The sequence below is a fragment of the Streptomyces anandii JCM 4720 genome (assembly GCF_014650655.1).
GTDB classification, from domain to species: domain Bacteria; phylum Actinomycetota; class Actinomycetes; order Streptomycetales; family Streptomycetaceae; genus Streptomyces; species Streptomyces anandii.
In genome coordinates this window covers 353,525-394,694 of the sequence record NZ_BMVJ01000002.1, presented here as the reverse complement: position 1 = coordinate 394,694, position 41,170 = coordinate 353,525, and the positions used below count along the sequence as shown (strand labels likewise).

The following is a 41,170-nucleotide window of genomic DNA, read 5'->3' as shown; positions in this document are numbered from 1 at the left end:
GAGACCTACATCAGCTATCTGCGCCGCAAGCTGGACACCCTCGGGCCGCCGGTGATCACCACGCGGCGCGGTGTCGGATACGGGCTGGCGTGAGGAGGGCCGGCCCGCGGGCGCCGCGCCGGCGGCACGGCACGCACTCGCTGCGCGGAAAGCTCACCCTGACGAACGTGGCGCTGCTGGCGGTGGGCATCGTGGTGTCCACCGCGGTGAGCCTGATGGGGATGGGGCACTACCTGCTCGGCCAGGTGGACTCCCAGTTGCTCAAGACGCGTCAGTCCATCGGGGGTTCGGGGCTGACCATGCGGCAGATCGACTCGCTGGCGGCGCTGGCCCTGGTGCGGGACCGGTTCGTGCAGCCCAGCAGCCAGCAGTCCCGGCCGGACTCGGTGTTCACCGCCGTCGACGGCCACGGCCGGGCCATACCCATCGCGGGCTTCGCGCCGAGCGACACCCAGATCGCGCTGGCCCGGACGGTCGGCGACCCTCGCGCGCTCGCCGCCGACGGCGTCCCGCACGAGGTGAGGGTGCACGGGGCGGCGTACCGCACGACCGCCGTCCGGCTGGAGGACGGCAACTACCTGCTGTTCGCCACCTCGACCGACGCCCTGCACACGGGCATAGACAAGGCCCTCAAGCTCGACCTGGCCGTGGGCACGCTGCTGCTGGCGCTGCTGGTCTGCCTGACCATGTTCTCGGTGCGGCGGCGGATGCGGCCGCTGGAGGACATGGTGGAGACGTCGTCCGCGATAGCCGAGGGCGACCTGACCCGGCGGGTGCCCTCCAGCCACCACCCGACCCAGGAGGTCGAGCAGTTGCGCATCGCGCTGAACTCCATGCTGCACCAGGTGGAGTCGGCGTACCGCACGCGCGAGCGCAGCACGGCCCAGCTGCGCCGCTTCGTCGCCGACGCCTCGCACGAGCTGCGCACCCCGCTGGCGGCGATACGCGGCTACCTCCAGCTGTACGACAAGGGGATGCTCACCGAGCCGGCCGAGCGGCGGCGGGCCTGGGACCGGGTGAACGCCGAGGCGGACCGGATGGGCCGGCTGGTGGACGAACTGCTCACCCTTGCCCGTCTGGACCAGCGGCCCGAGCTGCGGCTGCGCAACGTGGACGTCAGCCGGCTGGTGCGGGACGCCGCCGGGGATCTGCGCGCGCAGCAGCCGGAGCGGCCGGTGACGGTGGAGGCGGAGGGCTCGGTGCTGGTGCGGGCCGACGAGTCGGGGCTGCGACAGGTGCTGGGCAACCTGGTGACCAACGTGCGCGTGCACACGGCCGCCGACGTCCCGGTGCGGCTCGGCGTGGAGCGCGCCGGGCGGTTCGTACGGCTCCGGGTCGCGGACAAGGGGCCTGGGCTCGCCGAGGAGGACGCGGCCCGGGTCTTCGACCGCTTCTTCCGCACGGGCACCGGCGCGGGCAGCGGACTGGGCCTGGCCATCGTCCAGGGCGTGGTCGAGGCCCACTCCGGCGAGGTGACCGTCCGCACGTCCCCCGGCGAGGGCCTGGAGGTGACGGTCACCCTGCCGACGGGCCCGTGCGAGGAACCCGGGCCGCAGGAGCCGGTCCAGGACTCCCGGGTGCCCGGGGCCCGTCGGCGGTGAGGGGTCAGATCCAGCCGAGCTTCCAGAGGCGGAAGACTCCGGTGCCGTCCGAGAGGTACTGGCCACCGCCCACGTCCTCGCTGGTGACGACGTACTCCTTCTGCTGCCACAGCGGGATCAGGGGCACGTCCTGGGCGACGTCGGACTGCAGGGTGCGGAAGTCCGCGGCCACCCGGCTGCGGTCGGCGAACTGCCGGCTGTCGGTGATGAGACGGTCGACGGTCTTGCTGCTGTAGCCGGTGTTCATCGTGGAGCCGGTGCCGACGAGCGGGGCGCCGAAGGTGTCCGGGTCGGGGTAGTCCGCGACCCAGCCGACCGCCCAGGCGTCGAGCTTGCCGGCCGCCCACCGCTTCTGGAAGTCGGTCCACTCGTAGCCCTTGACGTCGACCTTGAACAGGCCGCCCGTCTCCAGCTGCCGCTTGAGCTCGGCGGCCTCCTGCTCACCCGAGCCGCGGCCCTTGCCGTAGCCGTAGGTGAAGCGCACGGGGAGCGACACGCCGGCCTCGGTCAGCAGCGCCCGGGCCTTCTTCACGCTCTGCGCCGGGTAGGCGTCGAAGAAGGACGTGGTGTGGCCGGTGATGCCGGCCGGGATCAGCGAGTACAGCGCGTCGACCGTGCCGTCGTAGACGGAGGTGGCCAGCTGCTCGCGGTTGATCAGCCAGGCGACGGCGCGGCGGACGCGCACGTCGTGCAGCGGCGAGGAGGCCCGGGTGTTGAAGTAGAGGTTGCGGGTCTCGGAGCTGTCGGACTCCGACACGCGCTGGTTGGGGTCGCTGGGGTTGAGCCGGGCGAGGACGTCCGGGGTCAGCGTGCGGGTGGCGACCTCGACCTGCTTGCCCTTCCACGCCGCGTCGAGCGCCTTGCCGTCGGAGAAGTAGCGCAGATCGACCGGGCGGCGGGTGCCGGTGACGGCGCCCTTGTAGGAGCCGTTCGGCGTCAGCTGCGCGGCCTCGTCCTTGGTGTAGCCGGACAGCTGGTAGGGGCCGGTGCCGTCCACCTGCGTGCCACCGCGCAGCGCGTTGAGGGCGTACTGGGTGCGGTCGACGATGGACCCGGCGCCGGTGGCCACCTTGAACGGGAAGGTGGCGTCCGGCGTCGACAGGTGGAACGTCACCTCCTGGCCGACGGCGTCCACGGAGCCGAGGGTGGAGAACAGGGGGGCCGGACCGACGTCGGAGTTGATCTTCTTGACGCGGTCGAAGGAGTACTTCACGTCCTCGGCCGTCATCGCGCGCCCGCTCGGGAACTTCAGCCCGTCCCGCAGCTCGCAGCGGTAGGTGCGCAGTCCGCCGCCGACGAAGCCGCAGCTCCTGGCCGCGTCCGGGATGGGGGAGGCGCCGTCCGGGGCGAAGGTGAGCAGCGACTGGAAGACGTTGCTGAACAGGGCCCAGGAACCCGCGTCGTAGGCGCCGGCCGGGTCGAGCGAGGTGACGGCGTCCGTCGTGCCGACCGTGATGGTCTTGTTCTTGTCTCCCTGCGACGGCAGCAGTTGCCAGCCGCCGACACCCACGACGGCCAGCACGAGCAGCGTCACGAGTATCCGCATGCGAACGGATCGCATCGGTGTCCTCCCCAGACCCTTCACGGGTCCCTTAACAAGGGCATATGCCACCCCCCTTGGTGGCGCCGATACCTAATCACACGGGTTTCGCCCCGGGGAAGAGGGTTCTGGAGAGAATGGAAAGAAGTTACGGAAATTTGTTGTCGGTTCGTTTCACAGCCGGTTCTCAGCTTGTTCCCGGACTTGCGCGCCTTCCTCCCGGGATGCGCCCCAACGTCCTTTTGCCGCAGCCCGCTTGGAGGCCGCTCGGGCCTGCCCGCAGGCGAGTCGGATCACAGTGATGCCGGACGGGCCGCCCACGCGCGTGGGCGGCCCCCGGGCGTCGGCGCCCCGGCTGGCGTACGGCCGGGTGTCGCCGCAGCGGTCGAGGCCCGTCAGGCCGGGTTGGCGGCCGCGATCAGGTGCCGGGCCCGAGCCGGCCACGGATGGTTCCAGGTGTCCGGAACGCTATGACGTCCGGCGCAGTGCGCGCAGTCCGCGCAACCCGATGCCGCCGATGACCGTCCCCAATACGAAGGAGACGACGGCCAGCGTCAGGTGCACCCAGAAGTACGCCGTCGGCCGGCCGTGGTCGAACGCGAGGCCGCTGCCGTCCTTGACGAGATTCTTGACGAAAGTGACCCAGATGATCCAGCTCCACACCCCGAAGGCGAGCAGGAACCAGGAGAGGGGGCGGCTGAGCTTCATACGTTCAGTATCACCGGCGCGCGCCCCGCTCCGTGTGCGGGGTGGGAGGGGGGACGGGACTTCGCCGCACGGGGCAGGTACTTTTCCGACCGTGTCCGCACCCCAGAAGACCGTCAGGCGATCCCTGCTGGTCACTTCCGCCGCTCTGTTGTCCGTTTCGCTGACCGCGCCCGCCGCGCTCGCCGCGCCGACGCCGAAGACGAGCCCCTCGGCCACTCCCCCGGCGCGGATGTCCGCCGTGGGCGGCGCCCGCCTCGCGGTGCCCGGGACCCAGGTGAACCTCGCCGGCGGCGTGCCAGTGCTGCCCAAGGACCTCACCGCGCGGTCCTGGATCGTGGCCGACGCCGAGTCGGGCCAGGTGCTGGCCGCGCACAACGCGCACTGGCGGCTGCCCCCGGCCAGCACGCTGAAGATGCTGTTCGCGGACACGGTGCTGCCGAAGTTCCCGCGCGACGAGAAGCACAAGGTGGCCGTGACCGACCTCGCCGGGATGGGCGCCGGCTCGAGCCTGGTCGGGATAAAGGAGAACGAGACGTACACGGTCCACGACCTGTGGCTGGGCGTCTTCCTGCGCTCGGGCAACGACGCCGTGCACGTGCTGTCGGCGATGAACGGCGGCGTGCCGCAGACCGTGAAGGACATGAACGCGCACGCCGCCGAACTCCAGGCCAGGGACACCCATGTGGTGAGCCCGGACGGCTACGACGCCGACGGCCAGGTCTCCTCGGCGTACGACCTGACGCTGTTCGCGCGCTCCGGGCTGCAGAAGAAGGACTTCCGGGAGTACTGCTCGACCGTGCGGGCCTCCTTCCCGGGCGAGACAAAGAAGGACAAGAAGGGCAAATCCACCCGAGGTTCCTTCGAGATCCAGAACACCAACCGGCTGCTCAGCGGCGACTACGACGTCTCCGTGTACCAGGGCATCGCGGGGGTGAAGAACGGCAACACCACCAACGCGGGCGCCACCTTCACCGGTGTCGCCGAGCGCGACGGCCGGGTGCTGCTCGTGACGGTGATGAACCCGGAGAAGAAGGAGCACAACGAGGTCTACCGGGAGGCCGCCAAGCTCTTCGACTGGGGCTTCAAGGCGGCCGGGAAGGTGCAGCCGGTGGGCGCGCTGGTGCCGCCGAAGAGCGCGGACGCGGCGAGTGCCCAGCCGGGCGCCAACCCCTCCCCGGGCCAGGCGGGCGGCGCGGGCGGCTCCTCGTCCCGGCCGGTGGCCGGCGCCTCCGTCAAGAGCGGCTCGGGCGGCATGGGGATCGCGCTGGGCATCTCCGCCGGGGTGCTGGTGCTGCTCGCGGCGGGCGCGTTCCTCGTCAACCGCCGCTGGCCGCTGCCGGATCTGATGCGCCGCCGGAGCCGCTCCTGACCTCCGCCTCCTGCTCCTTGCTCCCCGTCGCCGTCCAGGCGGCGCAGTACAGCACCAGCTTGGACGTGAAGTTGATCCACAGCAGCAGGGCGACGGGGACGCCGAAGGCGCCGTACATGCTCTTGGCCGCGACGCCCTGGATGTAGCCGCTGAGCAGCAGCTTGAGCAGTTCGAAGCCGACCGCGCCGAGCAGTGCGGCGACCAGCAGCCGGTGGCGCGGGGGCTCGACGCCGGGCAGCAGGGTCAGGACGTACAGCAGAACCAGGAAGTCGGCGAGCACGGCGACGGCGAAGGCGACGACGCGCAACAGCAGGCTGCCCCAGCCGTGTTCGTCCAGGCCGAACTGGCGGGAGGTCCAGCCGACGGCGGCCGAGGCGACGGTGGAGACGGCGAGGGTGACGACCACCGCGCCGCCGAAACCGACCAGGATGCCGCCGTCCTTGAGCTTGTCCAGCAGCGGGTTCCCGTCGGCGTCGGGCAGTTCCCACACCGTGCGCAGGCAGTCCCGCATCTGGCCGACCCAGCCGATGCCGGTGAACAGCAGGAAGGCGCCCGCGATCACGCCGACCGTGCCGGCGTTCTGCACCAGGGCGCTGATGTCCAGTTGACCGCCGAGCCCGGGGAACTGCTGCTCGATCTTGCTCTGGAGGGTGTGCTGCTGGGCCGTGCTGAGCGTGGCGGCGCCGATCGCGGCGCCCACCGTCAGCAGCGGGAAGAGGGCGACGAAGCTGACGAACGTCATGGCGGCGGCGAGCCGCGTCCACTTCACCCGGTCCAGACGCTCGTACGAACGCCAGGCGTGCGTGAGCGTCAGGCGCGCCAGCCAAGGGCCGACGACGGGAAGGTTCTTCAGCCAGTCCATGATCCGACTGTGCCCGCTGCGGGGAAGCATGAACACCGCGTTTCTGCGACAAAACGTCCATAAGCGGGCGATACAGTCGTCTGCCGTGAAGGATGTCCTCGACCGACTCGCCCCCACCGCCCGTCTCCCCCGGTCCGTGCTCGTCCTCGGCGGCACGTCGGAGATCGCGCTGGCCACCGCGCGCCGGATGATCGCGCGGCGCACCCGCACGGTGTGGCTGGCCGGCCGCCCCACTCCCGCGCTGGAGGAGGCCGCCGTCCATCTGCGCTCGCTGGGCGCCGAGGTGCACACCGTCGCCTTCGACGCGGTCGACCCGCCGGCCCACGAGGCGGCGCTCGGCAAGGTGTTCGCCGAGGGCTCCGTCGACATGGTGCTGCTGGCCTTCGGCGTGCCCGGCGACCAGGCCTACGACGAGCGCGAGCCGCTCAACGCGGTGGCGGTCGCGCAGACCAACTACACCGGGGCGGTGTCCGCGGGCCTGGTGGCCGCGCGCGAGCTGCAGAACCAGGGGCACGGCTCGCTGGTGGTGCTCTCCTCCGTGGCCGCCGCGCGGGCCCGCAGGGCGGACTTCATCTACGGCTCCAGCAAGGCCGGTCTGGACACCTTCGCGCAGGGCCTGGGCGACGCGCTGTACGGAACCGGCGTCCACGTCATGGTCGTACGGCCCGCGTTCGTGCGGACGCGGGCGACGGCCGGGCGTCCGGCCGAGCCGTTCGCGAGCACGCCCGCGGAGGTCGCCACGGCTGTCGAACTGGGGCTTCGGCGGCGCTCGGAGGACGTGTGGGTGCCGGGCTCGCTGCGGGTGGTGGCGTCGGCCGTACGGCACCTGCCGAGGGCGCTGTTCCGGCGGCTGCCGCTCTGATGTGCCGGCGCGGGCCCGGCGCGGGCCTATCGCGCGGGCAGGGTGCCGCGGTCGGCGGGGGCGTCGACCGGGGCCGCCTGCGGGGGCACCACGGTGCGGCCGCCGAAGGTGAACTCCCGCAGCCGGCGCCAGACTCCGTCCGCGCCCTGTTCGTGCAGGGCGAAGCCCGTGCAGTACCACTCGGCGGTGTAGTCGGCGAGCTCCGCGAAGGCGCGGTCCATCGCCGCGTCCTCGATGCCGTGCGCCACCGTGACGTGCGGGTGGTAGGGGAACTGCAGTTCCCGCGCCACCGGGCCGGAGGCGTCGCGGACCTGCTTCTGCAGCCATGTGCAGGCCTCGGCGCCCTCGACCACCCGCACGTACACCACCGGCGACAGCGGGCGGAAGGTGTCCGTGCCCGACAGCCGCATGGTGAAGGGGTGTCCGGCCGCGGCCACCTCGGTCAGATGGGCCTCGATGGCCGGCAGGTCGCCGTCTGCGACCTCGGTCGGCGGGAGCAGGGTGACGTGCGTGGGGATGCCGTGAGCCGCGGCGTCGCCGAAGCCCGCGCGCCGCGCCTGGAGCAGGCTGCCGTGCGGCTCCGGGACCGCGATCGACACGCCGATCGTTACGGTCCCCACGTCGTCTCCTGTCGTCGTGCCGGATGGGTCGTCTGTTTCGTTCTCAGCCGTTTGGCCGTTTCGTCACTGCCGTCCGGCTTCGACTGTACGACCACGGCCGTCCTGTGGGCAGGCGCAGCCGCAGTGATGTGCAGCGCTTCGCGCCCGGCGCGCGCGTGCGGGAGTGCGCCTCAGTGCTTGGCGGGCAGGAAGCCCACCCTGGCGTACGCCTCGGCGAGCGTCTCCGCGGCTACCGCGCGCGCCTTCTCCGCGCCCTTGGCCAGGATCGAGTCCAGCGTCTCCGGGTCGTCCAGGTAGCCCTGGGTGCGCTCCCGGAACGGCGTCACGAACTCGACCATGACCTCGGCGAGGTCCGTCTTGAGCGCACCGTAGCCCTTGCCGGCGTACTTCTCCTCCAGTTCGCCCACACCCGCGCCCGTGAGGGTCGAGTAGATGGACAGCAGGTTGCTGACGCCGGGCTTGGTCTCCGCATCGAAGCGGATGACCGTGTCGGTGTCGGTGACCGCGCTCCTGACCTTCTTGGCGGTGGCCTTCGGGTCGTCCAGGAGGTTGATGAGGCCCTTGGGCGTGGAGGCCGACTTGCTCATCTTGACCGTGGGGTCCTGGAGGTCGTAGATCTTCGCCGTCTCCTTGAGGATGTACGCGCTCGGGACGGTGAAGGTCTCGCCGAAGCGCCCGTTGAAGCGCTCCGCGAGGTCGCGGGTCAGCTCGATGTGCTGGCGCTGGTCCTCGCCGACCGGCACCTCGTTGGCCTGGTACAGCAGGATGTCGGCGACCTGGAGGATCGGGTAGGTGAACAGGCCGACCGAGGCCCGGTCGGCGCCCTGCTTGGCCGACTTGTCCTTGAACTGGGTCATCCGGGACGCCTCGCCGAAGCCGGTGAGGCAGTTCATGACCCAGGCGAGCTGGGCGTGCTCGGGCACGTGGCTCTGCACGAAGAGGGTGCAGCGGTCCGGGTCGAGCCCGGCGGCCAGCAGCTGGGCGGCGGCGAGCCTGGTGTTGGCGCGCAGCTCGGCCGGGTCCTGCGGGATCGTGATCGCGTGCAGGTCGACGACCATGTAGAACGCGTCGTGGGTCTCCTGCAGGGACACCCACTGGCGGACGGCGCCGAGGTAGTTGCCGAGGTGGAAGGAGCCCGCGGTGGGCTGGATCCCGGACAGCACGCGAGGTCGGTCGTTGGCCATGTTCACCATTCTCTCAGGTACGGGGCACTGATCCGGAACTGCCCGGGCACCGGCCGCGCACCGTTCCGCGACGCGGCGGATCCCTTGTGCCTGAGGGGTGGTAATAAGGGCCTCCAGCGGAGGGGGGCTTCGGCCTCCGGGCGGAGGGGGGGCCTTCATGCGACGGCCGGTGGGTGCGGTGGTGGTGGCGGCTGCGGCGGTCCTGGCGGGCTGGCCGGGGGTGGCCTCGGCGGATTCCCCGGGTGCCCGGCCGGAGTCGGTTTCGGGGGCGTACCCGGAGCCCGATGTGGCGGTGGTCACGTACACCGCCACCGGGCGGACCGCGGCCTGGCACTCGGGGGAGGCCGAGTTCGACGGGCTGCGCGGTGTGCTGGACCCGACGTACCCGGGTACCGAGCGGGTTCCGGAGGCCTGGACGGAGGGCCGCCATCCGCCGGTGCGGATCACCGTGCTGTGGGGGCTGACCGGGGTCGGGGGCTGGCCGCGGACGAGCCGGGCGCCCGGCGGGGACGTGGCGATGCTGCGCCAGGACCAGCTGTTCGTGACCGACGACGGCACGCCGTGGGTGCGCACCGACCCGGCGCCGGACCTCCCCGACGACGACGTCCGCTGGCACCGGGCGCCGCTCCGGTTCTACGACCTCGCGGACCACGACGGCCTGCTCGGCAGCACGCCCCCGGCGGCCGGCGGAGACGGCACGCGGGAGCGCGTGTGGTGGGCGGCCGCGGGGCTCGCGGCCGGGATCGCCGGCTCCGTGCTGGTGCGCCGGGTGGCGGACCGGCGCGAGGCCGGGCCGCCACGCGGGGAACCGCGTCAGGAGCTGATCGATCTGTGAGCCGCCCCGGCCGCCCCGGCAGGATCAGCCGAGGTCGATCTCCGGGTAGAGCGGGAAGCCGGCGACCAGGTCGGTGGCGCGGTGGGAGATCTCGTCCGCGATCTTCGCGTCGAGCACGTGCTGCGCCTTCGACGGGGCGCCCTTGGCGGTGGTGCCCGGCTCGGCGGCGGTCAGCACACGGTCGATGAGGCCTGCCACCTCGTCCATCTCGGCGGTGCCGAGGCCGCGGGTGGTCAGGGCGGGGGTGCCGATGCGGATGCCGGAGGTGTACCAGGCGCCGTTGGGGTCGGCCGGGATGGCGTTGCGGTTGGTGACGATGCCCGACTCCAGCAGCGCCGCCTCGGCCTGGCGGCCGGTGAGGCCGTAGGAGGAGGTCACGTCGATCAGGTTGAGGTGGTTGTCGGTGCCACCGGTGACGAGGGTGGCGCCGCGCCGGGTCAGGCCCTCGGCCAGCGCGCGGGAGTTGTCGACGATGCGCTGGGCGTAGTCCTGGAAGGAGGGCTGCCGGGCCTCGGCCAGGGCGACCGCCTTGGCGGCCATCACGTGCGGGAGCGGGCCGCCGAGCACCATCGGGCAGCCGCGGTCGACCTGGTCCTTGAGGGAGTCGTCGCACAGGACCATGCCGCCGCGCGGGCCGCGCAGCGACTTGTGGGTGGTCGTGGTCACGATCTGGGCGTGCGGCACCGGGTCGAAGTCGCCGGTGAGGACCTTGCCCGCGACCAGGCCCGCGAAGTGGGCCATGTCGACCATGAGCGTGGCGCCGACCTCGTCGGCGATCTCGCGCATGATCCGGAAGTTCACCAGCCGGGGGTACGCCGAGTAGCCGGCCACGATGATCAGCGGCTTGAACTCGCGGGCGGAGGCGCGCAGGGCGTCGTAGTCGAGCAGACCGGTGGCCGGGTCGGTGCCGTAGGAACGCTGGTCGAACATCTTGCCGGAGATGTTCGGGCGGAAGCCGTGGGTGAGGTGGCCGCCGGCGTCGAGGGACATGCCGAGCATGCGCTGGTTGCCGAAGGCGCGGCGCAGCTCCGCCCAGTCCTGCTCGGAGAGGTCGTTGACCTGGCGGACGCCGGCCTTCTCCAGGGCGGGCAGCTCGACGCGCTGGGCGAGGACGGCCCAGAAGGCGACGAGGTTGGCGTCGATGCCGGAGTGCGGCTGGACGTAGGCGTGGCGGGCGCCGAAGAGTTCGCGCGCGTGCTCGGCGGCCAGCGACTCGACGGTGTCGACGTTGCGGCAGCCGGCGTAGAAGCGGCGGCCGACGGTGCCCTCGGCGTACTTGTCGCTGAACCAGTTGCCCATCGCCAGGAGGGTGGCCGGGGAGGCGTAGTTCTCGGAGGCGATCAGCTTGAGCATCTCGCGCTGGTCGGCGACCTCCTGGCCGATGGCGTCGGCGACGCGCGGCTCCACGGCGCGCACCACGTCCAGGGCGGCGCGGAAGGCGGTGGACTCGGGGGAAAGGGGCTGCTCTGGCATGAGGACCTCCGGACGTGGCGTTCGGCGTTCACGGTACGGCCCAGGCGCACGGCACACATTTCCGCTCGGGCCGCTCCCCGATGGTCGGTCCCATCTTCGGGTTCCGGTCCGCGAACGCGGTCGGCGGAACCCAGCGCGCCAGTCACGGCCCGCCGATCAGCCTACCGGGCGGGTTTCGCGGCCGGGTTCCGGCGTCCAGCATGCGAGCGGGGATAGGAAGGAGGCGTCCCTGGGGCCCGTCCGCCGGACAGGCCCTCGTCACCGGCCGACCTCGGAGCAGCCGTGTCCGCTACGGAAGACCTGATCGCCGCCGCCGACGCCCACAGCGCGCACACCTACCATCCGCTGCCCGTGGTGATCGCGACCGCGGACGGCGCGTGGATGACGGACGTGGAGGGCCGCCGCTACCTCGACTTCCTGGCCGGCTACTCGGCACTGAACTTCGGGCACGGCAACCGGCGCCTGCTGGACGCGGCCAGGGCGCAGCTGGAGCGGGTGACGCTGACCTCGCGGGCCTTCCACCACGACCGGTTCGGCGCGTTCTGCGAGCGGCTGGCCGCGCTGTGCGGCATGGAGACGGTGCTGCCGATGAACACGGGCGCGGAGGCGGTGGAGACCGCCGTGAAGACGGCCCGCAAGTGGGGCTACAAGGTCAAGGGCGTGCCCGCCGAGATGGCCAAGATCGTGGTCGCGGGCAACAACTTCCACGGCCGTACGACGACGGTGATCAGCTTCTCCACCGACCCGGAGGCGCGCGCCGACTTCGGCCCGTACACGCCCGGCTTCCAGATCGTGCCGTACGGCGACATGACCGCGATGCGGTCGGCGGTGACGGAGAACACGGTGGCCGTGCTGCTGGAGCCGATCCAGGGGGAGGCGGGGGTGCTGGTGCCGCCGGCCGGATATCTGGCGGCCGTGCGGGAGCTGACCCGGGAGCGGAACGTGCTGTTCGTGGCCGACGAGGTGCAGTCCGGGCTCGGCCGCACGGGCCGCACCTTCGCGTGCGAGCACGAGGGGGTCGTGCCGGACGTGTACGTACTGGGCAAGGCGCTCGGCGGCGGGATCGTGCCGGTGTCGGCGGTGGTGTCCTCGCGGGAGGTGCTCGGGGTGTTCCGGCCCGGCGAGCACGGGTCGACGTTCGGCGGGAATCCGCTCGCGTGCGCGGTGGCGCTGGAGGTGATCGCGATGCTGGAGTCGGGCGAGCACCAGGTACGGGCGGCGGAGCTGGGCGCGCATCTGCACCGGCGGCTGGGCGAGTTGGCGAACACGGGCCGGGTCACGGCGGTGCGCGGGCGCGGGCTGTGGGCGGGCGTGGACGTCGATCCGTCCCACGGCACCGGCCGGGAGATCTCGGAGCGGCTGCTGGACCGGGGCGTGCTGGTGAAGGACACCCACGGCTCGACGCTCCGGATCGCCCCGCCGCTGGTGATCGGCGAGCAGGACCTGGACTGGGGCCTGGACCAACTGGCGGCGGTGCTGGGGGTGTAGGGCCCGTGCCCGGGTTCGGAGATCGGTGTGAGTGGCCGTCCGGTCGAGGCGGGGGCCCGGCACTCGCCTAGAGTCACAGCGTGCTCTTGGGAATGGTGTGCGCGCTCGGCGCGGCGGTGTGTTTCGGTACGGCGACGGTGCTCCAGGCGATAGCCGCGCGGGCCGCCGCCGAGTCCGGCGGCTCGGGCGGCGACGCGGCACTGCTGCTGCGGGCGGTGCGGCAGTGGCGGTACGTGGCCGGACTGGGCCTGGACGGCCTGGGCTTCGTGCTCCAGGTGGTCGCGCTGCGGTCGGTGCCGATCTACGCGGTCGGCGCGGCCCTCGCCTCCAGCCTCGCGGTGACCGCGGTGGCCGCCTCCCGGCTGCTGCGGGTGCGGCTGAGCGCGGTGGAGTGGACCGCGGTGGGCGTGGTCTGCGCGGGTCTGGCGATGCTGGGCCTGGCCTCGGGCACCGAGGGCAGCGAGCCGGGCTCGGCCGCGCTGAAGTGGGCGATGCTCGGGGCGGGCCTGGGCGTGCTCGCCCTGGGCGCGGTGGGCGGCCGGCTCCCCGGGCGCGGCCGGGCGCTGGTCCTGGGCCTGGGCGCGGGGCTCGGCTTCGGCGTGGTGGAGGTGTCGGTGCGGCTGATCGACTCGCTCGACCCGGTGCACCTGCTGACCAACCCGGCGACGTACGCCCTGGTCCTGGGCGGGGCCGCGGCCTTCGTGCTGCTGACCTCGGCGCTCCAGCGCGGCTCGGTGACGACGGCCACCGCCGGCATGGTGATCGGCGAGACCATCGGCCCGGCCGCGATCGGCGTGATCTGGCTGGGCGACCGCACCCGTGAGGGCCTGGCCTGGCTGGCGGTCCTGGGCTTCGCGGTGGCGATCGCGGGCGCCCTGGCCCTGGCCCGCTTCGGCGAGGCACCGGCCTCGGCCGAGGAGACGGCCACCGAGAAGGTGTGACCGTCCAAGACCCCTCCTCGAGGCTTCCCTCGCGGCGGCCGTCGGTCACGGCAGGGCCCGGCACAGGGCGTTCAGGGCTGTGGCCCAGGTGTGGTCCGGTGGGGTGCCGTAGCCGACGACCAGGGCGTCGAGGGGGGTGGCGGTGGACCGGGGGTGGCGGAAGCGGGTGAGGCCGTGGACGGCGAGGTTCTGCCAGGCCGCGGCCTGGACCACGGCGGGTTCGGTGCCGGGCGGCAGGCGCAGCACGGCGTGCAGGCCGGCGGCGATGCCCGTGGCGTGGACCTCGGGGGCGTGCTCGGCGAGGGCGGAGACGAGGGCGTCCCGGCGGCGGCGGTAGCGCAGACGGGCCGCACGGACGTGGCGGTCGTAGGCGCCGGAGGTGATGAACTCCGCCAGGGTGAGCTGGTCCAGCACCCCGCAGGTGTCGGAGCGGCCCTTGGCGGCCGTGACCTCCTCCACCAGGGACGGGGGCAGCGCCATCCAGGCCAGCCGCAGCCCGGGGGCGAGGGACTTGCTGGCGGTGCCGAGGTAGACGACGTGGTCGGGGTCCAGTCCCTGGAGCGCGCCGATGGGCTGGCGGTCGTAGCGGAACTCGCCGTCGTAGTCGTCCTCCAGGACCAGGCCGCCGGTGCGGCGGGCCCAGTCCACCACCGCCGCGCGCCGGCCGGGGCTCAGGGGCACGCCCATCGGGAACTGGTGGGAGGGCGTGAGCAGGACCGCGCCGGCGCCCTCCAGTCCGTCCGGCCCGTCCGGCCCGCCTGGTCCGCCTGGTCCGTCGGTGACCGTGCCGCGTTCGTCGAAGGGCAGCGGGCTGGTGCGCAGGCCCGCCCGCTCCAGCAGGTGCCAGTGCGCGTCCAGGCCGTACGACTCGACGGCGACCGTGCTCGCGCCGCGCGCCCGCAGGACCGCGGCGAGGATGCCCAGGCCGTGCGAGAAGCCCGAGCAGACCACCAGCCGCTCCGGGTCGGTGCGCACGCCCCGGACGCGGGCGAGATAGCCGGCCAGCGCGGTGCGCAGGACGAGGTTTCCGCGCGGATCGCCGTAGCCGAGGGCCCGGTCGGGGGCGGCGGTCAGGGCGCGGCGGGCGGCCCTGAGCCACTCGGCGCGGGGGAAGGAGGCCAGGTCGGGGGTGCCGGGGACGAGATCGTGGGTGGGTGCGCCCGGTGCCCGGCGCGGACGGGCCGCCTCCGCCGGCGGGGCCGCCGGAGCACGGTCGGCGACACGGGTGCCCGAGCCCTGGCGGGCGGTGAGCCAGCCCTCGGCGACCAGGTCGGCGTAGGCGTCGGCGACGGTGTTGCGGGCGATGCCGAGGTCGGCGGCGAGCGTACGGGAGGACGGCAGACGGGTGCCGGGCGCGAGGCGGCCGGTGCGGACGGCTTCGCGCAGGGCGCCGGTCAGCCCGCGGCGCACCCCCGGACCGGCCGGCTGGAGGTGGAGGTCGACTCCCAAAGTGGCCCAAGTTTTCGCCATGGAAATGGACCATACTCCTGGGCTGCCCGGCTCCTAGGCTCGACGGCATGAGCACTGAGACAACCCAGGAAACCGTCGAGTACGCCCCCGAGCACACCCCGCGGCTGAACTGGGCGCAGCACGCGCCCGAGGTCTACAAGGCGATGATCCGGCTGGAGACCGCGGCCCGGAAGGGCATGGACGCCAAGCTGTACGAGCTGGTGAAGATCCGTGCCTCGCAGCTCAACCACTGCGCCTTCTGCCTGGACATGCACACCAAGGACGCGCTCGCGGCCGGGGAGAGCGTGGAGCGGATCGTGCAGCTGAGCGCCTGGGAGGAGTCGCGGCACTTCTACACCGAGAAGGAGCTCGCGGCGATCGAGCTGACCGAGGCGGTGACCGTCCTGACGGACGGCTTCGTGCCCGACGAGGTGTACGAGAAGGCCGCCAAGCACTTCGACGAGCCGGAGCTGGCCCAGCTGATCGCCGCGATCACCGTGATCAACGCCTGGAACCGCTTCGGCGTGACCACCCGCATGGCCCCGGGGCACTACACACCGGGACAGCACGGGTGAGCCGAGCCGCCTCCTGACTCGGCCAGTTCCCTCAGAGCCCGGTCGCCGGGATGTGCGGCGGCGAGTCGGTGTCCGGCATCACCGGCCCATTCGGGCTCGGACGGGGCGAGGGCGTTGATGAACAGGGCGAGTTGTACGCCGAGGTCGAACTCCGGGTGATCGCCTGCCACGAGGCGGGCGACGCCCCGGTCGACGACGGCGGAGAGCTCGCCCTGGCACACCGAGACGATCTCCGGGTACAGCAGGTCGTTCGCACTGCGGTCGAGTTGGACCCGGTCGGCGATCCGGATGAGCGCCCGAGCCGCCTCGATGCGTTCGGCCGCGGTCCCTCGCTCGTCGACCATGCCGGCTGCGGCCCACCGCTTCAGCCAGGTGCGCGAACGTGTCGTCCTGGCTGTTGAAGCGGTCGTACGTCTGGCCTCGCCAGGCCAGGTCGCCGGGTGCGCCGGCCGCCTCGACGACCGTCGCGTAGCCGATCGGATCCGCCCACGAACGCAGCGCGCAGCAGGCGAGGAAGCGCGTGGCCGGATCGGCGTTCTCGTCGCGCAGGAGGGCCACCAGGCCCTCGGTGCGTTCGGCGTAGCCGCCGTCGAGAGCATCGGCGATGACGTCGTCCGGCTCGGCGGGCAGGCCGTCGAAGTCCGTGAACAGGAGCTGCCTCAGCACAGGATCCGGTCCCGTCCCAGCAGGCCCTACAGCAGGTGGTCGGCCTTGCCGGCCTTGATGTCGGTGATGAGGGTGCGCAAGGCTTCGAGGGAGTCGGTGAGGTAGTGGTCCTCCTGACCGGCAACGGCTATGTAGGCGTTGCCGTCGGCGTCGGTGCCTATGCGGAAGCAGGAGCTGCCTTCGGCGCAGAAGGGGCTTTCCCAGGTGATGTCGGGCACTGGTACTCCTCACAGTTGTCGTGCGAGTTCACGGATGAAGTCTCGGGACTGCTCTGGCGGCAGTGCCAGATCCTCCAACAGATCGAGTTGCGCCCGGTATTTCACCAACTGCCTCTCAGCGTGCAGGAACGTGGGTCCGTGGGAACTGTCCACCTGCACTGTGTCGAGCTGCGGTACGGGGCCTTCGAGGTAGACGACGGTCTGCCCTGCCCCAGGGAAGGCGCCGCGGGCGAAGGGGAGTACGAGCACGGTGACGTTGTCCCACTCGGAGACCTCCAGCAGGTGCTCCAACTGGGCCCGGGCCACACCGGTACCGCCGAACTGCATCCGCAGGGCGGCCTCGTGGATGACAGCGACGTACGGGATCGCGGTGTCGCCGGTGATCACCTGCTGACGTTCCGAACGCAGCGCGAGCCGCAGGGCAACCTCGTGCTCGGGCAGAGCAGGTACCGCCGCTCGGAAGATGGCCATCGCCTGTTCCGACGTCTGGAGCATGCCCGGCACATGCACGGTGTTGGCGCCCCGCATGCGTACAGCACCGCTCTCCGTTTCCGCGATGTCCAGCAGGCCTTGGGGCAGGATGCCTCGATAGCGCTCCCACCAGCCCGCACTCGCCTTGGCCATCGCGACGAGCGCCTCGACGTACGCTTCGTCGGTCACATCGCAGTTGCACGCCAGCGTGCGGAGGCGGTCGGCGTTGATACCCCGGACTCCTGACTCGATGTTCGAGATCTTGCCTCGGTCGACACCCAGCAGACCCGCCGCGAACTCTGCGGATACTCCTGCCGCAGTACGGATACGCCGCAGCTCACTTCCCAGTCGCTTCTGCCGTTCCGTGGGCGTCGTCCTCGGGGGCATGAGGCTCCTTCCACCTCCGGTGGTGAATTCCCTTGAGTGCGTGGAAAATTTACCACCGCCTGCTCTACTGTCAGTATCGCGCACGCTACACACCGCAACGCCGGAAGCGCACCGCGCGAGCATGCCCGCCTGCCCTGGGACGGGTGCGCCGCGACCAGGGCGGCAGGCCACCGGCGAACTGAAACCCCTCACACCGTCGCGGAGTTCGCCATGCCCGAAATCCCCCTCGTCCCCGTCCATTGGCGCTTGCCCGCCCACCCCACCTCCGTACGGAGGGCCCGCCACGCCGTCGCCGAATCGCTGCCGGACATCCTTCGCCCTCACCTCGGCGACGACCTGAACCTGTTGACTTCCGAGTTGGTCACCAACGCCATCCGTCACGGCGCCTGCCGGGAGGACGAGGACCTCATCGAACTCACCCTTTGGCCCGCCGACGGGCACTACTGGCTCGCCGTCTCCGACCCGGGCACCGGCAAACCCCGACTGGCCCGCCCGGACACGGACTCCGAGAGCGGCCGGGGCCTGCTCCTCGTCGACAGCCTCGCCGCCGCCTGGACCGTCCGGCCCCGCCGCTCGCGCGGAACGTCGGTGATCGCGGGGCTCTCGCTCCAGCCTGCGGGTTAGAGAGCGTTTTGCCCCGGCGACGCGGGTTGCCGTGAGCCCTTTGACGCGGGGAGCGCGTTGGACGACTGAGAGAACATTGGCGTCCGATGACTTCCGCTTCGGTGCCCGGCCGGATAATTTCGGCCGGACACCTCTGCAAGTAGCCCTAACACTAGCTTCTGAGGATCAGTACCGAACCCTCGCGCGGGGTGTCCGATGGCGCATGATCCGAGTCCCCTTTATGCGACCAGATAGTGTAACTGAGACACGCGACAAACCCATCACCACTGTCGGACCGCAGCGCTAGACAGTGAACGTGTCGCGAATGAGACTCTTTTACGTCGGAGAACCTCAAGATCTCCTCCGCCCGTGCCGGATCCGCATGGCTGATAGTGAGCGGCCGATACACCGTTTTCAACTTCATTCCGATTACGCCGTAGAATGTGACCTCGATGAATTCGGGCGACCCGGATGCCGGCTCGACGCTTCGCAACTTGAGTTCCGAATGGCTGATGCTGTAGCGCCAGGGCCGAAATTTCCGATCGAAGAAGATCGGCAGGCCGGCGCTGCTCGGCTGCGGCGCCTCATCCTTAGGAGGCGAATGGATTGGCAACGGGACTCCCGCTTCTGTAGAAGGTGACGCGAGACCATGCGCGTCCGCGATCAACTGGGCGATCTGCGCGGTGTGGGTGGCGCCGAGGAAGTCCTGGCGCTGGGCCTTGTACTGCCCGACCTGGATGAACTCATCGAGCAGGTCGTCGGGGCCTTCCAGGGCGATCCGGGCCGTCGATTTGACCTGCGGACCGCCGCTGTCGGGCCGCAGGTTCGGTTGTTCGCCCCGCGGACGCCGGCGGCCCCTTGCTCACCGGAGCCGGTGAGCAAGGGGCCGCTGAAGGAGCGTCGGTGATCAGGGCAGCCACGCCTTCCAGGTGGGCCGGTGGGTGTCCACCCACTTCTTCGCCGCCTCGGCCGGGCTGAGCTTCTGGTCGGCGATCATCAGGGAGACCTCGTTCTGGTCCTCGGTCGTCCACTTGAAGTTCTTCAGGAAGGCGGCCGCCTTGCCGCCGGACTTCGCGAAGTCGGCGTTGAGGTACTTCTGAAGGGGCGTGTGCGGATAGGCGCAGGCGACCTTGGCCGCGTCCGTGTCGCAGCCCTCCTTGTACGGCGGCAGCTTCACCTCCGTCATGGGGACCTTCTCGAACAGCCACTGCGGCGAGTACCAGTACGTCAGGAAGGGCTTCTTCTCCTTGGCGAACTGGCGGATCTGCGTGATCTGCGCGGCCTCCGAACCGGCGAAAACCACCTGGTAGTCCAGCTTGAGGTTCTTCACCAGCGCCTTGTCGTTGGTGACGTAGGACGGGGAGCCGTCCAGGAGCTGGCCCTTGCCGCCGCTCTCGGGGGTGCGGAAGAGGGAGGCGTACTTGTTGAGGTTGCGCCAGTCGGTGATGTCCGGGTGCTGCTTGACCAGGTACGTGGGGACGTACCACCCGATGTGCCCGGTCACCCCGAGTCGGCCGCCGGGCGCGATGGTCTTCTTGTCCCGGACGTAGCGCTTCTCCTGGTCGGGGTGGCCCCAGTCCTCCAGGATGGCGTCGACCCGGCCCTGGCTGAGCGCGTCCCAGGCGGGCACCTCGTCGACCTGGACGGTGTCGACGCGGTAGCCCAGCTCGTGTTCGAGGAGGTACTGCGCCACGGCCACGTTGGACTGGGCGCCCACCCAGGACTGCACGGACAGCGTCACGGTCTTCGAGCCGCGCGCGCCCGCGAACGGCGAGGCCTGCCGGGTCATGTCGGCGGCCCCGCAGCCGGCCAGCAGCGAGCACGTGGCGGCCGCGGCGGTGATCAGGGCAGTGGTGCGTACGGGCTTCCTCATGTCAGGCTCCCTTCCCGGTCCGGCGCCGCGTCGGCTGGGTGACCCGGTCGAGCGTCAGGCCGAGGCAGACGATGGCGATGCCCGCGACCAGGCCGGTCGCCAGGTCGCCCTGGGCCAGGCCGAAGACGACGTCGTAGCCGAGCGCGCCGCCGCCGACCAGACCGCCGATGATGACGACGGCGAGGACGAGCACCACACCCTGGTTGACCGCGAGCAGCAACGCGGGACGTGCGAGCGGGAGTTGCACCTGCCGTAGCTGCTGCGCGCCGGTGGCGCCCAGCGAGCGGGCCGACTCCAGCGCCGCCGGGTCGACCTGGCGCAGGCCCTGCGCGGTGATCCGTACGACGGCCGGGAGGGCGTAGACGACGGCCGCGGCGACGGCGGGCGCGCGGCCCACGCCGAACAGGGCGACGACCGGGATCAGGTAGACGAACTGCGGCATCGTCTGGAAGACGTCCAGTACGGGCCGCAGCAGCTTCTCGAACCGGTCGCTGCGGGCGGCGGCGATGCCGGTGGCGAAGCCGAGGACCAGGGTGACCGCGACGGCCGCGAGCACCTGGGACAGCGTGTCCAGCGACGGCTTCCACACGCCGAGCACGCCGATGGCGGCCATGGCGCAGGCCGCGGTCAGCGCGGTGCGCCAGGTGCCGATCAGCCAGGCGAGCGCGGCGACGATCAGGAGCACCGACCACCAGGGCAGCCACTGGAGCCCGGAGCGGACCGGGTCCAGCACCCAGGTGGTGAAGCGGCCCGCCCAGTCCGCGGTGCCGCCGACGTAGGGGACGCCGGAGTACAGGTGGGCGGTCATCCAGTCGACCGCGCGGTCGACCGGCTCGGCGATGCCGACCGTCCAGCCGGCGGGCCAGTCCGGCCGGCCGGTCAGGCGGGCGGCGAGCGCGGCGGCGGCCACGGCCACGGCGGCCGCGGCGGCGTACGGCAGGGCGCGGACGCCGTGCCGTTCCTGCCCGATCCGCTCCCCCGCGGCCGCGGTCACCCGGTCCAGTACGACGGCCAGCAGCACGATCGGGATGCCGGCCGCGAGGGCCGCGCCAACGTCGACCGAGGCGAGCGCCTGGTAGACGCGGTCGCCGAGGCCGCCGGCGCCGATGACGGAGGCGATGACGGCCATGGACAGCGCCATCATGATCGTCTGGTTGAGGCCCAGCAGGAGTTCCTTGCGGGCCAGCGGGAGGCGGGCGGTCAGCAGCCGCTGGCGCGCGGTGGCGCCGAGGGAGTCGACCGCCTCCAGTACCTCCTTGTCCGCGCCGCGCAGACCGAGCGCGGTGAGCCGGGCCATGGGCGGGGCGGCGTAGACGACCGTGGCGAGGACGGCGGCGGGCACGCCGATACCGAAGACCAGGACGACCGGCAGCAGGTACGCGAAGGCGGGGAGCACCTGCATGGTGTCCAGGACCGGGCGCAGCGCGCGGTCCATGCGGTCGGACAGGCCGGCGGCCAGGCCGAGCAGCGCGCCCACGACGACCGAGGCGAGCACCGCGACCACCATCAGGGCGAGGGTCTGCATGGTGGGCACCCACATGCCGAGCGCCGCGCAGGCCAGCAGCGCGGCGGCCGTGCCGAGGGCGAGCCGGGCCCCGGCCACGCGCCAGGCGACGGCCGCGCCGAGCGCGGTGACGCCCGCCCAGCCGGCGGCCAGCAGGAACAGGTAGACGGCGCGCACCGAGACGACGACGGCCTCGCTGATGTAGCCGAAGAAGTACAGGAACAGCGGGTGGCTGTCCCGGTTGTCGATGATCCAGTCGCTCGCGCTGCCGAGCGGCTTGGACAGGTCCACGGTCAGTGCCTGCGGCCAGCTGCCGCTCGACCAGCGGGCGGCGGCGAACGGCACCAGGACGGCCGCGAGCACGGCGAGGGCCAGCAGTTTGCGCACCGCGGGGTGCCTGAGGACGGCGGGCACCGACAGCGCGGGTCGGGAGGCGGACGCGGTGGTGGTCGCCATCAGTTCGCCTCCCTGGTCTGCTCCGTTCCGGCCCCGGCGGTCTGCCCCGTTCCGGTTCCGACGGGCTGTCCCGTTCCGGCCACGACCCCGAGCAGGCACGCGTGGTCGACGACGCCGAGGCAGCGGCCCTCGTCCATCACGCGCGCGGGCGAGCCGGTGCGGGCGACGGCCTCGATGGCCTCGGACACGGTGGCCTCGGGCGCGAGGGCCGGGCCGTCGCCGGCCTCCGACCCGGACGCGGGGCGCATGGCCGTGCGTACGGTCATGACCTGTTCGCGCGGGATGTCGCGGACGAACTCGCGGACGTAGTCGTCGGCCGGGGAGCCGACGATCTCCTCGGGCGTGCCGAGCTGGACGACACGGCCGTCGCGCATCAGGGCGATGCGGTCGCCGAGCTTGAGCGCCTCGGACAGGTCGTGGGTGATGAAGACCATCGTGCGGCCCTCCTCCCGGTGCAGCCGGACGACCTCCTCCTGCATGTCCCGCCGGATGAGCGGGTCGAGGGCGCTGAACGGCTCGTCGAACAGCAGCACTTCGGGGTCGACGGCCAGGGCGCGGGCCAGGCCCACTCGCTGGCGCTGGCCGCCCGACAACTGGCCGGGGCGGCGCTGCTCCATGCCTTCCAGGCCGACCTTGGCGACGACCTCGGCCGCACGCTCGCGGCGCTCGCCCTTGCCGACGCCCTGGATCTGGAGGCCGTAGGCCACGTTGTCCAGGACGGTGCGGTGCGGCAGCAGGCCGAAGTGCTGGAAGACCATCGCGGCACGGTGGCGGCGCAACTGGCGCAGCCGGGACCGGTCCATCGCGCGCACGTCCTCGCCGTCGATGGCGATGGTGCCGGCGGTCGGCTCGATGAGCCGGGTCAGGCAGCGTACGAGGGTGGACTTGCCGGAGCCGGACAGGCCCATGACGACGAAGACCTCGCCCTTGCGCACGTCGAAGGAGACGTCGCGGACGGCGGCCGTGCAGCCGGTGCGCTCGCGCAGCTCGGCGGGACCCAGGTCGCTGAGCTCCTGGTCGGCGGGGACCCGGTCGGCCTTCGGGCCGAAGACCTTCCACAGGCCGTCGACGGAGAAGACGGGGTCGGGGGACGGTTCGCCGGTGGGCGGTTTGCGTGTGGGGACCGCGAGAGCCATCAGGCCTCACCTCCGATGAGATCGGCGGCCTTCTCCCCGACCATGAGCACCCCGATCATCGGGTTGACCGCGGTCATGGTGGGGAAGACGGAGGCGTCCGCGACACGGATGCCGTCCAGGCCTCGGATACGCAACTCGGGGTCGACCACCGCGAGTTGATCGTCGGGCGAACCCATCCGGCAGGTGCCGGCGGGGTGGTAGACGGTGTGGGCGACCTTGCGGGCGTACTCGCTCAGCTCCTCGTCGCCGGTGACGTCCGGGCCGGGGCACACCTCGCGCTTCAGCCAGCCGGCCAGCGGCTCGGTCCTCGCGATCTCGCGGGCGATGCGGATGCCGTCGACCAGGGTGCGGGCGTCGTAGTCGTCCTCGTCGGTGAAGTAGCGGAAGTCCAGGGCCGGTTTGACGGACGGGTCGGCGCTGGTGAGGTAGAGGCGGCCGCGGCTCCTCGGCTTGGGGATGTTCGGGGTCATCGACACGCCGTGGGGCGGGCGTTCGTAGCCGAGCCGCTCCGGGTTGTCCGTGAAGGGGATCTGGTAGAAGTGGAACATCAGGTCCGGGCCCGGCCGGGCGGGGTCTCGGCGCACGAACAGGCCCGCGTCGGAGTCCATCGCGGAGTTCTCCGGGATGGGGCCGTTCGTCTCCCAGACGATGACCGACTCCGGGTGGTCGAGCAGGTTCTCGCCGACGCCCGGCAGGTCGTGCACGACGGGTATGCCGAGACTCTCCAGGTCCGCCCTCGGGCCGATGCCCGAGTGCAGCAGCAGGCGCGGGGAGTCGACGGCGCCCGCGCACAGCACGACCTCGCGGCGGGCGCGCAGCAGGAGCTCCTCGCCGTCCTTGGTGCGCACGTGCACGCCCTCGGCGCGGGTGCCGGCCAGCTCCAGCCGGTACGCCCAGGTCTCCAGCAGGACCGTCAGGTTGGCGCGCTCGTCCATCACCGGGTGCAGATACGCGACCGAGGCGCTGGAGCGCTTGTTGTCCTCCGGGTGGTAGGCGAGGTCGAAGAAGCCGGTGCCCTCGGTGAACGGCTCGCGGTTGAAGCCCTCGATGCGCGGCACGCCGAGCGCGGCCCGCGCGGAGTCGACGAAGTCGCGGGCGATGGCGTTGCGGTCCCGCTCGTCGACCGGGACGATGTTGTTCTTCAGCCGGGCGAAGTACGCCTCCATCGGCACCGCGCCCCAGCCCTTGGCGCCGGCCGCCTCCCACTCGTCGAAGTCGGACGGCAGCGGCTTGAACGCGATCAGGGTGTTGTGCGAGGAGCAGCCGCCGAGCACGCGGGCGCGGCTGTGCCGGATGTGCGAGTTGCCGCGCGGCTGTTCGGTGGTCGGGTAGTCGTAGTCGAGTTCGCCGCCGAGCAGGCCCATCCAGCGGCGCAGGGTCAGCACGTCGTCGCGGCCGACGTCGCTGGGGCCGCCCTCGACGAGGGCGACGGTGACGTCCGGGTTCTCGGTGAGGCGGGAGGCGATGACGGAGCCCGCCGTGCCGCCGCCTATGACTACGTAGTCGTACTCGTGGCGGCTGTCGTGGTGGTCGTGGGTGTGATCGGGCATGGGGGTGGTACTCCAAGGGGGACGGGGAGGTCCGGGAGGCCGGGCCGGACTCGAGCGGGGCCGGGCCGACGTGACGGCCGGGGAGCGGGTCCGGGTGGGTGCGTGAGCGCGGCTCAGCCGGCGAACCAGCGCACCGGGCGGGGTGCGAGGTTCTGGTACACGTGCTTGGTCTCGCGGTACTCGGCGAGTCCGGCGGGGCCGAGTTCGCGCCCGGTGCCGCTCCTGCCGAAGCCGCCCCACTCCGCCTGCGGGAGGTAGGGGTGGAAGTCGTTGATCCACACGGTGCCGTGGCGCAGCCGTCCGGCGACCCGGCGGGCCCGGCCCGCGTCGGCGGTCCAGACGGCGCCCGCGAGCCCGTACTCGGTGTCGTTGGCGAGCGCGACCGCCTCGTGCTCGGTGCGGAAGGTCTCGACGGTCAGGACGGGTCCGAAGACCTCCTCGCGTACGACCCTCATCTGGCGGTTGCAGTGGTCGAGCACCGTGGGCTCGTAGAAGTAGCCGCCCGCCGGACGATCGTCGGCGGGGTCGGGCCGCCTGCCGCCGCAGCGCAGCACGGCGCCCTCGGCGAGCGCCGAGTCGACGTAGGACTCGGTCTTGGCGCGCTGCTGCTCGGAGACGAGCGGGCCGCACTCGACGCCGGGCTCGGTGCCGCGGCCGAGGCGGATCTTCCGTGCCCGGCGGGCGAGTTCGGTGACGAAGCGCTCGTGGACGGACTCCTCGACGATGAGCCGGGAGCCGGCCGAGCAGACCTGACCGCTGTGGATGAAGGCCGCGTTGAGCGCCTGGTCGACGGCGGTGTCGAAGCCCTCGTCGGTGGCGCAGGCGTCGGCGAAGACGACGTTGGGGTTCTTGCCGCCGAGTTCGAGCGCCACCTTCTTGACGGTGGGGGCGGCGGCCCGGGCCACCTTGGTGCCGCTGGCCAGGCCGCCGGTGAAGGAGACCAGGTCGACGTCGGGGTGCTCGGCGAGGCGGGCGCCGACGGTGTGGCCGGGGCCGGTGACGATGTTGGCGACGCCCGCGGGCAGGCCCGCCTCGACGAGGAGTTCGATGAGGGCGACGGTGGTCAGCGGGGTGATCTCGCTGGGCTTGATCACGAAGGTGTCGCCGGCCGCGAGGGCGGGGGCGATCTTCCAGCTGGCCTGGAGGAGCGGGTAGTTCCACGGCGTGATCAGCGCGCACACCCCGACGGGCTCGTGCACGACGACGCTGTGGATGTCCGGGGAGCCCGCGTCGACGACCCGGCCGGGGGCCTCGGCCGCGACGAGGTCGGCGAAGTAGCGGAAGGCGTCGGCCACGCAGTCGACGTCGATCCGGCCCTCTTCCAGGGTCTTGCCCGCGTCCCGGCTCTCCATCAGGCCGAGGCGTTCGCGGTCGCGCACCAGCAGCGCGGCGACCCGGCGCAGCAGGGCCGCGCGCTCGGCGACCGGGGTGCGGGGCCAGGCGCCCTCGCCGCCGTCGAAGGCGCGGCGGGCGGCCTCCACGGCCCGGTCGGCGTCCTTCTCGTCCCCCTCGGCGACCACGGCGAACGGCTCGGCGTCCGCGGGGTCGAGGATGTCACGCGTGGCCCCTGAAACCGCCTCGAGCCACTCCCCGCCCGCGTGAATGGTGCTGCGCGCCTTGCGCTCCGTACTGTCCGCCATGATCGATGATGCCTTCCGTTCCTGCTCAGTCGCCCTGTGTCACATGGTTGTCACCCACAGGGACCGTGAGCGCCTGCCCGTGCCCCGGAATCGCATGCGCAATCCATGGCCGAATGTGTTCCGCGTCACGGAAGTTGGTGACAGGGCGGGACAAAAGGGACGCGGATCGGGCGGGGGTCAGCGGGTCCCGAAGGCCGCGAGCGCCGTGTCGGCGTCCTTCTGCGCCTGCGGCCAGTCCGTCGCCGGGCCCGCCGCCAGTACGGCGTACTCCTTGCCGTCGTCGGCGGTGAAGGCGTACTCGACCACCTGGCGGCGCTCGCCGAGCTTCTCGCTGTCGTACGCGTACACCAGCCGGGCGGCGTCCGAGCCGACCGCGGCGGACGCGCCCGCCGGGGGGCCGCTCCGCTCCAGGCCGATCTCCTTGTAGGCGGGCTGCGTGCTCAGGTTCTCGGAGGACTTCTGGACCGCCTCGTAGGGGGTCATGCCGGGTTCGGTGACGACGAAGACCTGCAGCAGCCGGTGGTCGCCGTCCGTCGTGTAGAAGACGCCGGTCGAGCGCTCGCTGCGTTGCCAGCCGTCGGGCACGGCGAGGGAGAACCCGGAGGGGTCGTCGACGGTGTGGTAGCCCTCGGGCAGGGCGGAGGGCGACGCGGAGGGCGAGGCCTCGGTGGTCCCGCCGTCCGTGGGGGTGGCTCCGGTGGGCTGTCCCGTGGGCGCGGGGGCCTGGCTGTGCGGTGCGGCGGTGGCCGAGGTGCGGGCGGTGTCGGAGCCGTCGCCGCCGGTCAGCTTCACCACGGCGAACGCGGTGCCGGCCCCGACCGCCGCGGCGGCCACCGCGACCGCCGCCTTCCACCACAGCGGGTGCCCGGGCTGTGCCGCGGGCGCGCTGGGGGTGGCCCCCGGATGCCATCCGCCGTCGGGGTCGTACACCGGCGGGGACACCGGGGGCACGGCCTCGGGGTGGGGCGGGGGCGGGATCTCGGGGTGGCCCTGGGAGGGGATGTTCGCCGTCCCCGGCGGGAGGGTCGCCGGGGACGGCGGAAGGCCGTCTGCCGGGGCAGACGCAGGACCGTCCGCGGAGGACGACGGCGTCTCCGTGCGGGCCGGGGCCGCCGGAGATGCCGACCCCGCCGAGGCTGCCGGAGCCGCCGGAGCCTCCGAAGTTGCCGAAGCTGCCGGAGGTGCGGCCGGGGCCGCCGCCCAAGATGCCGGTGTCGCCGGAGGCGCCGGTGGGGCCGGGGCCGCCGGGTTTGCCGTGGGCGGGAAGGGGGGCTCCGTCGGTGGGGACGGGGGCGATGTCGCGTCCTCCCAGCGCTGGGTGTCCTCGTTCCAGTACCGCTGTCCCCCGTTCATCGTGCGCTCACCGTCCGAGCAGCCCCGCCACGGTGCCCGCGGAGGCGAGGACGTTCAGCAGGGACTGCGAGTCGGCGAGCAGTGCCCGCAGCCGCTCGCGGCGGGTCGGGCCGGCCTGCCCGGTGGCGGTGATCTCCTCCTCCGTCCCGGCCAGCTCGGCGTCCAGCGCCGCGGTCCGGTCGGTGCCGCGCACCCGGGTCAGGTCGGCCCGCAGCTCGCGGACCGCCGCCAGCAGCTGCTCGGCCGCCTCGTCGCGCGCCGGCGCGGTGCCGTGGTGGCTGACCGCGCGGGCGTGGCTGCCGATGGCGAAGGTGCTGCCGGAGACGTTCCCCAGGGTGACACCGGGCTCGTCATGCGGGTCGGCCATCGCCGTCCGCTCCCTTCTGCGGCTCGACGCCGCTGGTGGCGGTGGCGTGGGAACCCACGGCGAAGGTGGAGTCCTCCACCGACTCGATGTTCACGCCGCCGTTGCTGATGTTGACGATCTTCTGGACGAACTCGCCGGTCTGGTAACCGGCTTCCAGCAGGGCGGTGCGCACTCCGTGCGCGATCCGGTCCTGCACGGTGCGCAGGTAGCGGTCGACGTCCATCTCCTGGAACAGCGACCCGCGCGGCGCCGCGCCCAGCTCCCGCACCGACCGCGCCGGGCCCTCGGGCAGCGCGCCCGCGTTGCCCGCGGTCAGCAGCCGCCAGCCGAACACGATCAGGCGGCCCAGGTGTGCCAGGGCCGCGCCCGCCGAGCGCGGCACCCGGGGCACGGCGTAGGCGGCCTTGCCCAGCACGCTGTTGCGGTTGTAGCGGTGGGCGAGACGGTCGGCGTCCTTGAACTCCTCCCGCACCGGCGTCAGTACGTGCGGGGCGACCTCCAGCATGAGCATCCGGCCCTGGGTGTGCACGCGGAAGAAGACGCTGACGACCAGCTCCTCCTCCCAGCCGCCGACCCGTACGCGCAGGAAGTGCCGCCGCTTCTCGGCGCCCTCCTCCACCGCGCGCCGGCGGTGTTCCTCGAAAACCTCCGGCTGGTAGGGGGCGTCCTCACGGCGCAGCAGGCCCTCCACCGGCAGGAATACGCACTCGTCGATCTCGAGGCCGCGCAGCCGGTCGCGCACCGGGAACTGGAGGTTGGTCGCGGCCGACTCACGCAGCTGCTCCAGCAGCGGACGCACGGTGTCGAGGACGGTCCGGTTGGTCAGCGGGCGCTGCTTGCGCATGGCGTCGGGCCGCAGTTCGACGGCGAGCACCCAGGTGTCGTAGGCGCTGCCCGCACCGCAGAACGGGCGGGCCTCGTGGTACATGATCAGCGGCTGGTGCTGTTCGGCGCGGATGCGCCCGGTCATCCGCCGCAGCCGCCCGCCCTCCGCGGTGAGCGCCGGGTCGGCCGCCGCGTCGGGGAAGCGCTGCGTGGACAGCTCCTGGCTCAGCGAGCGGGTGACCTGGGAGCGCTGGGCGGCGACGCAGAGCGCGATGAGCGCGAGCACGGCGAGCGAGAGCCAGGCCTGGAGAGCGCTGAAGGTGCTCCCGCCCGGGTCGAGCACGTCGGTCGCCGAGAGGCTGGACGTGCTCGTCGTGCCGTAGACGCCGTCGTACGGCGACGAGGAGCCGGACGAGTCGTCGCCCGCGCCGAAGGCGAGGAACACGGTGGCCACGAACAGGTACAACAGGCCGATACGGCTGTACCAGCGCAGCACCCAGGCGGGCACCACCCGGTAGAGCGGCGGGTGTTCGTCGCGGCCCCGGATCCAGGAGGCGATGGCGAGCTGCAGGCCGAGGCCGAGGAAGAGCAGCAGCCAGCCCTGGCTGAGCGCGGCGCCGACCGCCCACAGCCCGAGGATCGCCGCGTCCCAGGCAAGCTCGAGGCGCCGGGCACGCAGGGCGTGGGCGAGGACGCGGGAGGCATCGAAGCCGAGGGAGGGCGCGGTGATGCGCTGCTCGTTGAGATACAGCTCGTCGATGACCTGGTCGCGGTATCCGGAGTCCAGGTAGGTGCCCGCGCACAGCAGGCGGGTGGCCTCGCTGGTGTACGGCGCGGTCGTCGGCGCCGGTGCCGCGGGGCGGACCGGCTGCGGCTGTTGCGGCACGTAGGCGGTGCTCACGCCCATCCCCCGATGGTCCGAACGTGCGCAGTCGGCACGTTGTTTGATGAACCATCAGCATAGTGGGGCTCGATGGGTGCCGGAAGCTGATCGTCACCTGCCGAAGCCCGACCGTTACCGACCGCCGCCGTCGCAGCCGTCGGGGTGCGCGGCCCGTGCCATCAGTTCCCGCACGCATCCGCGCAGCCAGGCGTGGACCGGGTCGGCCTCGTGCCGGGGGTGCCAGGCGAGGCCGAGCCGCAGGGGCGGCAGGTCCAGCGGCACGGGGAAGGTGACCAGGCCCAGCGCCTCGGCCTGGGGCCGGGTCCAGCCGGCGATCAGGCCCACGAGGTCGGTGCCGCGGACGGTGAACAGGGAGGCCAGGAAGGTCCCCACGCTGCCCACCACCCGCCGTCGCAGCCCGAGTCCGGCGAGGGCGTCGTCCACGGGCCCGCTGAGCCGGCCGCGCCGGGAGACGGTGATGTGGTCGGCCTCCTCGGCGAACCGGCGCGGGGTCAACTCGCCCTCCAGCAGCGGATGTCCGGCCCGTACGACGCCGAGCATCCACTCCTCGTGGAGGTGTTCGACGCGGACCTCGGGCAGGGTGCTGTCGATGACGCCGACCTCCAGGTCGGCCACGCCCTCGCGCAGCGACGGCGCGTCCACGTGGCTCTCGGCCAGGAACCGGATGCGGACTCCGGGCGCCTCGGCGGCCGCGCGGGCCAGCAGCGCGGGGGCGAACGCCGCGGCCAGCGCGTCGTGGCCGAGCACCCCGAAGGTGCGGCTGACCGTGCGCAGGTCGACGGCCCGTCCGGCGAGGAACAGGGTCCGGGCGCGCTCGACGATCGCACTCACCTCGGCGCGGATCGCCAGCGCGTGCGGGGTGGGCACCATCTGCCGCCCGGCCCTGACCAGCACCGGATCGCCCAGCGCCTTCCTGATCCGGCCCAGCGTGCGGCTCGTCGCCGGCTCCGACAGATGCAGCCGCCGGGCGGCCCCGCCGACGCTCTGCTCCTCCAGGAGCACGTCGAGGGCGAGCAGCAGATTGAGGTCCAGGTGCGCGGGGCCCGCCGGGGGCGCTGAATCGGATTGCGTCACGTGCAAGTGTCCCTTGCGAAGATTGCACTGGAAAGCAGGTCGGTGCCGAGCCTACGGTTCCAGGGCATCCCACACCCTCACCGGACTCCCTGGAGGAGCCATGCCCTCGCCTGCCCGTGACCTGCCGGACGGCGCCGCACCGGGCCGCCTGCGGCGGGCCACCCTGTTCGCGCTGTGCGCCTGCGTGCTCGTGGCGCAGAGCATGGTCGCCGCCATCAACCTGCTGATCCCGCAACTGCGTTCGTCGAGCCTCCACCTGTCCTCCGGCCAACTGCTGTGGACCGTAGACGCGTACGTCATCGTCTTCGCCGGACTGCTCATCCCGGCGGGCGCGTTGGGCGACCGTTACGGCCGCAAGGGGGCGCTGCTGTCGGGGCTCGCGCTGTTCGCGGCGGGCGCCGCCGTCAGCGCGCTCGCCACCGGCCCGGCCCTGCTGATCGCCGGCCGGGGCGTCTCCGGCGCGGGCGCGGCGCTGATCACGCCCGGCACGATGTCGCTGCTGGTGCAGCTGAGCACGCCCGCCGAACGCCCCAAGGCCCTGGCTTCCTGGACCCTGGCGATCGGCGCGGGCGGGCTGGCCGGCAACCTCGGCGGCGGTCTCGTCGGCCAGTACCTGCCCTGGCAGGCCCTGTTCTGGGCGATGGTGCCCCTGGCCGCGCTGCTCGCCCTCGCCGTCGCCCGCACCACGCCCCGCACGCCCACCACCGCCGCCGGCCGCCCGGATCCGCTCGGCACCCTGCTGCTCACCGCCGGCCTGGTCGCCGTCCTCTTCGGCATCATCGAGGGCCCGTCCTACGGCTGGGCCTCCCCGCGCATCCTCGGCGCCTTCGCGCTCGGCGCGCTGCTGGCCGGCTTGTTCACCGCGCACGCCCTGCGCTCGCCCGCCCCGCTGTTCGACCCGGCGGTCTTCGCCGCGCCCCGGCTGCGCGCGACGACCCTGGGCACCGCGGCCGGCTTCTTCGGCCTGTTCTCCCTCTTCTACGTCAACTCGCAGTACTTGCAGGAGGTCAAGGGGTACGCCCCCGCCCTCGCCGGCGTGGCGATCGTGCCGCTCACGATCGGCATGGCGCTGGTCCCCAGGCTCGCGGCCCGCTGGGCGGACCGGCCTCGCACGGTCGTCGGCGGCGGCCTCGCCCTGATCGGCCTCGGGCTGCTGGGCGTCTCGACGGTGGACGCCGGCACCCCGTACGCGCTCTACGCCGGCTGGCTGCTGGTTGTCTCCGCCGGTACGGGGCTGTCGATGCCCGCGCTCACCCTCGGTGTCGTCACCTCACTGCCGCCGCACCGAGCGGGCCTGGGCTCCGGACTCGGCACCTCGGCCCGCGAGGTGGGCGCGGCGCTCGGCGTGGCCGTCACCGGCACCGTCCTGGCCGCCCATCACGACCTCGCCCACGGTCTGGGCCCGGCCCTGCGCACCAGCGCCCTGCTGCTCCTGGCTGCCACGGCCGTGGTGCTGCTGGAGCACCGCGACCGCCGGGGCGCGGGGACACGGGAGGCCGCGCCCGCTCAGCCGGCCGGGCAGGTCGCTCCCGACGGGCAGAAGGAGTCGTACGCGGCGGTGAACGGCGCCGTCACGTCGGAGCCCTCCGGGCCCGAGGAGCGGATCGCGTAGAGCCTGCCGTCGGCGGCGGCGAAGCGGCGGTCGATGACCTGGGTGGGGCCGGCGGTGGTGTCGTCGTAGCGGTAGTCCAGTTCGGACCAGCCGGCGCCCGAGGCGCGCTTGAGCACCCGGTAGCCGTGGAGCACCTGGACGAATCCGCTGGGGCCGTTCTCCGCGAGGTCCAGTGACGCGGCGGGGGTCTTCTCCACCACCTCGAACAGCTTCAGGCTGCGGCCGCCGCCGGGCGCGGTGTAGGTGACGACCTCCGCGCTCACCCCGCGCTCCTCCTCGCGCACCCAGCCGTCGGGCACGTCGAGGCTGTAGCCGACGGGGTCCACGGCCCGGCGGTAGCCCGGCGAGGGTCCCGTGCTCGCCACGGTCTCCGGGGTGGTGGACGCGGACGCCGGGCCGGTGGACGACGGGGTGGACGTGGCAGTGGACGGCGGGGCGGCCGGGGCGGTGGCGCTCACGGAGGCGTGCGCCGCGGGGCCGGCCTCGTGGTGGTCGGGGCCGTGGTCGCGGGCGGCCCACCACACCGCGGCGCCGGCGCCGCCCCCGGCCAGCACGGCCACCACCGCGACCATGACCAGGACCGTGCGGGGGCCGCGGGCCCGCGCGGGCGGCCCGGTGACGGCCCGCGGGACCGTGCCGGAGGGCGGCACCGGCTGCGGGGGCGCGGGCGTGGACGGCTGGGCGTACGGGACGTACGTGGGAGGCGGGGTGTACGAGGGCGGGGTGGGCGACTGTCCGGCCGGGGGCGGAGGCGGGGCGGGCGCCGGGCCGGCGGGGCGCACCTGCGTCTCGGCGCCCGCCCACCAGGGCGTGTCCGGGCCCTCCGGCCGTGTGCCGGCGCCCCCCTCGTCGTCCACCCACCGCTGCTGTTCCGCGTCCCACCGTTGGCGCATGGCGTACCGTCCCCCAGAAGCCGTACGGAACTCGACGATAGCGGCGTACACGCCGACAGGCCCCGTCCCGTACGAAAACGGGACGGGGCCTGCACGCGTCGGTGACGGTCCGGCGGGGTCCGGCGGCCGTCAGATGAGGCCGAGGGAGCGGACGGCCTCGCGCTCCTCCTCGAGCTCCTTGACGGAGGCGTCGATGCGGGCGCGGGAGAAGTCGTTGATCTCCAGGCCCTGGACGATCTCGTACTTGCCGTCCTTGGTGGTGACCGGGAAGGAGGAGATCAGGCCCTCCGGGACGCCGTAGGAGCCGTCCGAGGGGATGCCCATGGAGACCCAGTCGCCCTCGGCGGTGCCGTTGACCCAGGTGTGCACGTGGTCGATGGCCGCGTTGGCGGCGGAGGCGGCGGAGGAGGCGCCGCGGGCCTCGATGATGGCCGCGCCGCGCTTGGCGACGGTCGGGATGAAGTCCTCGGCCAGCCACTTCTCGTCGTTCACGACCTCGGCGGCGTTCTTGCCGGCGACCGTGGCGTGGAAGATGTCCGGGTACTGGGTGGCGGAGTGGTTGCCCCAGATGGTCAGGCGCTTGATGTCGGCGACCGTGGAGCCGGTCTTCTTCGCCAGCTGGGTCAGCGCGCGGTTGTGGTCCAGACGGGTCATCGCGGTGAAGCGCTCGGCCGGTACGTCCGGGGCGGCGGCCTGGGCGATGAGCGCGTTGGTGTTCGCCGGGTTGCCCACGACCAGGATCTTGACGTCGTCGGCGGCGTGGTCGTTGATGGCCTTGCCCTGCGGCTTGAAGATGCCGCCGTTGGCCTCGAGCAGGTCACCGCGCTCCATGCCCTTGGTGCGCGGGCGGGCGCCCACGAGGAGGGCGACATTGGCGCCGTCGAAGGCGACGTTCGGGTCGTCGCTGATGTCGATGCCCTGAAGGAGCGGGAACGCGCAGTCGTCCAGCTCCATGGCCGTGCCCTCGGCGGCCTTCAGCGCCGGCGTGATCTCCAGGAGGCGCAGCTTGACCGGCACGTCCGCGCCGAGCAGCTGGCCGGAGGCGATGCGGAAGAGCAGGGCGTAACCGATCTGGCCGGCCGCGCCGGTGACGGTGACGTTCACGGGAGTGCGGGTCATGGCGTTCTCCGTATGACAGCTGGCGGTGGGGCGTCCCTGCCCCGGGGTGCGGATGATCGATCTCTTGGCGTCAAGAGATATCCGGCCGTCAGGCTATCGCGCATCCGCGATCCGGGACGGCCGGGCCCCTGTGGCCCGGCCCACAGAATGACCTTGTGACCGCGCCCCGCATCAAGAGGCGGCCGCCCGTCCGGGAGAGGAGAGACGAGAGCGGCCGCCGTATGGGGGTTGCCGGAGGACCGGACTCCCGTGGGGGTGCTGTCCGCCTGCCCCGTTCGGGCGAACCCATGCATGCTCCGTGGTTTCGGTTTGCTCGCCCCATGGCTTCGGTTGCTCGCCCCGTGGCTTCGGTTCGGGGCCGCCCCTTCCGCTACTTGGTGCATCCCTGCCGGCCGGACGCCAGGGTCGCGCAGGCCTTCGCCCGGTCCGCGTCCCCGACGGCGATCATCGGGGTGTACGCGATGGTGTCGCCGGCCGCCGTGATCGTGCCGGTCTCCTGGCGCCCGCCCGCCACGACCCGCACCTCGTCGCCCTGCGCGGCCCGCGTGATACGGCCCCAGGCCGCGCCGCAGGTCCGGCTGTAGCGGACCTCCAGGAGGGCCGTCCCGACGGTGACGCTGCGCGCGGTGGTCACCAGGTCGCCGCTGCACCCCATGCTCTCGGCGTCCTTGCCGGTGCAGGAGGCCCCGGCGCACTTCACGCCCGGCGGCAGCTTCTGCGGCGTGCCGACGGAGGGCGACGGCGACTTGGCGGCCCCCGCCGCCTTCGGGCCGCCGTTGCCGCCGGTCACGTAGAACACGGCCCCGATCAGCACCAGCGCCCCGGCCAGCCCGGCGAGGAACATCACCGCACGCCGCCGACCGCGCGCACGGTCGCCGCCACCGGCCGCCGGGGCGGCGGGGGGCGGCCCACCGGACTCACCCGGCGCGGCGGCGTCCCGGGGTTCCGCCTGTGCGGGCGACGGGGGCGACTGCGTCGCGGGGGAAGCGCCCGGAGCGGGGGCCGGGCCCGGCAGTGCGGCGCGGGCGCGGGAGACGCGGATGGCCTCCATGGTGCGGTCGTGCCGCAACTCCGAGCGGCTCCAGGCGCGTTCGGCCAGCTCCCACATCGTGACGAGGTGGGCCGGTTCCGTGCCGGTGACCTCGGCGAGGGCGACCACCGCGCCCTTGGGCGCGAGGAGCCGGCCGTTGAGGTAACGGTCCCAGGACGTCCTGCTGTAGCCGGTGCGGTCGGCGAGCGCGGCCACACTCATACCGCCGCGGTCCACCAGCCGCCGCAGCTGGCTCGCGAACTCCCTCACCTGCGGGTCGAGTTCGTCGGGCAAGGCCTTCCAACGAGCCATCGCTTCCCCCCTCGCTCCCCTGAATGTCCACGCTAGCCCTGTTGTCGGGCGACTTCTCCCCGGACGACCGGTTCCGCCGGCACGCCGGCGCCTCGGCACACGGCCCGCTCACCTCGGGCGCACGGCCCGCTCACCCCAGCGCCACGGTGCCCACCACGGCGGTGAGCAGGAGAGCGAGGAGGAGCAGGACGGCGTAGACCAGGAGGCGTCCGCCCGGTCCGTGCCGCGGGTCCTCCTCCGGCCGGTCCCACCAGGGAACGGTGGGGTCCTCCTCGTAGGCCTTGCACCCCTCGGGCCGCTCCGGGACGGCCGCCGGGCGGGGCCAGGCCTGGACGGCCATTTCCCAGCGCACGGTGTGCCGTTCGGCGTCCGGGCCGTCCAGTCCCGCGACCCGGCACAGCGCGGCGACCGCCTGCCGGGGCGGCGGCTGGACGGCGTTGAGGTAGCGCTGCCAGGACGACTTGCTGTACGCGGTGCGCGCGCCGAGGGCGACCAGGCTGAGGCCGGTTTGGTCCTTCAGCAGCCGCAGCTGCTCCACGAAGTGCCGTACCTCCGGCGGCAGATCGTCCGGCAGCGGCTGCCAGGCGCCCATCGCTCACCTCCACGGCGTCCCTCGCGTTGCCCGGTCGCAGCGAGTGACGACCACGGCGGGCACAACGGTTCCCGCGCCGGGCGCGGGCGTCCCTGTGGCCAAGCGCGGACACCGTAGCGGAACGGTCACTTCCGTGCCACAGCGCACGGACAGCCGTTGAACAGGACGTTCAGCGTGCACCAGGGTGGATGCGGGACGGCGGCCCGTCCTGACTCGGGGGAGAGGATGGGCCGCCGTCCCGGTGCGCGCCCGGGACGCGCGCGGAAGTCACTGACTGTTGCGGACGGTGAAGTGCAGCGCGTCGTCCAGGAACGGTATCTCCAGCCACGGCTTGGGCTGGGCCATCAGCGCGAGCAGCACGATGGCGGAGCCGAGGATGCCGTAGGTGACGATGTCGGTGAAGCGGGAGCGCACGGCGAGCATGCCGACGCGGGGCAGGAACCAGCGCAGGGCCGCGCCGCCCAGCAGTGCCGCGCCGATCAGCAGCAGCCCGACGCGGAAGGCGTCGAAGGCGGTCACCAGCAGGCCGAGCCCCACCACGGACAGCACGGCGAGGATCGGCCACTGCCGCGCGGGCGCGGGGGCGTCGCCGGGCGCGGCCCGGCCGCCGCCCTCGGGGCGCGCGGTGTCCCTGGTGAACAGCGGGAAGCGGCGCGTGACCCGGCGCGGCCGCCCGTCCGCGTCCGGCGCGCTGACCGCGTCCCGCACCTCGATCTCCGGCTCGGCGGCCGCGGGGGTGCCCCGGGTGCCGCCGTCCGCCTCAGCCGACACTGCGCTCCGCCGCCTCGACCACGTTGACCAGCAGCTGGGCCCGGGTCATGGGGCCGACGCCGCCGGGGTTCGGGGAGATCCAGCCGGCCACCTCGCGGACGTCCGGGTGGACGTCGCCCACGATCTTCCCCTCGTCGTTGCGGGAGACGCCGACGTCGAGGACGGCGGCGCCGGGCTTGACGTCCTCGGCGCGGATCAGGTGCGGGGAGCCGGCCGCGGCGACGATGATGTCGGCCCTCTTGAGGTGGGCGGACAGGTCGCGGGTACCGGTGTGGCACTGGGTCACGGTGGCGTTCTCACTGCGGCGGGTCAGCAGCAGCGGCATCGGACGGCCGATGGTGACGCCCCGGCCGACGACCACGACCTCCGCGCCCTTGATCTCCACGCCGTGGCGGCGCAGCAGCGTGAGCACGCCGTTGGGGGTGCAGGGCAGCGGGGCGGGCTCGTTCAGGACGAGGCGGCCGAGGTTCATCGGGTGCAGGCCGTCGGCGTCCTTGTCGGGGTCCATCAGCTCCAGGACCCGGTTCTCGTCGATGCCCTTGGGCAGCGGCAGCTGGACGATGTAACCGGTGCAGGAGGGGTCCTCGTTCAGCTCGCGGACGACCGCCTCGATCTCCTCCTGCGTGGCGGTCGCGGGCAGTTCGCGCTGGATCGAGGCGATGCCCACCTCGGCGCAGTCGCGGTGCTTGCCCGCGACGTACTTGCGGCTGCCGGGGTCGTCCCCGACCAGGATCGTGCCGAGGCCGGGCGTGACGCCCTTCTCCTTGAGCGCCGCCACGCGGGCGGTCAGATCGGACTTGATCTCGGCTGCGGTGGCCTTGCCATCGAGAATCTGGGCGGTCATGCCCCCATCCTCGCGGATGACCGGCCCGTGGTTCCAATCCGGGTCCGCCGAACCGTACGCCCCGGCCCGTCCGCCCGATCGCCGCCAAGATCAGTGATGTTGCACTTGCACAACACATGCGAAATGCGACTGGACAAGCATGTCCTCGGTCAAGAACGATGAACCGCACAGTGCCGCGGGCAGCTCAACGGGGGGACGGACCGCACTTTCTGTAGACATCTCCTCCGAACGGTGCCGCGCGTCGTCCCCGCACTTGATCAACGGAGGAAACACCGCCATGAGTTACGGCGACCCGAACAACCCCTACGGCGCCCCGCAGCAGCAGCCGCAGCAGGGTTACGGCTACCCGGCGCAGCAGCCTCAGGCCCCGGGCTACGGCTACCCGCAGGCCCCGCCGGTCCAGCCGTACGGCGCTCCGGTGCCGGAGACGATGCCGGGCACGGTGAGCGCGGCCCGCGTGATGCTGTGGGTGATCGTCGGCCTCCAGGCGATCGGTGTGGCGATCTTCGTCTTCAGCGCGCTGACCATCGACCACCTGAAGAAGAACGGCGACCTGCCGCAGCTCTCCGACTACCCGACCGGCGCACTGTGGGGCTTCGCGGTGCTCGCCCTGGCGTGGCTGGTGTGGGCGGCGGTGCTGGCGGCGAAGTTCACCAGCGGCGGCAACGGACTGCGCGTGACGACGCTGGTCTTCGGCATCATCACCGCGGTGCTCGCCCTGTACCCGTTCACCGTGGTGGGCATCGTCCACCTGGTGCTGGCCATCCTGATCGCCGTGTTCGTGGGCAACGCCAAGGGCAAGGCGTGGTTCAACCGGCCCCGCTACTGAGCCTCCCGCGCCTTCTCGGGGCGCGTTCGACCGCGGCCTCCGCTCCTTTCGGGAGCCGGAGGCCGCGGTCGTTCCCGGCCGGGGGCGGCCGGTGAGACGTCAGTGGAAGAAGTGGCGGGTGCCGGTGAAGTACATCGTCACCCCGGCCTTCTTCGCGGCCTCGACGACCTGCTCGTCGCGGATCGAGCCGCCCGGCTGGACGATCGCCCGGACGCCGGCCGCGATGAGGATCTCGGGGCCGTCGGGGAAGGGGAAGAAGGCGTCGGAGGCCGCGTAGGAGCCGCGCGCCCGCTCCTCGCCCGCCCGCTCGACCGCGAGCCGGCAGGAGTCGACCCGGTTGACCTGGCCCATGCCGACGCCGACCGAGGCGCCGTCCTTGGCGAGCAGGATGGCGTTGGACTTCACCGCCCGGCACGCCTTCCAGGCGAAGGCGAGCTGCGCGAGCTCGTCGGCTGACAGCGCCTCGCCGCTCGCGAGCGTCCAGCCCGCCGGGTCGTCGCCGTCGGCCTGGAGCCGGTCGGCGACCTGGAGCAGCGCGCCGCCGTCGATCGCCTTGACCTCGACGGGAGCGGCGGGCGCGGCCGGGGCCTTGAGGACGCGGATGTTCTTCTTCTTGGTGAGGGCCTCGAGGGCCCCCTCCTCGTAGTCCGGCGCGACGACGACCTCGGTGAAGATGTCGGCGACCTGCTCGGCCATCTCCCGGCTCACCGGACGGTTCACGGCGATCACACCGCCGTACGCGGACACCGGGTCGCAGGCGTGCGCCTTGCGGTGCGCCTCGGCCACGTCCGCGCCGACGGCGATGCCGCACGGATTGGCGTGCTTGATGATCGCCACGCACGGCTCGTCGTGGTCGTAGGCGGCACGGCGGGCGGCGTCGGTGTCCGTGTAGTTGTTGTACGACATCTCCTTGCCGTGCAGCTGCTCGGCCTGCGCGAGCCCGGCGCCGCCGGCGTCCACGTACAGGGCGGCCGGCTGGTGCGGGTTCTCGCCGTAGCGCAGCGTGTGCGCGCGCTCCCAGGTGGCGCCGAGGAAGTCGGGGAAGCGCGACTCGTCGACGGGGGCGTAGGAGGAGGCGAACCAGGAGGCGACGGCCACGTCGTAGGCGGCCGTGTGCTGGAAGGCCTCGGCGGCCAGCCGCTTGCGGGTGGCGAGGTCGAAGCCGCCGGACTTCACCGCGTGCAGCACGTCTGCGTAGCGGGCGGGGCTGGTGACCACGGCGACCGACGGGTGGTTCTTGGCGGCGGCGCGGACCATGGAGGGGCCGCCGATGTCGATCTGCTCGACGCACTCGTCGTCCGAGGCGCCGGAGGCGACGGTCTCGCGGAACGGGTAGAGGTTGACCACGACCAGGTCGAACGGCTCGACGCCGAGGTCGGCCAGCTGCTGCCGGTGGTCTTCGAGGCGCAGGTCGGCGAGGATGCCGGCGTGGACCTTCGGGTGCAGGGTCTTGACCCGGCCGTCCAGGCACTCGGGGAAGCCGGTGAGCTCCTCGACCTTGGTGACGGGCACACCGGCCGCGGCGATCCGCGCGGCGGTGGAGCCGGTGGAGACGAGTGCGACGCCGGCCTCGTGCAGCCCGCGCGCGAGCTCCTCCAGACCGGTCTTGTCGTAGACGCTGACGAGCGCGCGCCGGATGGGCCGCTTGTTGCTCTCGGCGGTCACAGGATTACTACCTTTCGTCCCTCGATGCGATAGCCGTTGCGGGCGAGCCGCCCCACGACCTCGACGAGCAGCCTTCGCTCGACTTCCTTGATGCGCTCGTGCAGAGCGCTCTCGTCGTCCTCGTCCCGGACCTCGACCACGCCCTGGGCGATGATCGGGCCGGTGTCGACGCCGTCGTCGACGAAGTGGACGGTGCAGCCGGTGACCCTGGCGCCGTACGCGAGCGCGTCCCGCACGCCGTGGGCTCCCGGAAAACTGGGCAGCAGGGCGGGGTGCGTGTTCACGAACCGCCCGCCGAACCGGGCGAGGAACTCCTTGCCCACGATCTTCATGAACCCGGCGGACACCACCAGGTCCGGCTCGTGGGCGGCGACGGCCTCGGCGAGCGCCGCGTCCCACTCCTCGCGCGTGGCGTAGTCCTTCACCGCGCGCACGAAGGTCGGCACCCCGGCACGCTCGGCGCGGGCCAGCCCCTCGATGCCGTCGCGGTCGGCGCCCACGGCGACGACCCGGGCACCGTAGGCCTCGGCTCCCGTCGCGTCGATCGCGTCGAGGAGCGCCTGGAGGTTGGTGCCGGATCCGGAGACCAGCACGACGAGGCGCTTGGCCACGGGCTTGGCGGCCACGGTGGGGCCCTTTCTCGGGGGAGCTGTTTGTACGGTCGTACGAATGCTTCGGGCCCCCGGATACGGGGAAGCCTACGAAGCGGCCGACCGTCAGCAACGATACCGGCACACCGGAAGGCCCCCGTGGGACGGGGGCGTGGCCGGAAGGTAGCGTCTGGGGAGAGCTGGTACGGGAACGCACCGCGCGCACCGCGCGTTCTCCTGATGACGGGACCCCGCGCCCAGGGCGTTGAGCACCTGCGGGGACCTTCCAGTTCAGTCGTGACTCACCAAGGGGAAGACGCTCACTTGATGCCGGACCGCAGCCTGCGACTCCTCACGCTCCCCCCGCAGCCGGCGCAGG

General features: G+C 72.6%; 39 protein-coding genes and 1 riboswitch. Of the genes, 11 read left to right on the top strand and 28 right to left on the bottom strand.

The window, feature by feature from the left end:
* Nucleotides 1-93, top strand: a 93-nt coding sequence (locus IE249_RS36235; protein ID WP_373304352.1) for a winged helix-turn-helix domain-containing protein, incomplete at its 5' end; no start/stop codon positions are given.
* The gene (locus IE249_RS04960; protein ID WP_189703507.1) at nucleotides 90-1,601 is read left to right on the top strand and encodes a sensor histidine kinase; all 1,512 of its coding nucleotides are present in this window, start codon (nucleotides 90-92) and stop codon (nucleotides 1,599-1,601) included. The genes IE249_RS36235 and IE249_RS04960, both read left to right, overlap by 4 nt.
* A gap of 4 nt (nucleotides 1,602-1,605) precedes the next feature.
* Here IE249_RS04960 and IE249_RS04955 read toward each other — a convergent pair whose 3' ends face one another.
* Both IE249_RS04955 and IE249_RS04950 read right to left on the bottom strand, forming a co-directional pair.
* The gene (locus tag IE249_RS04955) at nucleotides 1,606-3,147 is read right to left on the bottom strand and encodes an ABC transporter substrate-binding protein (protein WP_229857545.1); all 1,542 of its coding nucleotides are present in this window, start codon (nucleotides 3,145-3,147) and stop codon (nucleotides 1,606-1,608) included.
* Between the two features lie 462 nt (nucleotides 3,148-3,609).
* A complete protein-coding gene (locus IE249_RS04950; protein ID WP_189703505.1) occupies nucleotides 3,610-3,849 on the bottom strand; it encodes an SCO4848 family membrane protein in 240 nt (79 codons plus the stop codon).
* A gap of 91 nt (nucleotides 3,850-3,940) precedes the next feature.
* Here IE249_RS04950 and IE249_RS04945 point away from each other — a divergent pair, with 91 nt between their 5' ends.
* On the top strand, nucleotides 3,941-5,218 hold the full coding sequence (locus IE249_RS04945; RefSeq protein ID WP_373304344.1) for a D-alanyl-D-alanine carboxypeptidase family protein: 1,278 nt from the start codon (nucleotides 3,941-3,943) through the stop codon (nucleotides 5,216-5,218).
* Here the strand turns inward: IE249_RS04945 and IE249_RS04940 are convergent.
* A complete protein-coding gene (locus tag IE249_RS04940) occupies nucleotides 5,166-6,080 on the bottom strand; it encodes a YihY/virulence factor BrkB family protein (RefSeq protein WP_189703503.1) in 915 nt (304 codons plus the stop codon). The two genes, IE249_RS04945 and IE249_RS04940, sit on opposite strands and share 53 nt — an antisense overlap.
* 85 nt (nucleotides 6,081-6,165) lie before the next feature.
* On the opposite strand from IE249_RS04940, the gene dprE2 reads away from it, so the two are divergent.
* Nucleotides 6,166-6,942, top strand: a complete 777-nt coding sequence (gene dprE2 / locus IE249_RS04935; RefSeq protein ID WP_229857543.1) for a decaprenylphospho-beta-D-erythro-pentofuranosid-2-ulose 2-reductase — start codon at nucleotides 6,166-6,168, stop codon at nucleotides 6,940-6,942.
* A 26-nt stretch (nucleotides 6,943-6,968) separates the two neighbouring features.
* On the opposite strand, the gene IE249_RS04930 is transcribed toward dprE2, so the two are convergent.
* Nucleotides 6,969-7,562 carry a 2'-5' RNA ligase family protein gene (locus IE249_RS04930; RefSeq protein WP_189703501.1) on the bottom strand — a complete coding sequence of 198 codons (594 nt, stop codon included), beginning with the start codon at nucleotides 7,560-7,562 and terminating at the stop codon, nucleotides 6,969-6,971.
* Nucleotides 7,563-7,732: 170 nt separating this feature from the next.
* On the bottom strand, nucleotides 7,733-8,746 hold the full coding sequence (gene trpS, locus IE249_RS04925) for a tryptophan--tRNA ligase (RefSeq protein ID WP_189703500.1): 1,014 nt from the start codon (nucleotides 8,744-8,746) through the stop codon (nucleotides 7,733-7,735).
* A 157-nt stretch (nucleotides 8,747-8,903) separates the two neighbouring features.
* Between trpS and IE249_RS04920 the strand changes: the two genes are divergently transcribed.
* On the top strand, nucleotides 8,904-9,581 hold the full coding sequence (locus tag IE249_RS04920) for a hypothetical protein (RefSeq protein WP_189703499.1): 678 nt from the start codon (nucleotides 8,904-8,906) through the stop codon (nucleotides 9,579-9,581).
* A gap of 24 nt (nucleotides 9,582-9,605) precedes the next feature.
* Here the strand turns inward: IE249_RS04920 and IE249_RS04915 are convergent, their stop codons facing one another.
* A complete protein-coding gene (locus tag IE249_RS04915; RefSeq protein WP_189703498.1) occupies nucleotides 9,606-11,054 on the bottom strand; it encodes a glycine hydroxymethyltransferase in 1,449 nt (482 codons plus the stop codon).
* Between the two features lie 31 nt (nucleotides 11,055-11,085).
* Nucleotides 11,086-11,210: riboswitch (ZMP/ZTP riboswitch) on the bottom strand.
* Between the two features lie 126 nt (nucleotides 11,211-11,336).
* On the opposite strand from IE249_RS04915, the gene rocD reads away from it, so the two are divergent.
* Both rocD and IE249_RS04905 read left to right on the top strand, forming a co-directional pair.
* On the top strand, nucleotides 11,337-12,542 hold the full coding sequence (rocD, locus tag IE249_RS04910) for an ornithine--oxo-acid transaminase (RefSeq protein WP_189703497.1): 1,206 nt from the start codon (nucleotides 11,337-11,339) through the stop codon (nucleotides 12,540-12,542).
* A gap of 92 nt (nucleotides 12,543-12,634) precedes the next feature.
* Nucleotides 12,635-13,483, top strand: a complete 849-nt coding sequence (locus IE249_RS04905) for a DMT family protein (RefSeq protein WP_189703698.1) — start codon at nucleotides 12,635-12,637, stop codon at nucleotides 13,481-13,483.
* A gap of 45 nt (nucleotides 13,484-13,528) precedes the next feature.
* Here the strand turns inward: IE249_RS04905 and pdxR are convergent, their stop codons facing one another.
* Nucleotides 13,529-14,953: a MocR-like pyridoxine biosynthesis transcription factor PdxR gene (gene pdxR, locus IE249_RS04900; protein ID WP_189703496.1), complete on the bottom strand. Its 1,425-nt coding sequence runs from the start codon at nucleotides 14,951-14,953 to the stop codon at nucleotides 13,529-13,531.
* Between the two features lie 47 nt (nucleotides 14,954-15,000).
* Here pdxR and IE249_RS04895 point away from each other — a divergent pair, with 47 nt between their 5' ends.
* A complete protein-coding gene (locus IE249_RS04895; protein WP_189703495.1) occupies nucleotides 15,001-15,507 on the top strand; it encodes a carboxymuconolactone decarboxylase family protein in 507 nt (168 codons plus the stop codon).
* Here the strand turns inward: IE249_RS04895 and IE249_RS04890 are convergent.
* The 3 genes from IE249_RS04890 to IE249_RS04880 form a co-directional block, all read right to left on the bottom strand.
* Nucleotides 15,483-15,851, bottom strand: a complete 369-nt coding sequence (locus tag IE249_RS04890) for a hypothetical protein (protein WP_189703494.1) — start codon at nucleotides 15,849-15,851, stop codon at nucleotides 15,483-15,485. The two genes, IE249_RS04895 and IE249_RS04890, sit on opposite strands and share 25 nt — an antisense overlap.
* 348 nt (nucleotides 15,852-16,199) lie before the next feature.
* Nucleotides 16,200-16,391: a hypothetical protein gene (locus IE249_RS04885; RefSeq protein WP_189703493.1), complete on the bottom strand. Its 192-nt coding sequence runs from the start codon at nucleotides 16,389-16,391 to the stop codon at nucleotides 16,200-16,202.
* A 9-nt stretch (nucleotides 16,392-16,400) separates the two neighbouring features.
* On the bottom strand, nucleotides 16,401-17,249 hold the full coding sequence (locus IE249_RS04880; RefSeq protein WP_189703492.1) for a helix-turn-helix domain-containing protein: 849 nt from the start codon (nucleotides 17,247-17,249) through the stop codon (nucleotides 16,401-16,403).
* Nucleotides 17,250-17,459: 210 nt separating this feature from the next.
* Here IE249_RS04880 and IE249_RS04875 point away from each other — a divergent pair, with 210 nt between their 5' ends.
* Nucleotides 17,460-17,873 (top strand): ATP-binding protein, encoded by a 414-nt coding sequence (locus IE249_RS04875; RefSeq protein ID WP_189703491.1) that lies wholly within the window; start codon nucleotides 17,460-17,462, stop codon nucleotides 17,871-17,873.
* Between the two features lie 151 nt (nucleotides 17,874-18,024).
* Here the strand turns inward: IE249_RS04875 and IE249_RS39950 are convergent, their stop codons facing one another.
* From IE249_RS39950 to IE249_RS04825, 10 genes are all read right to left on the bottom strand, one after another.
* The gene (locus tag IE249_RS39950; RefSeq protein WP_373304351.1) at nucleotides 18,025-18,624 is read right to left on the bottom strand and encodes a hypothetical protein; all 600 of its coding nucleotides are present in this window, start codon (nucleotides 18,622-18,624) and stop codon (nucleotides 18,025-18,027) included.
* A gap of 135 nt (nucleotides 18,625-18,759) precedes the next feature.
* Complete coding sequence (locus IE249_RS04865; RefSeq protein WP_189703490.1) at nucleotides 18,760-19,725, bottom strand: ABC transporter substrate-binding protein; 966 nt, start codon at nucleotides 19,723-19,725, stop codon at nucleotides 18,760-18,762.
* A 1-nt stretch (nucleotide 19,726) separates the two neighbouring features.
* Nucleotides 19,727-21,685 carry an ABC transporter permease gene (locus IE249_RS04860; protein ID WP_189703489.1) on the bottom strand — a complete coding sequence of 653 codons (1,959 nt, stop codon included), beginning with the start codon at nucleotides 21,683-21,685 and terminating at the stop codon, nucleotides 19,727-19,729.
* A complete protein-coding gene (locus IE249_RS04855) occupies nucleotides 21,685-22,821 on the bottom strand; it encodes a quaternary amine ABC transporter ATP-binding protein (protein WP_189703488.1) in 1,137 nt (378 codons plus the stop codon). The genes IE249_RS04860 and IE249_RS04855 overlap by 1 nt, the downstream gene beginning before the upstream one ends.
* Nucleotides 22,821-24,371, bottom strand: a complete 1,551-nt coding sequence (locus tag IE249_RS04850; RefSeq protein ID WP_189703487.1) for a GMC family oxidoreductase — start codon at nucleotides 24,369-24,371, stop codon at nucleotides 22,821-22,823. Before IE249_RS04850 ends, IE249_RS04855 begins: the two co-directional genes overlap by 1 nt.
* A 113-nt stretch (nucleotides 24,372-24,484) precedes the next feature.
* Nucleotides 24,485-26,011 carry an aldehyde dehydrogenase family protein gene (locus IE249_RS04845; RefSeq protein ID WP_189703486.1) on the bottom strand — a complete coding sequence of 509 codons (1,527 nt, stop codon included), beginning with the start codon at nucleotides 26,009-26,011 and terminating at the stop codon, nucleotides 24,485-24,487.
* A gap of 177 nt (nucleotides 26,012-26,188) precedes the next feature.
* Complete coding sequence (locus IE249_RS04840) at nucleotides 26,189-26,962, bottom strand: serine/threonine kinase C-terminal domain-containing protein (protein WP_189703485.1); 774 nt, start codon at nucleotides 26,960-26,962, stop codon at nucleotides 26,189-26,191.
* 409 nt (nucleotides 26,963-27,371) lie between these two features.
* Nucleotides 27,372-27,731: a hypothetical protein gene (locus tag IE249_RS04835; RefSeq protein ID WP_189703484.1), complete on the bottom strand. Its 360-nt coding sequence runs from the start codon at nucleotides 27,729-27,731 to the stop codon at nucleotides 27,372-27,374.
* The gene (locus IE249_RS04830) at nucleotides 27,715-29,457 is read right to left on the bottom strand and encodes an AbeC-like domain-containing protein (protein WP_189703696.1); all 1,743 of its coding nucleotides are present in this window, start codon (nucleotides 29,455-29,457) and stop codon (nucleotides 27,715-27,717) included. The genes IE249_RS04835 and IE249_RS04830 overlap by 17 nt, the downstream gene beginning before the upstream one ends.
* A 114-nt stretch (nucleotides 29,458-29,571) precedes the next feature.
* Entirely contained in the window at nucleotides 29,572-30,540 is a 969-nt protein-coding gene (locus tag IE249_RS04825; RefSeq protein WP_189703483.1) for a LysR family transcriptional regulator, read from the bottom strand.
* Nucleotides 30,541-30,634: 94 nt separating this feature from the next.
* On the opposite strand from IE249_RS04825, the gene IE249_RS04820 reads away from it, so the two are divergent.
* Nucleotides 30,635-32,146, top strand: coding sequence for an MFS transporter (locus IE249_RS04820; RefSeq protein ID WP_189703482.1), 1,512 nt, complete (start codon nucleotides 30,635-30,637; stop codon nucleotides 32,144-32,146).
* On the opposite strand, the gene IE249_RS04815 is transcribed toward IE249_RS04820, so the two are convergent.
* The 6 genes from IE249_RS04815 to IE249_RS04790 all read right to left on the bottom strand — a co-directional run bounded on the left by IE249_RS04815 (nucleotide 32,041) and on the right by IE249_RS04790 (nucleotide 37,707).
* Nucleotides 32,041-33,039 (bottom strand): serine/threonine kinase C-terminal domain-containing protein, encoded by a 999-nt coding sequence (locus tag IE249_RS04815; protein WP_189703481.1) that lies wholly within the window; start codon nucleotides 33,037-33,039, stop codon nucleotides 32,041-32,043. The two genes, IE249_RS04820 and IE249_RS04815, sit on opposite strands and share 106 nt — an antisense overlap.
* Before the next feature lie 129 nt (nucleotides 33,040-33,168).
* Nucleotides 33,169-34,158 (bottom strand): malate dehydrogenase, encoded by a 990-nt coding sequence (locus IE249_RS04810; protein ID WP_189703480.1) that lies wholly within the window; start codon nucleotides 34,156-34,158, stop codon nucleotides 33,169-33,171.
* A 370-nt stretch (nucleotides 34,159-34,528) separates the two neighbouring features.
* Nucleotides 34,529-35,500 carry a helix-turn-helix domain-containing protein gene (locus IE249_RS04805; protein ID WP_189703479.1) on the bottom strand — a complete coding sequence of 324 codons (972 nt, stop codon included), beginning with the start codon at nucleotides 35,498-35,500 and terminating at the stop codon, nucleotides 34,529-34,531.
* Nucleotides 35,501-35,630: 130 nt separating this feature from the next.
* Nucleotides 35,631-36,092: a helix-turn-helix domain-containing protein gene (locus tag IE249_RS04800; protein ID WP_189703478.1), complete on the bottom strand. Its 462-nt coding sequence runs from the start codon at nucleotides 36,090-36,092 to the stop codon at nucleotides 35,631-35,633.
* A gap of 267 nt (nucleotides 36,093-36,359) precedes the next feature.
* Entirely contained in the window at nucleotides 36,360-36,863 is a 504-nt protein-coding gene (locus IE249_RS04795) for a DUF3017 domain-containing protein (protein WP_189703477.1), read from the bottom strand.
* On the bottom strand, nucleotides 36,853-37,707 hold the full coding sequence (locus tag IE249_RS04790) for a bifunctional methylenetetrahydrofolate dehydrogenase/methenyltetrahydrofolate cyclohydrolase (RefSeq protein ID WP_189703476.1): 855 nt from the start codon (nucleotides 37,705-37,707) through the stop codon (nucleotides 36,853-36,855). Before IE249_RS04790 ends, IE249_RS04795 begins: the two co-directional genes overlap by 11 nt.
* A gap of 277 nt (nucleotides 37,708-37,984) precedes the next feature.
* Here IE249_RS04790 and IE249_RS04785 point away from each other — a divergent pair, with 277 nt between their 5' ends.
* A complete protein-coding gene (locus tag IE249_RS04785) occupies nucleotides 37,985-38,536 on the top strand; it encodes a hypothetical protein (RefSeq protein WP_189703475.1) in 552 nt (183 codons plus the stop codon).
* A 99-nt stretch (nucleotides 38,537-38,635) separates the two neighbouring features.
* Here the strand turns inward: IE249_RS04785 and purH are convergent, their stop codons facing one another.
* Nucleotides 38,636-40,201: a bifunctional phosphoribosylaminoimidazolecarboxamide formyltransferase/IMP cyclohydrolase gene (gene purH, locus IE249_RS04780; RefSeq protein WP_189703474.1), complete on the bottom strand. Its 1,566-nt coding sequence runs from the start codon at nucleotides 40,199-40,201 to the stop codon at nucleotides 38,636-38,638.
* Nucleotides 40,198-40,827, bottom strand: a complete 630-nt coding sequence (gene purN / locus IE249_RS04775; RefSeq protein WP_189703473.1) for a phosphoribosylglycinamide formyltransferase — start codon at nucleotides 40,825-40,827, stop codon at nucleotides 40,198-40,200. Before purN ends, purH begins: the two co-directional genes overlap by 4 nt.
* Nucleotides 40,828-41,170 lie beyond the last annotated feature (343 nt).

Coding starts and splice junctions, on each gene's coding strand:
- IE249_RS04865 (WP_189703490.1), bottom strand. CDS start 19,725: ATGAGGAAGCCCGTACGCACCACTGCCCTGATCACCGCCGCGGCCGCC.
- IE249_RS04875 (WP_189703491.1), top strand. CDS start 17,460: ATGCCCGAAATCCCCCTCGTCCCCGTCCATTGGCGCTTGCCCGCCCAC.
- IE249_RS04860 (WP_189703489.1), bottom strand. CDS start 21,685: ATGGCGACCACCACCGCGTCCGCCTCCCGACCCGCGCTGTCGGTGCCC.
- IE249_RS04915 (WP_189703498.1), bottom strand. CDS start 11,054: ATGCCAGAGCAGCCCCTTTCCCCCGAGTCCACCGCCTTCCGCGCCGCC.
- IE249_RS04800 (WP_189703478.1), bottom strand. CDS start 36,092: ATGGGCGCCTGGCAGCCGCTGCCGGACGATCTGCCGCCGGAGGTACGG.
- IE249_RS04950 (WP_189703505.1), bottom strand. CDS start 3,849: ATGAAGCTCAGCCGCCCCCTCTCCTGGTTCCTGCTCGCCTTCGGGGTG.
- IE249_RS04890 (WP_189703494.1), bottom strand. CDS start 15,851: ATGGTCGACGAGCGAGGGACCGCGGCCGAACGCATCGAGGCGGCTCGG.
- IE249_RS04880 (WP_189703492.1), bottom strand. CDS start 17,249: ATGCCCCCGAGGACGACGCCCACGGAACGGCAGAAGCGACTGGGAAGT.
- IE249_RS04895 (WP_189703495.1), top strand. CDS start 15,001: ATGAGCACTGAGACAACCCAGGAAACCGTCGAGTACGCCCCCGAGCAC.
- IE249_RS04835 (WP_189703484.1), bottom strand. CDS start 27,731: ATGGCCGACCCGCATGACGAGCCCGGTGTCACCCTGGGGAACGTCTCC.
- IE249_RS04940 (WP_189703503.1), bottom strand. CDS start 6,080: ATGGACTGGCTGAAGAACCTTCCCGTCGTCGGCCCTTGGCTGGCGCGC.
- IE249_RS04845 (WP_189703486.1), bottom strand. CDS start 26,011: ATGGCGGACAGTACGGAGCGCAAGGCGCGCAGCACCATTCACGCGGGC.
- IE249_RS04855 (WP_189703488.1), bottom strand. CDS start 22,821: ATGGCTCTCGCGGTCCCCACACGCAAACCGCCCACCGGCGAACCGTCC.
- IE249_RS04815 (WP_189703481.1), bottom strand. CDS start 33,039: ATGCGCCAACGGTGGGACGCGGAACAGCAGCGGTGGGTGGACGACGAG.
- IE249_RS04790 (WP_189703476.1), bottom strand. CDS start 37,707: ATGACCGCCCAGATTCTCGATGGCAAGGCCACCGCAGCCGAGATCAAG.
- IE249_RS04810 (WP_189703480.1), bottom strand. CDS start 34,158: ATGACCCGCACTCCCGTGAACGTCACCGTCACCGGCGCGGCCGGCCAG.
- trpS (WP_189703500.1), bottom strand. CDS start 8,746: ATGGCCAACGACCGACCTCGCGTGCTGTCCGGGATCCAGCCCACCGCG.
- IE249_RS04785 (WP_189703475.1), top strand. CDS start 37,985: ATGAGTTACGGCGACCCGAACAACCCCTACGGCGCCCCGCAGCAGCAG.
- IE249_RS04850 (WP_189703487.1), bottom strand. CDS start 24,371: ATGCCCGATCACACCCACGACCACCACGACAGCCGCCACGAGTACGAC.
- IE249_RS04955 (WP_229857545.1), bottom strand. CDS start 3,147: ATGCGGATACTCGTGACGCTGCTCGTGCTGGCCGTCGTGGGTGTCGGC.
- IE249_RS04920 (WP_189703499.1), top strand. CDS start 8,904: ATGCGACGGCCGGTGGGTGCGGTGGTGGTGGCGGCTGCGGCGGTCCTG.
- IE249_RS04805 (WP_189703479.1), bottom strand. CDS start 35,500: ATGGCTCGTTGGAAGGCCTTGCCCGACGAACTCGACCCGCAGGTGAGG.
- IE249_RS04820 (WP_189703482.1), top strand. CDS start 30,635: ATGCCCTCGCCTGCCCGTGACCTGCCGGACGGCGCCGCACCGGGCCGC.
- IE249_RS04905 (WP_189703698.1), top strand. CDS start 12,635: ATGGTGTGCGCGCTCGGCGCGGCGGTGTGTTTCGGTACGGCGACGGTG.
- pdxR (WP_189703496.1), bottom strand. CDS start 14,953: ATGGCGAAAACTTGGGCCACTTTGGGAGTCGACCTCCACCTCCAGCCG.